Source organism: Westiellopsis prolifica IICB1, assembly GCF_004323185.1.
Classification (GTDB): Bacteria; Cyanobacteriota; Cyanobacteriia; order Cyanobacteriales; family Nostocaceae; genus Pelatocladus; species Pelatocladus prolificus_A.
Genome location: NZ_NAPS01000002.1, coordinates 1773892 through 1831562 on the forward strand (window position 1 = coordinate 1773892; position 57671 = coordinate 1831562).

55 protein-coding genes (1 of these 55 running past the window's edge) are annotated in these 57671 nt (G+C 38.0%); 31 read left to right on the forward strand and 24 right to left on the reverse strand.

Annotated features, from left to right (window positions below):
- Positions 1-407: 407 nt before the first annotated feature.
- The 4 genes from B4U84_RS21995 to petP all read right to left on the reverse strand — a co-directional run bounded on the left by B4U84_RS21995 (position 408) and on the right by petP (position 3425).
- On the reverse strand, positions 408-695 hold the full coding sequence (locus B4U84_RS21995) for a hypothetical protein (RefSeq protein ID WP_017311298.1): 288 nt from the start codon (positions 693-695) through the stop codon (positions 408-410).
- A 154-nt stretch (positions 696-849) separates the two neighbouring features.
- Entirely contained in the window at positions 850-1866 is a 1017-nt protein-coding gene (gene chlG / locus B4U84_RS22000) for a chlorophyll synthase ChlG (protein ID WP_131120562.1), read from the reverse strand.
- A gap of 152 nt (positions 1867-2018) precedes the next feature.
- Positions 2019-3119, reverse strand: coding sequence for a Get3/ArsA fold putative tail anchor-mediating ATPase NosAFP (locus B4U84_RS22005; RefSeq protein WP_131120563.1), 1101 nt, complete (start codon positions 3117-3119; stop codon positions 2019-2021).
- A 114-nt stretch (positions 3120-3233) separates the two neighbouring features.
- Entirely contained in the window at positions 3234-3425 is a 192-nt protein-coding gene (petP, locus tag B4U84_RS22010) for a cytochrome b6f subunit PetP (protein ID WP_017311301.1), read from the reverse strand.
- A 206-nt stretch (positions 3426-3631) separates the two neighbouring features.
- Here petP and B4U84_RS22015 point away from each other — a divergent pair, with 206 nt between their 5' ends.
- The 14 genes from B4U84_RS22015 (at position 3632) to B4U84_RS22080 (ending at position 20813) form a co-directional block, all read left to right on the forward strand.
- Positions 3632-3964, forward strand: a complete 333-nt coding sequence (locus B4U84_RS22015; RefSeq protein ID WP_242677680.1) for a hypothetical protein — start codon at positions 3632-3634, stop codon at positions 3962-3964.
- A 200-nt stretch (positions 3965-4164) separates the two neighbouring features.
- The gene (locus B4U84_RS22020) at positions 4165-5010 is read left to right on the forward strand and encodes an ABC transporter permease (RefSeq protein WP_044451588.1); all 846 of its coding nucleotides are present in this window, start codon (positions 4165-4167) and stop codon (positions 5008-5010) included.
- 237 nt (positions 5011-5247) lie between these two features.
- Positions 5248-6615 (forward strand): ABC transporter ATP-binding protein, encoded by a 1368-nt coding sequence (locus B4U84_RS22025; protein WP_044451587.1) that lies wholly within the window; start codon positions 5248-5250, stop codon positions 6613-6615.
- Positions 6603-7130: an acyltransferase gene (locus tag B4U84_RS22030; RefSeq protein WP_044451586.1), complete on the forward strand. Its 528-nt coding sequence runs from the start codon at positions 6603-6605 to the stop codon at positions 7128-7130. The genes B4U84_RS22025 and B4U84_RS22030 overlap by 13 nt, the downstream gene beginning before the upstream one ends.
- Positions 7131-7233: 103 nt before the next feature.
- A complete protein-coding gene (locus tag B4U84_RS22035; protein ID WP_131120564.1) occupies positions 7234-8760 on the forward strand; it encodes a class I SAM-dependent methyltransferase in 1527 nt (508 codons plus the stop codon).
- Positions 8750-9781, forward strand: a complete 1032-nt coding sequence (locus B4U84_RS22040) for a glycosyltransferase family 4 protein (protein ID WP_131120565.1) — start codon at positions 8750-8752, stop codon at positions 9779-9781. The genes B4U84_RS22035 and B4U84_RS22040 overlap by 11 nt, the downstream gene beginning before the upstream one ends.
- Before the next feature lies 1 nt (position 9782).
- Positions 9783-11831, forward strand: a complete 2049-nt coding sequence (locus B4U84_RS22045) for a glycosyltransferase (RefSeq protein ID WP_131120566.1) — start codon at positions 9783-9785, stop codon at positions 11829-11831.
- Between the two features lie 382 nt (positions 11832-12213).
- Positions 12214-12903 (forward strand): glycosyltransferase family 2 protein, encoded by a 690-nt coding sequence (locus B4U84_RS22050; protein WP_131120567.1) that lies wholly within the window; start codon positions 12214-12216, stop codon positions 12901-12903.
- Between the two features lie 159 nt (positions 12904-13062).
- Positions 13063-15177: a hypothetical protein gene (locus B4U84_RS22055; RefSeq protein ID WP_131120568.1), complete on the forward strand. Its 2115-nt coding sequence runs from the start codon at positions 13063-13065 to the stop codon at positions 15175-15177.
- Between the two features lie 193 nt (positions 15178-15370).
- A complete protein-coding gene (locus B4U84_RS22060) occupies positions 15371-15739 on the forward strand; it encodes an EamA family transporter (RefSeq protein WP_207390978.1) in 369 nt (122 codons plus the stop codon).
- A gap of 16 nt (positions 15740-15755) precedes the next feature.
- Positions 15756-16721, forward strand: a complete 966-nt coding sequence (locus B4U84_RS22065; protein WP_017311310.1) for a GDP-mannose 4,6-dehydratase — start codon at positions 15756-15758, stop codon at positions 16719-16721.
- Between the two features lie 62 nt (positions 16722-16783).
- Positions 16784-18085 (forward strand): glycosyltransferase, encoded by a 1302-nt coding sequence (locus B4U84_RS22070; RefSeq protein WP_131120569.1) that lies wholly within the window; start codon positions 16784-16786, stop codon positions 18083-18085.
- Positions 18086-18110: 25 nt separating this feature from the next.
- Positions 18111-19889 (forward strand): glycosyltransferase family 2 protein, encoded by a 1779-nt coding sequence (locus B4U84_RS22075; RefSeq protein WP_131120570.1) that lies wholly within the window; start codon positions 18111-18113, stop codon positions 19887-19889.
- A gap of 267 nt (positions 19890-20156) precedes the next feature.
- Complete coding sequence (locus tag B4U84_RS22080; protein WP_044451579.1) at positions 20157-20813, forward strand: Uma2 family endonuclease; 657 nt, start codon at positions 20157-20159, stop codon at positions 20811-20813.
- Positions 20814-20890: 77 nt separating this feature from the next.
- Here the strand turns inward: B4U84_RS22080 and B4U84_RS22085 are convergent, their stop codons facing one another.
- The 5 genes from B4U84_RS22085 to B4U84_RS22105 all read right to left on the reverse strand — a co-directional run bounded on the left by B4U84_RS22085 (position 20891) and on the right by B4U84_RS22105 (position 26421).
- On the reverse strand, positions 20891-21559 hold the full coding sequence (locus tag B4U84_RS22085; RefSeq protein WP_131120571.1) for an S-layer homology domain-containing protein: 669 nt from the start codon (positions 21557-21559) through the stop codon (positions 20891-20893).
- 225 nt (positions 21560-21784) lie between these two features.
- Complete coding sequence (locus B4U84_RS22090) at positions 21785-21976, reverse strand: hypothetical protein (RefSeq protein ID WP_017311315.1); 192 nt, start codon at positions 21974-21976, stop codon at positions 21785-21787.
- 230 nt (positions 21977-22206) lie between these two features.
- The gene (locus B4U84_RS22095; RefSeq protein ID WP_131120572.1) at positions 22207-23283 is read right to left on the reverse strand and encodes a PstS family phosphate ABC transporter substrate-binding protein; all 1077 of its coding nucleotides are present in this window, start codon (positions 23281-23283) and stop codon (positions 22207-22209) included.
- A 111-nt stretch (positions 23284-23394) separates the two neighbouring features.
- Positions 23395-24480: a protein kinase domain-containing protein gene (locus B4U84_RS22100; protein WP_207390979.1), complete on the reverse strand. Its 1086-nt coding sequence runs from the start codon at positions 24478-24480 to the stop codon at positions 23395-23397.
- 891 nt (positions 24481-25371) lie between these two features.
- A complete protein-coding gene (locus B4U84_RS22105) occupies positions 25372-26421 on the reverse strand; it encodes a YegS/Rv2252/BmrU family lipid kinase (protein ID WP_131120574.1) in 1050 nt (349 codons plus the stop codon).
- Between the two features lie 240 nt (positions 26422-26661).
- Here B4U84_RS22105 and hemC point away from each other — a divergent pair, with 240 nt between their 5' ends.
- Both hemC and glgA read left to right on the forward strand, forming a co-directional pair.
- Positions 26662-27633: a hydroxymethylbilane synthase gene (gene hemC / locus B4U84_RS22110; protein WP_131120575.1), complete on the forward strand. Its 972-nt coding sequence runs from the start codon at positions 26662-26664 to the stop codon at positions 27631-27633.
- Between the two features lie 191 nt (positions 27634-27824).
- A complete protein-coding gene (gene glgA / locus B4U84_RS22115) occupies positions 27825-29258 on the forward strand; it encodes a glycogen synthase GlgA (protein WP_017311320.1) in 1434 nt (477 codons plus the stop codon).
- Positions 29259-29307: 49 nt separating this feature from the next.
- On the opposite strand, the gene B4U84_RS22120 is transcribed toward glgA, so the two are convergent.
- The 5 genes from B4U84_RS22120 to topA all read right to left on the reverse strand — a co-directional run bounded on the left by B4U84_RS22120 (position 29308) and on the right by topA (position 37553).
- Positions 29308-31920 (reverse strand): HDIG domain-containing metalloprotein, encoded by a 2613-nt coding sequence (locus tag B4U84_RS22120; protein WP_165490330.1) that lies wholly within the window; start codon positions 31918-31920, stop codon positions 29308-29310.
- Between the two features lie 279 nt (positions 31921-32199).
- Entirely contained in the window at positions 32200-33129 is a 930-nt protein-coding gene (locus B4U84_RS22125) for an ADP-ribosylglycohydrolase family protein (protein WP_131120576.1), read from the reverse strand.
- Between the two features lie 214 nt (positions 33130-33343).
- Positions 33344-33808: a type II 3-dehydroquinate dehydratase gene (aroQ, locus tag B4U84_RS22130; RefSeq protein WP_017311323.1), complete on the reverse strand. Its 465-nt coding sequence runs from the start codon at positions 33806-33808 to the stop codon at positions 33344-33346.
- A 10-nt stretch (positions 33809-33818) separates the two neighbouring features.
- Positions 33819-33956 (reverse strand): hypothetical protein, encoded by a 138-nt coding sequence (locus B4U84_RS30760; RefSeq protein WP_016860421.1) that lies wholly within the window; start codon positions 33954-33956, stop codon positions 33819-33821.
- 924 nt (positions 33957-34880) lie between these two features.
- Positions 34881-37553 (reverse strand): type I DNA topoisomerase, encoded by a 2673-nt coding sequence (topA, locus tag B4U84_RS22140; protein ID WP_131120577.1) that lies wholly within the window; start codon positions 37551-37553, stop codon positions 34881-34883.
- A gap of 451 nt (positions 37554-38004) precedes the next feature.
- Here topA and B4U84_RS22145 point away from each other — a divergent pair, with 451 nt between their 5' ends.
- The gene (locus tag B4U84_RS22145; RefSeq protein WP_131120578.1) at positions 38005-38310 is read left to right on the forward strand and encodes a DUF8820 family protein; all 306 of its coding nucleotides are present in this window, start codon (positions 38005-38007) and stop codon (positions 38308-38310) included.
- 87 nt (positions 38311-38397) lie between these two features.
- Here the strand turns inward: B4U84_RS22145 and B4U84_RS22150 are convergent, their stop codons facing one another.
- The gene (locus B4U84_RS22150) at positions 38398-38943 is read right to left on the reverse strand and encodes a DUF1349 domain-containing protein (RefSeq protein WP_131120579.1); all 546 of its coding nucleotides are present in this window, start codon (positions 38941-38943) and stop codon (positions 38398-38400) included.
- Between the two features lie 501 nt (positions 38944-39444).
- Between B4U84_RS22150 and rbp the strand changes: the two genes are divergently transcribed.
- Both rbp and B4U84_RS22160 read left to right on the forward strand, forming a co-directional pair.
- A complete protein-coding gene (rbp, locus tag B4U84_RS22155) occupies positions 39445-39759 on the forward strand; it encodes an RNA-binding regulator (RefSeq protein WP_044450830.1) in 315 nt (104 codons plus the stop codon).
- Between the two features lie 325 nt (positions 39760-40084).
- Positions 40085-41647 carry an NAD(P)H-quinone oxidoreductase subunit N gene (locus B4U84_RS22160; protein WP_131120580.1) on the forward strand — a complete coding sequence of 521 codons (1563 nt, stop codon included), beginning with the start codon at positions 40085-40087 and terminating at the stop codon, positions 41645-41647.
- Positions 41648-41857: 210 nt separating this feature from the next.
- Here the strand turns inward: B4U84_RS22160 and B4U84_RS22165 are convergent, their stop codons facing one another.
- Positions 41858-42100, reverse strand: a complete 243-nt coding sequence (locus B4U84_RS22165; protein WP_017311331.1) for a hypothetical protein — start codon at positions 42098-42100, stop codon at positions 41858-41860.
- 311 nt (positions 42101-42411) lie between these two features.
- Here B4U84_RS22165 and B4U84_RS30765 point away from each other — a divergent pair, with 311 nt between their 5' ends.
- Positions 42412-42600: a hypothetical protein gene (locus B4U84_RS30765; RefSeq protein ID WP_165490331.1), complete on the forward strand. Its 189-nt coding sequence runs from the start codon at positions 42412-42414 to the stop codon at positions 42598-42600.
- Positions 42601-42768: 168 nt separating this feature from the next.
- Here B4U84_RS30765 and B4U84_RS22175 read toward each other — a convergent pair whose 3' ends face one another.
- A complete protein-coding gene (locus B4U84_RS22175) occupies positions 42769-43308 on the reverse strand; it encodes a phosphate-starvation-inducible PsiE family protein (protein WP_017311333.1) in 540 nt (179 codons plus the stop codon).
- A gap of 223 nt (positions 43309-43531) precedes the next feature.
- Here B4U84_RS22175 and B4U84_RS22180 point away from each other — a divergent pair, with 223 nt between their 5' ends.
- Positions 43532-44158, forward strand: coding sequence for a Uma2 family endonuclease (locus B4U84_RS22180; protein WP_131120582.1), 627 nt, complete (start codon positions 43532-43534; stop codon positions 44156-44158).
- Here the strand turns inward: B4U84_RS22180 and B4U84_RS22185 are convergent.
- From B4U84_RS22185 to B4U84_RS22195, 3 genes are all read right to left on the reverse strand, one after another.
- Positions 44155-44619: a GNAT family N-acetyltransferase gene (locus B4U84_RS22185; RefSeq protein WP_131120583.1), complete on the reverse strand. Its 465-nt coding sequence runs from the start codon at positions 44617-44619 to the stop codon at positions 44155-44157. The genes B4U84_RS22180 and B4U84_RS22185 overlap by 4 nt on opposite strands.
- 126 nt (positions 44620-44745) lie before the next feature.
- Positions 44746-47301: a protein kinase domain-containing protein gene (locus tag B4U84_RS22190; RefSeq protein ID WP_207390980.1), complete on the reverse strand. Its 2556-nt coding sequence runs from the start codon at positions 47299-47301 to the stop codon at positions 44746-44748.
- Between the two features lie 228 nt (positions 47302-47529).
- Complete coding sequence (locus tag B4U84_RS22195) at positions 47530-48810, reverse strand: NB-ARC domain-containing protein (protein WP_131120585.1); 1281 nt, start codon at positions 48808-48810, stop codon at positions 47530-47532.
- A 194-nt stretch (positions 48811-49004) separates the two neighbouring features.
- Here B4U84_RS22195 and B4U84_RS22200 point away from each other — a divergent pair, with 194 nt between their 5' ends.
- The gene (locus tag B4U84_RS22200; RefSeq protein WP_131120586.1) at positions 49005-49367 is read left to right on the forward strand and encodes a DUF732 domain-containing protein; all 363 of its coding nucleotides are present in this window, start codon (positions 49005-49007) and stop codon (positions 49365-49367) included.
- 271 nt (positions 49368-49638) lie between these two features.
- Here B4U84_RS22200 and B4U84_RS22205 read toward each other — a convergent pair whose 3' ends face one another.
- Positions 49639-49947, reverse strand: coding sequence for a DUF3067 family protein (locus B4U84_RS22205; RefSeq protein WP_131120587.1), 309 nt, complete (start codon positions 49945-49947; stop codon positions 49639-49641).
- 226 nt (positions 49948-50173) lie between these two features.
- Here B4U84_RS22205 and petC point away from each other — a divergent pair, with 226 nt between their 5' ends.
- The 7 genes from petC (at position 50174) to B4U84_RS22240 (ending at position 54989) form a co-directional block, all read left to right on the forward strand.
- Positions 50174-50713 (forward strand): cytochrome b6-f complex iron-sulfur subunit, encoded by a 540-nt coding sequence (petC, locus tag B4U84_RS22210; protein WP_131120588.1) that lies wholly within the window; start codon positions 50174-50176, stop codon positions 50711-50713.
- Positions 50714-50889: 176 nt separating this feature from the next.
- Entirely contained in the window at positions 50890-51891 is a 1002-nt protein-coding gene (petA, locus tag B4U84_RS22215) for a cytochrome f (protein WP_017311338.1), read from the forward strand.
- A 103-nt stretch (positions 51892-51994) separates the two neighbouring features.
- A complete protein-coding gene (locus B4U84_RS22220; RefSeq protein ID WP_131120589.1) occupies positions 51995-52318 on the forward strand; it encodes an AbrB/MazE/SpoVT family DNA-binding domain-containing protein in 324 nt (107 codons plus the stop codon).
- Positions 52315-52794, forward strand: a complete 480-nt coding sequence (locus tag B4U84_RS22225) for a type II toxin-antitoxin system YhaV family toxin (protein WP_131120590.1) — start codon at positions 52315-52317, stop codon at positions 52792-52794. The genes B4U84_RS22220 and B4U84_RS22225 overlap by 4 nt, the downstream gene beginning before the upstream one ends.
- 80 nt (positions 52795-52874) lie before the next feature.
- Positions 52875-53015, forward strand: a complete 141-nt coding sequence (locus tag B4U84_RS22230) for a hypothetical protein (RefSeq protein WP_242677681.1) — start codon at positions 52875-52877, stop codon at positions 53013-53015.
- Between the two features lie 289 nt (positions 53016-53304).
- Complete coding sequence (locus B4U84_RS22235) at positions 53305-53883, forward strand: hypothetical protein (protein ID WP_131120591.1); 579 nt, start codon at positions 53305-53307, stop codon at positions 53881-53883.
- A 242-nt stretch (positions 53884-54125) separates the two neighbouring features.
- Positions 54126-54989: an Rpn family recombination-promoting nuclease/putative transposase gene (locus tag B4U84_RS22240; protein WP_131120592.1), complete on the forward strand. Its 864-nt coding sequence runs from the start codon at positions 54126-54128 to the stop codon at positions 54987-54989.
- A gap of 56 nt (positions 54990-55045) precedes the next feature.
- Here B4U84_RS22240 and B4U84_RS30770 read toward each other — a convergent pair whose 3' ends face one another.
- Positions 55046-55186, reverse strand: coding sequence for a hypothetical protein (locus tag B4U84_RS30770; RefSeq protein ID WP_165490302.1), 141 nt, complete (start codon positions 55184-55186; stop codon positions 55046-55048).
- Positions 55187-55262: 76 nt separating this feature from the next.
- On the opposite strand from B4U84_RS30770, the gene B4U84_RS22245 reads away from it, so the two are divergent.
- On the forward strand, positions 55263-55493 hold the full coding sequence (locus tag B4U84_RS22245; RefSeq protein WP_017311339.1) for a photosystem II protein, Psb35-related: 231 nt from the start codon (positions 55263-55265) through the stop codon (positions 55491-55493).
- A gap of 162 nt (positions 55494-55655) precedes the next feature.
- On the opposite strand, the gene B4U84_RS22250 is transcribed toward B4U84_RS22245, so the two are convergent.
- Positions 55656-57026 (reverse strand): DUF3370 domain-containing protein, encoded by a 1371-nt coding sequence (locus tag B4U84_RS22250; protein ID WP_131120593.1) that lies wholly within the window; start codon positions 57024-57026, stop codon positions 55656-55658.
- 271 nt (positions 57027-57297) lie between these two features.
- Positions 57298-57459: a hypothetical protein gene (locus B4U84_RS30775; RefSeq protein WP_165490332.1), complete on the reverse strand. Its 162-nt coding sequence runs from the start codon at positions 57457-57459 to the stop codon at positions 57298-57300.
- Positions 57460-57637: 178 nt separating this feature from the next.
- Here B4U84_RS30775 and hisH point away from each other — a divergent pair, with 178 nt between their 5' ends.
- Positions 57638-57671: the 5' portion of an imidazole glycerol phosphate synthase subunit HisH gene (gene hisH / locus B4U84_RS22255; RefSeq protein ID WP_017311343.1), read on the forward strand. Its footprint extends 608 nt past the window's final position; only the first 34 of its 642 coding nucleotides appear in the window; its start codon is at positions 57638-57640; its stop codon lies off the right edge, out of view.

Genomic DNA, 57671 nt, shown 5'->3' on the forward strand with positions numbered 1-57671 from the left:
GTCGATGCATTAACAATGTAAGTCGATGCATTAACAATGTAAGTCGATACATTAACAATGTAGGTCGATACATTAATAATGTGAAAGCGCTAGTAGTGGTTTGTCAATTTTATTTTGACGGGTATGTGTACGTACATGCAAAACCCTGTAGAGACGTAGCATTGCTACGTCTCTACAACCCGTCATTTTTATCTTGACCGAAAATAATGGGATACAAGCCCCGTCCTAGAAGGAGGGCTTTTCGACTATTGTGGTAGAATTTGAATAGTCGCCATAGGGCATTGGGAGACTTTAAACGAACGTCGAGGGATGATAAGACTATTTCGGTAGCACAACCCAATGAAGCGTTAAGGAATCCTTGGACTTTAGGACAAGGAGGTATGTCAAAGACTACTAATCTCCAATTCCTAATAAAGCATTGAATTAGTCTGTGGCTGGTAATCCATACAATTGATTGCTTCTTCCGTGTTAGCAATGGAAGGATGAACTGTGCATTTGAGGCGATGATCGTCGGTAAAATATTGACAGCCAGCGCAGGGAATTTGATGCATTTTTTGGGCTGTTTTAACACCGTCACGGGTTGCAGTCCACAGACTCCAAACAACCATAGTAATTAATACCCAAGAGCTGACGAAACAAATCGGTACTAGAAGTTTTGAAATCGCCAGAAAAAGAAAGTTTATTATTTGCAACACAGCAATTATTGCGAAAACCTACAAAAAAAACTGATGAGCCGGACTTAATATTATCAATGATCTTAACTTCTCATTCCCCACTTGTGACTTCTTGCTAAAGAGATATCAGTTATCAAAAATGGATAATTGATAACTGATAACTATTCACTGTTCACTAAATTCCTGCATGACCAATTGCTAAACCAGCCACAAGCATTCCCAGGACGAGGAAAGGTTGAGCGCTGGCTTGATATTTGACATCGTTAGTTAGGGGATCACGTAGGAAATACATGTCTTGGAAAGTAATTTGCGGGATGATTAACAATGACAGAATTGCTGCATACAAATTTTCGTGGATGTAGACTAAATAGCCCGCGATCGCAATCTGGAAGACATCAATCATCGCGACACAAATCCAAGCTGCGTTTGTGATACCAAACATGACAGGGAGTGATTTTAATCCAAGTTTGCGATCGCCTTCTACACTTTTGAAGTCATTAACAATGGCAATACCCAAGCCAGCTAGACTGTAGAACATGGTAAGAACAACTATTTTCCAGTTGAGTTCGCCAAATAAAGCATGACCAGTACACCAAGGGAAGGTTATATAACTTGCACCCAAGGCGTAGCTACCCAACCAGCCATTTTGTTTTAGCTTTAAGGGTGGGGCAGAATAAATGTAGCCGATAAAAGAACCGATGATGGCGATCGTTGTAATTGTAGGGAATTCATTTCCACCCCATTTATCGAGGGCAAAAGCTAAAGCAACACCAGCAATAAGTAATACCCATATCTGCGTAATTACCTGGGGTATGGAAATCGCACCAGAGGGGATAGGGCGGTAAGGTTCGTTAATGGCATCAATTTCGCGATCGTAGTAATCGTTCATGATTTGTACGTAACCTGCCATCAATGGCCCTGATAGCAACATACAAACAACTGCTTTTAAGACATTTTCGAGTGTCCAGGTATATTCGCCAGAAGAAGCTGCGCCACAGATTACGCCCCAAATCAGAGGAATCCAAGTAATTGGTTTCATCAATTGCAGGCGGATTTTCCAAATCGAACTTTCTCCAGGCGCTGCACCTTTCATACCCAACAGTTGCCTAGTTTTAGCACTGCGGTCAACAGTAGTATTTGCTTCTTCTGTGGGTGTAGTGGAATCAGGAGCAATGGGACTTGATTCAGACATAAGGTATATAGGGGATAGGGGATAGGGGATCGGGGACAAGGAGATAAGGAGACAAGGAAGACAGGGGAAGGGGGACAAGGAAGAATTTTTCACTTATTTTTACCTGATCCCCGATCCCTGATCCCCGATCCCTGATCCCCGATCCCCGATCCCTAAAACGAGATTATCAAATAATTATTTTGGAATTTGGCGCCAGTAACAGATCTGCCATTTAAGGCAGGAGGTAGAAAAATATTCCGCCTTTGATCTCCGGCTTCAATTGTCACCTCTGGCCCGTATTGGGTAAGTTTGACCTGTTTTTTATCAAATCCCGGCAAATATAAGCTTACTTTGTGTTCTTGGATGTTAATTTCAATAGGTTTGGGAGCCTGTACTGCTTGGTCTACAAAGTTGGGTAAGGTATCTACTAATGCTTGCCAGTCTTCTGTTTTGATATCTGGAACTAAGCTCACATTTAGGGGGCTAAATTGCTCAGAAATTTGCTGGTTTGTGTCATTAGAAACAAGGATAATGCCACCCACGGTTAAACCAACTTGTTGAGCGCTACCCCAAAGATAGCGGACGGAAGCAACCTCAACAGGGTCATCGGTTGTCACCAAAAAAGCAGCAACTTGTTTGGGGTCAGCGAGGGCGGCCCTACCCTTGTCTAAAAAATTGTTAACTTGGTTAGTAGGTTGGGCGAAGTTATCCGAAGTCCAGTTGATATTGAAAAAAGAACTAATTAGCGGTTGAATCAAGGGTGATTCGGAAATTGCTTTACCGAGGTCGGAACTGACGAACAATTTCTGGAATCGCCGTACGTACCAACTGAGAAATTCTGGCATTCCGAACATTCGCAAAGTCGAGGTATCGCCATTGCCATCGTAAACGATCGCGTCATATTTGCCGCTTTCGTAGTACTCGCGAATAGCATTGAGGACAAGGGCGCTATCCATCCCTGGTAAGACGGGTAGTTCTTGACCATAAACCTCTTTGAGGATAGGCGTTTTGAGATATTGCGCTTCTAGTTTTTTCACATCTTCCCAACTACGTTCTAGTAGTACAGAAGTTTGAAACTGAACGACGTGCAAATTCGCAGCAATTTCTTGAGGGTGAGAACCAATAGGAACACCCAACAAAATCTGCAATGCTGGTTCTGCACTCCCAGCTAAGAGTACGCGTTTTCCTTGGCTTGCTAATTGTTTGGCAGCTGCGATCGCTACTTTTGTCCTAGCGCTACCGCTTTTGCCCAAAAATGTCAATATCAGGGCCATTACTTGATTCCTAATTTTTACCGCCGATTTTTTCAACTCCAACTTAGCATTCGGCTGATTTAAGTAGCTTCCTTCTGAAGTTCAGCAATCAGAGGACACTTCGCCGCCCGCTTACTATACTATTTTGAGTTCATCTTCAAAAAACCAAGTGGCAAAATTATCATCAAATTTGACTACAATGCCAACACCACTACCATCGGTCATTTTGTAACCTTCAATGATACCGACTTGTCCTAATCTTTTAACAATAGAAGCAGGTACGCGATCGCGCAAACGAAAAACCTTTACTTTTTGTCCGATTTCCATGCCAACTCACAATGCAATAAACCAAGACTCAGTGTACCGGAATCCGGTGCTGAGTGGGGAGTGGGGAGTGGGGAGACATATCAATTAAAAATTCAAAATTCAAAATTCAAAATTGGGAAGGGGGACAAGGGAGACAAGGGAGAAATTTTTCCCAATGACCAATGACTATTGAGAAATGACTAAAATTTTGGTTTTCACCAGAAAGTTTGGAATTTGTTGGTTTTGAATTAGTGGGAAATCAGTATCAAGAAATTGTCCATAATTCACAAGGATGGCGTTGGAGTCAAGTACTAAATTTGTATTTAGGTATATATGAAGACAATTTACGCTATTTTACTACGGTTGGTGATTTAGTTCCGACACCGGAGGAAGCTGCTTTTGCAGCACAACAACAAGCACAGCAAGCACAGCAACAAGCACAACAAGCACAAGCTAGGGCAAATGATACAGAATTACTTTTAGAACAGGAAAGACTGCGATCGCAACGTTTAGCTGAACAATTGCGTTCTTTGGGAATTGAACCGGATAATTTAACTTAGGCTCACACAACCAAAACTGAGAAACAACAGAGTAGATTTAATAACTATTTGTGGTAAAATCTCCTAAACATTTTGGCTGCCATTTTGGAGTAGCGACTATTTTCAACAAAATAACAAAGGAACTTTCATAAAAAATTGGCTTCAAAACAAGCAATTGGGTGTGTAGGTAGTGAGTGAGGAAGCAAAAATTGCTGCAAACAATGCGAGGAGTTGTCCGAAAAGCAGGTAAGCTGAAAAAATTGCTACCAATCAGCGAATTGTGGTGGGCAAAATTTGATTTATTAAGAGCGTTGGTAAGACGCGATTTAGAAGCCCGCTACAAAGGTTCAATCCTGGGTAATTTGTGGCCTTTATTAAATCAACTATCACAGTTATTAATTTATACCTACGTATTCTCGATAGTTTTAAAGGTCAAACTTAGTCTTAAAGGCGTTCCAGAAAACAATTTTACTTTTGGTTTGTGGTTATTTGCTGGTTTACTACCTTGGATTGCTTTTAGCAGTGGATTAATTCAGGCTGCAAATTCAGTAGTAGCACAACCTAATTTAGTTAAAAAAGTAGTATTCCCTCTGGCTTTATTACCATTAGTACCAACTTTATCAACGTTTATTGAGAGTTCTTTTGGACTCATGGCGTTGATATTTTTTGTGGCTTTATCTACTCACACTTTACACTCAACCTTAGCGCTTTTACCCCTAATCTGGTTAACACAATTATTATTGACGGCGGGATTAGGTTATCTCATGGCGGGACTAACCGTGTTTTTGCGAGATATTCCCCAAACTTTGGGAGTTGTTTTAAATTTGTGGTTATATTTGACGCCAATTCTTTATCCTGCCAAAGCAATACCAGAAGAATGGCAAAATTTAGTATTTTGGGTAAATCCCATGACAGCTATTAGTGAAGTTTACCGCGATTTGATTTTAGTAGGAGAAGTCAAGCACTGGGGTGAATGGGGGGTTGCAAGTGTAATATCTGCAATTGTATTTTGTATAGGTTTTTTAGTTTATAAACGATTGCGTCCAGCTTTTGCAGATGTTTTGTAAATAGCTGTATGTAATTAAGTAAGTCGGCAGGAATAAACCTAACTATATTACAGAAAGTAAATAACCCTAAAATCCTTACCAATAACCAATGACCAATGACAAATGACGACCCCAATGAGTTATCTTGATTTGTGCCGACTTACTTAACAGAAAACGGATAAATAGAAATTTTTTACTATTTGATGACATCAATGTGTAAAATTTAGCACAGTTAGTTTTGAGAGCGTATGTAGTGATATGGGTGAGGAGCTTGCAATTTCACTGAAGAATATCTCTAAGTGCTACAAGTGCTATGCTCGTCCAGTAGATAGGCTGAAAGAAATTTTGCTACCTGGAAATAGTCATGCACAAGAGTTTTGGGCATTACGTAATATAAACCTAGAAGTTTTTAAAGGAGAGACTTTAGGGATTATTGGTCAAAATGGCTCTGGGAAAAGTACGCTACTACAGATTATTGCTAGAACTTTGACACCTACTACAGGTGATGTGTTGGTAAATGGACGGGTCTCGGCCTTACTGGAATTAGGTAGTGGTTTTAATCCAGAGTTTACAGGACGACAAAACGTATTTTTTAATGGGCAGATTTTGGGTTTAAGTCGAGAAGAGATAGAAGCCAAGTTTGATGATATTGCTGCTTTTGCTGAAATTGGCGATTTCATGGATGAAACTGTCAAAACATATTCTAGCGGAATGTTTGTCCGTTTAGCATTTGCAGTAGCTATTAATGTTAACCCAGAAATTTTGATCGTTGATGAATCATTAGCAGTAGGAGATGGAATTTTTGTGCATCGCTGCATGGCGAAAATTAAAGATTTTCAAGATACAGGTGGCACAATTTTGTTTGTATCACATGATATTGGAGCTATTTCACGCCTTTGTTCAGAAGCTATCTGGATTAATAGTGGTGAAATTGTAGATACCGGAAAACCTGCTGAAGTTTGCAAACACTATCAAGCTTGGATTCATGAGGAAGTAAATAAGAGAACTGCAAAACAAATTTCTTCAGAACGAAATGTTTCAAAAAACTCACAAAACATAGATGAAGAAAAAATAGATATAAGCAAAATTACTACTAAAGAATTCAATCCTTTTACAAAAAAGCCATATATAGCATTTTCTGGATATGAGAGATTTGGTACAGGTCGTGCAGAAATAGAAAGTGTATCTATTGTTGATATGGATGAGCAACCAATCCAGTTAGTTTATCCTGGTGATCTAGTTAAAATCCGCGTTACCACATATAGACACGACAAAATTGTGAAGCCAAATGTTGGTATTGCTCTACTTGATAGATTACGCACTGTTTTATCAGGATGGAGTACTGAGTTGTTAGATAAGAATTTTGCAAATTACTGGTTAAGTCAATCGGATATAGGAAGGGCAACAGTTGAATTCGAGTTTATTTGGCCTCATTTAGCTGGAGGAAATTATGCCTTTGATATAGCATTTGGAGACGGACCTCATGAAAATTTAGAAATGCTGGATTGGATTCAAAATACAACTGTTATCCAAGCAGCAGTAAATGATTTATTTGATGGAATCTTTCAAGTATCTGGCAGAAAGGTCAGGTTATTTGAAGTTGAGGATACATTATGTACAAAGTAGTTAAAGATTTTTTTAAGTCCCGTTTTGAAGACAAAATAAAACTATATATCGAGACTAATATTGAAAAATATATTAAACAATATATATCCCAAGGATATTTTGATGAACGTATAAAGAATATTAGTTTAAGCCAATATTTAGTATTTGGTGATGCTCAAAGATTGAAAATTTCTCAAAATTGTGTATTGAATAATGCCTTATTCAATTTATCTTCTGGAGATATTTATATTGGTGAATATGTATTTTTTGGTCATAATGTCAGCTTAATAACTGGTACACATGATTACAATAAATTTGGTCTGGAAAGAATGTATGATTTTCCAAAAGAGGGTAATGATATTGTGATCGAGGAAGGTACGTGGATAGCAAGTAACGTCACAGTTATTGGCCCATGTAAAATTGGTAAGAATTCTGTAGTGGCCGCTGGTGCAGTTGTAAAAGGAGACGTTCCTAGCTATCATTTAGTTGCAGGTATCCCAGCTAAAATTGTAAAAGAAATTAAGCCACAAGAGTGAAGCTAAATAATGCTTTACTATTAGATTTAAACTATAGATATAAGTTTAATTTAAAACACTAAAATTCAAAATCGGAAAATAATTGAGGAAAATTAAGTTAAGTATGAATAAAATTAATATAGATGAACTGATGGAGAAAATTCGAGAAGAAGTAGCCCAACGTAAGTTTCAACAATCTCAATTGCAAGCTATTCCATCTGCTAATAGCTCTAATTCAAATAATAATAATATTGAAATTTCGGCAATAAAATGGGCAATAAATCACATTGAGGCTTTATTGAAAAATGCAGAATCTAGAGCAGTTCTCCGTACAAAATGGCCTGATAATTTAAATCGATTTCCTTACAATTTCAGTCGAGGATTGCAAAATATAGCACTCAAAATCCTCAATTTTATATTTAAAGACCAGCGGGAAGTAAATTTTAATGTTATCAATGCTTTGAAAGAATCTGTAGCACTCAATCAACAAATAATTGCACAAATATCAGTTTTGCGATCGCAACTGGATGAGCGTTTGATAGCTGTAGAAAATCGCTTACAAGAACTGGATGGACATTTGAATGTTGTAAATAGCAGTTTCCAAAAGGTAGATCACAATTTTCATAAAATTGACATTCAAACAAATAGCTGGATTAATGATATACAAAAGCACCTAGATGCCGTAAATAAACAAATGCAAGGAATAAACGAGCATTTAGTTTCTGTAGATTCCCGTGTTGGAGGGTTGGGTCAACGCTTAAGTACTGTAGATTTTCGTGTCGAAGGGTTAGATCAACGCTTAAATGCTGTAGATTCTCGCTTGAAAGAATTGAGTGAGCGCTACATGATAAATGAAAATTATATCAAAAACGATCTCTCACAGCAAAAGCGTTTAATTACTCTATTTTTAGAAGAAGCACGGCAAAGATTACCAGAACCTCTAAATCAACAGCAATTAGAGACTTTTGTCAATGAAGAAAACCACTTACTAGATGCATTTTACGTTGCATTTGAAAATCAGTTTCGCGGAACTCGCGATGATATTATCAATAGGTTAAAAATTTATTTGCCATTCATTGCAGAAGCAAAAATTGGTGAATCAGATTCTCCGATTTTAGATGTAGGCTGTGGTCGTGGAGAATGGCTAGAACTCTTACGAATTCACAATTATACAGCACGCGGTTTGGATATTAATAGAGTAATGCTAGAGCAATGTCGCTCTAGAGATCTAGAAGTGATAAAAGCAGATGTCATCTCTTATTTAAACTCCTTACCTGAGAATAGTTTGGGAGCAATTACAGGATTTCATATCATTGAGCATCTACCATTCCAGATACTGATGAAGTTGTTTACTGAAACAGTTAGAGTGCTTCGACCAGGAGGATTAGTAATTTTTGAAACTCCTAATCCAGAAAATATATTAGTTGCTAGTCATAACTTTTATACAGATCCAACTCATCGCAATCCTTTACCAAGTACTACAGTCAAATTTATAGCTGAATCAGTTGGTTTGTGCAGAGTCAATATTATGAAACTTCACCCCTATACAGAGAATTTCAAAATAGATGATTCGGAACTGGCTGAACGGTTGAATGATTTATTTTATGGCCCACAGGATTATGCAGTAATTGGGTATAAAAATGACTTATAAAATTGCAGTTGTAGCACCTCGGATGGTAAGTGGTGAAGTTGGTGGTGCAGAGCGCTTTCATTTAGGACTTACAAATTCACTCAACTCTACTGATACCAATACCGATTTGATTCAGGTGGTGATTGATGAATCTACTTTTGAAGCAATTGAAGAGTCATATTTACGCTGTTATGACTTAGATTTATCTGCATATGATGCAGTAATTTCTACAAAAGCACCTACCTATCTAGTGCGTCATCATAATCATATATGCTATTTGCAGCATACTATTAGAGTTTTCTACGACATGTTTGAGAAAGAATTTCCTTATGCAGATGCAACTCTTAACAGTCGAAGAGAACTTATACATAAATTAGATACAGGGGCTTTAAGAACTCCTAGAACTCGTAAAGTTTTTTCTCAAGGACACGAGATCAAACACAGACTTCTCCATTGGAACGGTATTGATAGTGAAGTTTTATATCCTGGAATTGTTATTAATTGCGCTTTCCCAGGAAATTATGAATATATATTTATGCCTGGAAGATTGCATCGCTGGAAGCGTGTTGATCTAGTAATTGAAGCGATGCGCTATGTCAAACATCCTGTTCATTTAAAGATTGCTGGTACAGGTGAAGATGAAAAACAATTACGCATACTGGCTGCTAATGATGAACGCATAGAATTTTTAGGTCGAGTCCCAGATGAAGAACTTGTGAATTTATACGCAAATGCTTTAGCAGTACCATTTGTGCCAATTCGAGAAGATTATGGTTATGTCACCTTAGAAGCTTTTGCTCATGCAAAACCAGTAATTACCTGTGAAGATTCTGGTGAACCATTGCAATTTGTGAAAAATGGTGACACAGGTTTTGTTGTTCCTCCTCATCCCAAAGAAATTGCTAAAGCAATTAACTATTTTGTCGAAAACCCAGAAAAGACTAAAAGTATGGGACACAAAGGTAAGGAAGATACTAGTTACATTACTTGGTCAAATGTATCTCAAACCCTTTTAAGTTGTTTACAGAGTAAAAGAGGGTAAAGTGAGTCAAAATCAAAAATTTCAAGTCACTGTTTTAGATATGCAGCCTATTGATCCTCCAGTTGGAGGAGGAAGACTGAGATTATTAGGTTTGTATCACGATATGGGTAGTAAGCTTCCTACTACTTACATAGGTACCTATGATTGGAAAGGAGAAAAGTATCGTAGACATAAATTGAGCGATACTTTAGAAGAAATTGATATACCACTGAGTGATGCACACTTTGCTGCTTGTGCTGAATGGCAGTCAAAAGTGGGTGGTAAAACAATAATAGATTCTTGTTTTAACTTGCTAGCTCATCATTCACCGGAATTTGTAGAAACAGCAAGAAAAAGAGTCGCCGCATCAGATATTGTCATTTTCTCTCATCCTTGGATTTATCCGTTGGTGAAAGATTTATTGCGATCGCGTCCTCAATTAATCGTTTATGATTCTCAGAATGTAGAAGGATTACTTAGAACAGATTTATTGGATGATGATGGTTTTGGAACTGAAATTGCTAAAAACGTAGTCAATATAGAATATCAACTCTGTCATGATTGCAATTTGATTCTTGCTTGCTCCCATGAAGATAGAGAGCTATTTCATAAATTATATAAAGTGCCATTTAGCAAAATAGCTATTGTTCCCAATGGTGTATTTACAAATAAAATTCAAAAAGTTGACGACAGCATTAGATATGCAGCTAAACAGAAACTAGGTCTAGAAAATTCTTTACTTGCTATTTTTGTTGGCAGTTCCTATACACCCAATATTGAAGCTGCCAGGTTTATTATTGAAAAGTTAGCTCCTGCACTTCCTGAAGTTCAATTTGCCATCTGTGGAGGTGTATGTACTAATTTTAATCAATTGGAATTGATTAATAAAAATATTTCTAATATAATTTTAACAGGCTTTTTAAAAGAAGAGGAAAAACTTAACTACTTAGCTGCGGCTGACCTAGCCATCAACCCCATGTTTTCTGGATCAGGCACAAATATAAAAATGTTTGATTTTATGGCTGCGGGTCTACCTATTGTGTCAACTCCTATAGGAGCAAGAGGCATTTTCCAAGGCTCAGAGCCAGCGTATCATATATCAACAGAAGCAAATTTTGTTAAAGGTATCCAGCTTCTACTTCAAGATAAAGGTTATGCGAAGGAACTTGGTAAATCAGCTAGGATATTAGCAGAAAGGAAATATTCATGGGAAAGAATCTCAAAAAAATTAGGGCTACTGTTATCCATAAATAGAGCCAATATTGATGTGAAACGTCCTGACTTTAGTGTCATTATTCCTTCCTACGAAAGACATCACAAATTAGAGGAATTACTAAACTGTTTGCAAAATCAAATTTGCCAAGATTTTGAAATAATTATAGTTGATCAAAGTCGAAAACCTTGGGAAAGAAAAAATAGTTATCCTGACTTAGATATACTTTACATTCATACTGATATCAAAGGGGCTGTCATAGCACGTAATACAGCCGCTTTCTATGCTAGGGGTGAAATACTTGCCTTTACAGATGACGATTGTCAGCCTAAACCTGATTGGTTAAAGAATAGTCTGAAATATTTTTATGAGAAAGAAGTAGTTGGTATAGAAGGACTAATTATCTCAGACAAATTAGAAGACAAAAACTACCGTCCTGTAACCAATATAGGTTTTGAAGGAATTGGTTTTATGACTGCCAATTTACTAGTTAGACGAGAAATTTTTATGGCAGTTGATGGATTTGATGAGTCTTTTGAGAATCCTCATTTTCGAGAGGATACAGATTTGGGTTGGCGAATCAGTAACTACGGCAAAATTCCTTTTGCCCATGATGTATGTGTTTTTCACCCACCTCATCTTCGTTGCGATCATCGTGAAAGTCTTGAAGAAAGATGCCGCTTTTTTGAGAAAGATGTTTTGTTGATGAAAAAGCATCCTGAACGCTATCGAGAACTATTCATCATGGAGTCTCACCACTATAAAACTCCAGGTTTTAGAGAAAATTTTTTAAGAGGAGCAATAAAATACAATATTGAAATTGATAGTTTTTATTTTAATTTTTTAGAAAAATGCTAATAATTTTAATATCAATTCAGTTTAATATCAATTCAGTATTTTATAATAAACTAAAAATATCAAATCCAAAATAATCTTTGATTTGATTATAATTTAAAATATAAGTATCGCTTAATTGAGACATATCAAAAAGAGTAACTTGAATTTTATGGAGAATCTTATAGATAATTGAATGCACATACTTCAAGTAATAATGTACAATATTAACTTTTATGACTATTTGTTTAACTTGTATATTTAGTAATAAAATACAAATCAATCATTAAACAATTAGAGAACTTGATTACATCGACATATTTAATCACTAAATATGTCGATTGTTACATTCTAAAATGATGTGTTGAAAAGGGTTGAAGTGGTGTGCAGTATAAGGAGTATAGATATGAAATTATCTGTTGTAATTCCTTGCTATAACGAACTTGGAACAATTGGTCAAGTTGTTACAGCAGTGAAAGCTTCTCCAGTGAAGGACTGTGAAATTATTATAGTTGATGATTGTTCAAAAGATGGCACACAAGAACTTCTCAAATCCAAAATAGAAGCACAGGTAGATAAAGTCATTTATCATCCACGCAACTTAGGTAAAGGAGCTGCTTTAAGAACTGGATTTGCTGCTGCTACAGGCAATATTGTAATTGTTCAAGATGCAGATTTAGAGTATGATCCGCAAGAATATTTAATAATGATTCAACCTATTTTAGATGACAAAGCTGATGTGGTCTTTGGCTCTCGTTTTCAAAGTGGTAGACCTCATAGAGTTGTGTATTATTGGCACAGGCTAGGAAATGGATTTTTAACAATGTTGTCTAATATGTTCACTAACATAAATCTTACAGACATGGAAACTTGTTATAAAGCTTTCCGACGCGAAGTAATTCAATCAATTAAAATACAAGAAAATCGATTTGGATTTGAACCTGAGATAACAGCGAAAGTGGCAAAAAAGGGATGTCGTATTTATGAAGTCGGTATATCTTATTATGGACGTACATATAAAGAAGGTAAAAAAATAGGCTGGAAAGATGGGATAAGAGCTATAATTTGCATCTTCAAATATAATCTTTTAAATTAAACAATCAATTTAATTACAATCAGTCAGAATTTTATAAATCAACTGAAGTTAGTGCTTGATTATCTGATACAAGTTTAAGACTACTAAGAAAGCATAAATTATTGCAAATTTACAATTCTACTATTCACAGTCGAATTACTTTAGTTTGAAAATCAAGATATGCATAGTTTTAAAAATCAATATTTGCTAATTAATAATAAGTTAATGAAGTTCCGAAGTCATGGATTTTTAATACATGCACTCATTTGTGCTTTAGGAATATTCATAGCTTTTTACCCAACTATTTTAAGTGGTTTTCATCGTATACAAACAGATCCAGGAGATACTGTCTTAAATAATTACTTTTTAGAACATTCTTTTCAACTTTTATCTAATAAAAACTATCAAGGTGAATTATGGTCACCTACATTTTTTTATCCTTATAAAAGGGTTTTAACTTTTTCAGATAATCTATTTGGTTCAGCACCTATTTATTGGTTATTTAGAACTTTTTTATTACCTAATTTAGCATTTCAATTATGGATGATTACTGTCTGTATTCTTTCTTTTGTTAGCTTTGCAATGTTAATGCAAAGATACAGAGTTAATCATATATTAAGTGCTTTGGGTGCTTTTCTATTTGCTTTTGGGATGCCCAGAATTTCTCAAATAGGTCATCAACAGCTACTTCCTCAGTTTTTCACTCCTCTAGCCTTTCTAATAGCTTGGGAGTGTTTCAAAAAACCAACCATAAAAAGGTTAGCTTTATTTTTGTTACTAACTTATCTACAAGTTCTGGCAGGAGTTTATCTAGGGTGGTTTTTCTTATTTAGCTTACCTATATTTTTTAGTATAGCTTACAAATTAGATAAGGAAGCCAATATTAGGCTTTTAGCTTACTGGCGCTCCAACCGTGCAGCTGTTACTTCTATTTTTTTGTGCTGGTTAGGCATTATGCTCCTAACTTTGCTTCCATATATTCAAGCTAAATCTGTTTTAGGAGCACCTCTTTATTCACAGGTTGACAAAATGCTACCAAGAATTTCCTCTTGGTTCTCTGTTCCATCAACTAGCCTTTGGTCATCTTTACTTTTTTGGGCTTCTAAAGATTTACCTATGGCTTGGGAACATCAAATGTTTGCTGGTTTTACAGTGGTGTTATTAACTGGAATTACGATATACACACTATTTTTCAGAAAAGCTATACTTTCCGTTGAAAGAGCATTATTAATTCAGACATGTTTACTAGTTTTTATTATTCTGTTTTGCTTATCATTACGTCTACCATTTGGATTAACACTTTGGAAAATAATTTATGAATTTGTGCCAGGAGCTTCTGTCATCAGAGCAGTAACTAGGATATGGACAGTTGCTTATTTTTATCTATTTATAGCTTTAACATTATGTTTTGATTCCATCATCAATGTATTTTTTGCTAAAAAGCATATCCGACTATTAGTATCCACTATAGTTTTCTTTATAGTCTTCTCAGAACAAATTGTATTTAACATACCCAGTTATGAAAAATCTTATGTCAGCAAGCAAGTTAATGAAATTCGCCATCTAATAGAAAAAAACTGTGATATGGCATATGTACAATTGGATTCTAAACAGCCTTTTTACGTCAGTCAGCTATCTGCTATGTGGGCTGGAATCGAGGCAAACAAACCGATAATTAATGGTTATTCTGGTAATGTTCCGCCTCAATATGGAGATAATGCAATATCAATGAACACAATTCAACTTATTAATTGGCTGAATATAGCTGGGAAAAATATTTCTGGTCAGTTATGCATTTTAAGTCCTAAACTAGAGAAAAATAATGATACTCTATTAAGTGATTACATAGAACAAACAAAACAAAAACCTGAGTATTCGGAAAATTTTATTTCTTATAAAATTAATTTACCCTTTTTACAGAAATTTGGTCAAGATCTTAAATACTTTGATATACCTAAAACTGCAATAACTAATTCTGAAATTAAAATACCAGTTATTATCAAAAACACTAGTAATTTTATCTGGTCAAATAAAGGTATTAAACATACTAATTTTTCTTATCGTTGGATAGATTTTAATGGCAAAATAGTTAATTTTAATGGAAATGGCAAACGTACTGGATTACCTTATGACTTATCTCCTGGAGATTCAACAGCATTAAATGTAGTTATAAAAACACCTGATATTCCAGGAAAGTATAAATTAATTTTGACAATGGTTCAAGAAAATGTCGCTTGGTTTAATGATAAAAACCCTAATTATCCGGAAGTTTTTATAGAAATTGTTTCACAATAACTGATGAAATATTTTATATCTTTTTTATACAATCTTACTGATATCTATAAAATACTTGAACATATAAAAATGTAATTTTAAAAAACATGATTGTCAATAAAAATATTAATTGTTGTCATTTCACAATACTTATTCAAACCTTATATCAACATAAATTGTCTAAAATTATCATCAATAATTAAAGGAATTTTATATGACACCGCAGGAATTTAGCTTACTACTCATGTCAGTTTTAGCTAGTGTAGCAGGTCAGTTTTTTTTAAAAACAGGTGCATTAAAGTTAGGTAAAGTTAACATAGAAAATGTTCTTAGTCATATTCTGAACATTATTACAGTACCTGAACTTCTATTAGGGCTTATCTGCTATGCTCTAGGTGCTGTAGCTTATATACTTGTTTTAACCAGAGTCAACCTTAGTGTTGCTAGCCCTTCTGTATCCTTAGTTTACGTTTTTGCAGTATTACTAGGTTATTTTATCTTTAGAGAAACAATATCATTGATACGTCTCACAGGCTTGAGCTTTATTATAATCGGGGTCATATTAGTAGTCTGGCAAAAATAAAATCTAAGTTACAGCCATGACCAAAAAAGCCCTAATCACCGGTTTAACCGGACAAGATGGTTCTTATCTCGCCGAACTCCTTTTAGAAAAAGGCTACCGAGTATTCGGTTTAGTTCGTCGTTCTAGCACCAGTAACCTAGAGCGCATTAGTCATCTGTCTAACCAAATCCAAATAGTATCTGGTGACTTGTTAGATCAATCTTCGCTGATGGATGTGGTGACTGATTGTCAACCAGATGAAATATATAACCTTGCATCTCAAAGTTATGTTCCTCTATCTTGGACACAACCAGCCCTCACTGCTGAATATACTGCTTTGGGAGTGTCACGCCTACTAGAAGCAATTCGGCGCTGTAAACCGGATGCTAAATTTTACCAAGCTTCCAGTAGTGAAGTTTTTGGGCAACCTGATGAGTCACCCCAAACCGAACGTACCGCTTTTCGTCCACGCAATCCCTATGGTGTTGCTAAAGCTTATGCTCATTGGATGACAGTTAACTATCGTCAAAAGTATGATCTTTTTGGTTGCTGTGGGATCACCTATACCCATGAATCTCCCCGTCGCGGTACAGAGTTTGTATTTCGCAAAATTACCCATACTGCGGCGATGATTAAACTCGGTTTAGCCCAAGAATTAAAACTTGGTAATTTAGATGCACGTCGTGACTGGTGCTATGCAAAAGATGCAGTCAATGGAATGTGGTTGATGTTGCAGCAAAGTAAAGCAGATGACTACATTATTGCCAGTGGTGAAACTCATTCGGTGCGGGAACTGGTAGAATGTGCATTTAACTATTTAGATTTGAACTGGGAAGATTATGTATCTGTTGATCCTGCATTCTACCGTCCAGATGAACCAGTACAATTAGTTGGTTGTATTTATAAGATTAAAGCGGAACTCGGTTGGAAACCGCAGTATTCCTTTGAACAGATGGTGCAATTAATGGTAGAAAACGATTTGAAAGAATTAAGCGATAAATAATATCAAATACCGCTCATTTAAAACATCACAGTGAAAATATAAACGACATTTGAGGAGAAAAAATGGAACAAAAACCTGAAATTAGCAACAACACCAATAACGATAATTTTGGTGTGAATATTTCAGGTTATGTTAACAGTGAATTTGGACTTGGTGAAGGAGTCAGAGGAACAATAAGAGCCGTTGAAGCGGCTAAAATTCCTTTTGTGATTAATAATTGTACTTTTAACACTATGCATAGGAAGATGGATTCTTCCTACACAGATTTTACTGATGAGAATCCTTATCCAATAAATATTATTCAGGTAAACGTAGATATGATAAACACTTTTATCAGTTCTACTAGTCCTGAATATTTCCAAAACAAGTATAATATCGGATTTTGGGCATGGGAATTACCAGAATTTCCCAAAGCATGGTTGTCAGCGTTTAACCTTTTTAATGAAATATGGACTCCCAGTGCTTATTGTGTTGAGGCGATCGCACCGATATCTTCTATCCCAGTGCTGAAGGTTATGCATAGTATCTCACTTCCCCAACCTTCAATCAGTAAACAATCACTAGGCTTACCAGACAGTAAATTTATTTTTCTATTTATATTTGATTTTTGTAGTGTATTTGAACGAAAAAACCCTCTTGCAACTATTGAAACATTTCAACAAGCTTTTGGTAAAAGTAATCAAAATGTACAATTAGTAATTAAGTTTTCTAATAGTAAATACTTTCCAGAAAAACTCAAACAACTAAAAGATTTAGTAGAGGATTTCAAAAACATTAAACTCATTGATGATTATTTACTCAAAGAAGAACTGAATGCTCTAATTTATCACTGTGATTGCTATATATCTTTACATCGCTCTGAAGGTTTTGGTTTGACTATGGCAGAGGCTATGTATTATGGAAAACCAGTGATAGCAACTGGTTATTCAGCCAATCTTGATTTCATGAATATTAATAATAGCTTTCTAGTCAAATATTCTTTAGTGGCGATCGCAGAAGATTATGGCCCTTACAAAAAAGGAAATTTATGGGCAGAACCAGATATTGATCATGCTGCATACTTAATGCAGTATGTATTTAATAATTATGAAGATGCTAAACAAATTGGCAAAAGAGCATCTGAGCATATCAAGTCTGTGTTAAGTCCAAAAGTCATTGGAGAAAAGATCAAAAATAGATTAGCTCATGTAATGCAGAGGCGTAAGCATTCCTCAAATATTGATAATATCTATACAGAACTGCAATATCAAACATTAGAAATTCAAAGATTACAAAACCTAGTTACAACTATGGAAACGAGTAAGTTTTGGCAGTTGCGAAATCAATGGTTGAAATTGAAACAAAATATCTTCTTTACTAAGTAATAATTAATCGGTAATACCAATAATCATGAATTATAAAATTCAAAAAATACAACGCATCTGGGGGAGGCGGGGAATCATAGGAGTTTTGCATTTTTTATATCAAAATACTGCCTCTCGCATCAAGAATAAAATAGCATATCAACAATGGATCGAAAAAAATACTCTGAATCAACAAGAGATTCTCGCTGCTCATCAGCAAATCGCTCAATGGCAAATCAAACCTAAATTTTCTATCATTATGCCTGTTTATAATGTAGAGGCAAAATGGTTAACACAAGCTATTGAATCAGTTCGTAATCAAATCTATCCTAATTGGGAGCTTTGTATTGCTGATGATGCTTCTCCCCAACCTCATATTCGTTCTATATTAACTCACTATAGTAAACTTGATTCACGTATTAAAGTTGTATTTCGGACAGAAAATGGACATATTTCCGCAGCGAGTAATTCTGCTTTAGAACTGGCTACAGGAGATTATATTGCACTGTTAGATCATGATGATGAGTTAGCAATTAATGCTTTATTTGAAAATGCTAAGTTAATTAACCAACATCCAGAAGCAGATTTTATTTATAGTGACGAAGACAAAATAGATATCAAAGGAAAACGTTTTTTTCCTTGTTTCAAACCTGATTGGTCGCCAGAATATTTTTATTCTTGCATGTACACCTGCCATCTGGGTGTTTATCGTACTAGGATTATTCGTGATATTGGTGGTTTTCGTAGTGAGTATGATGGCTCACAAGATTACGATTTGGTATTAAGATTCATCGAAAAAACCAAAAACATCTTTCATATTCCTAAAATTCTCTATCATTGGCGCAGTATATCTGCTTCTGCTGCTTCTGGTTCACAAGCAAAACCATGGGCTTATACTGCTGGTAGAAAAGCTTTAGAATCGATGCTAGAGCGTAGCGTATATCCAGGACGTGTTGAAGAAACACCGAATCCAGGTATTTATAGAGTGCGACGCAATATCATCGGAAATCCTTTAGTTAGTATAATTATTCCTAGTGCGGGTACAACTATTAATACTGCTTCTGGTAAATTATGTCTTTTAGAAAATTGTATTCGTAGTGTTCAGCAAGTGAGTACCTATCGCAACTTTGAAATTATTGTGGTGGACGGGTATGACATTCCAGATGCAACTTTAGAGAAAATACTTGGTTTAGATGTGAAGTTAGTTCGTTGTGCTGAACCTTTTAATTTTTCAATGCGAATTAATCGAGGTGTAGCTGAAGCAAAAGGGCAATTTCTGTTGTTATTAAATGATGATACAGAAGTAATTACTTCTGATTGGCTAGAATCAATGTTAGAACTTGCACAACAAACAGAAATTGGTGCAGTCGGAGCAAAACTTTTATTTCCAAATGGCAGATTACAGCATGTAGGGGTAATGATTATTGAGGGTAATCCCTGTCATGCTTTCTATGGTTTTGATAACGAACAATCTGGTTATTTTTGTTCAAATATTGTGAATAGAAACTATCTAGGTGTGACTGCTGCTTGTTTGATGATGCGACAAGAAGTATATCAGCAATTAGGGGGACTAGATGAAAATTTTCCCGTGAATTATAACGATGTCGATTTATGTTTAAAAGCCCATCAAGCTGGGTATCGCAATGTAGTTACACCATATGCTCAACTGATTCACTATGAATCTGCCAGTAGGCAAAAAGGTTTAAAACCAGGTGAATGGAATCAACTAAGTCATAAGTGGAAAGATTATTTTGAGCAAGTGGGTACGGATCCTTACTATAACCCAAATCTGTCTTTGAAAGCTCCTAATTTTGAATTATTTTAACAAGATATTTGGTAAGGAAAATATAACGGCTAAAATACTGATTAAGTATTTATAATTAGAATGAAAAAACAGGATTTAATAGGATAAAGATAGCACATAGATAGTATTGTATATATTGAAATATAATATATAGATAGATAGCGTTTACTTACACTGCGTGATAATTCACGATCAGAGTGTCTATATAAAACTTTTAGAGGATGACGGGACAAGTGAGAGTTTGGAAGTAAACACTTAATCAAGTTTATCTACCAACAGGATAAAACAATGGTTAGTAGTCTTAAAGAACTAATTGACGAGTCTGAACTTGCTCGTGTTGAAGACCCAGAAGAAAGATTTATTACCAGTAATGTTAGCTGGGAAGTATATGAAGCCTTGCTAGTAAAACTAGAAGACAATTCTCATTACCGTGTCACTTACTTGGATGGAATATTAGAGATTGTGTCGCCTTCAATCAGACATGAAAACATTAAAAAACGTTTGGCTATTTTGATAGAGCGATATCTCTATCAAAAGCGAATTCGATTCAGTCCTATGGGGAGTTCCACAATCAAAAAGCAATTCAAACAAGCTGGGGTAGAACCAGATGAATGCTACTCCATTGGAGAGAAGAAAAATATTCCAGACTTGGCTGTAGAGGTGATTGTCACCAGTGGTACCATTGATAAACTCAAAATTTATCAGCGCTTAGGAGTTACTGAGGTTTGGTTTTGGGAAAGCAACAGGCTCAAACTCTACCATTTAAGAGAAGAAACACCATCAGAGTTTATGGAAACCTACGGGTATGAAAAAATTAAACGTAGTGAGTTATTACCAGAACTAAATATAGACCTACTGGAGGAATGCACTCTAATTTCAGATGAAATTCAAGCAATTGACGAATTTGAGCTTGGTATACTACCTCATAGACAAAACCCACTTTAAGTGGGTTTGTTCAGTCTACTAAAAGTAGACTTAGATAATGAACCGCGCAGTTTAGCAGTTAAGCGAAAAATATTTAACTAAGGCTGAGGAGGCGCAGGGGGTGCATCTGGGATTTCTGCATCTCGTCCTTGTCTTTGCAGGTATTTACTCAGTACATAAGCCATATCACCACGAGTCATGGGTTTTAATGGGTAAAGATTTCCTTGAGTATCTGTATTAACAAATGCTTCCGCTACAACTGTGGCGATCGCTTTTCTTGCCCAAGAAGGAATAGTAGCTGCGTCAGGATGAGGAGCTAAAATTTCATTGACAGTCTCATCAGGAAACTGAAACACACCGTAGGCTTGAGCAAAAATTGCTAAAGCTTCTGCTCTTGTTACTCTTTGATTAGGAAAAAACAAATTACCCCGATAGCCTCTCATAATATCTGTTTTTAAGACAGTTTGAATATCTTTATACGCTGGATGAGAGGATGGTACATCTGAAAGCACAATATTTGCTTTGCTCGCTGCTTGTCGTTTATCTAGTCGAAATGCTTTCACCATAATAGAGGCTAAGTCTGCTCGACTGATTATCCTTTCTGGATAAAAGTTATTATCTGGATAGTTAGTCATCCAATTCGCAGCCACTACCATTTGAATTGGATCAGATGATTGTTTGTCTTGTGGTTGAACTTGGGCAGAAACGACAACTGGAAAGGATTGTATTAATGTTACTAAAGTAAGAACACTTATAAATTGACGCATAAATGTAAATTTAAAAAATAGTACACTGAAGAATAACATCAACTTTGTTATAGCCCGATCCGGAAATCAACCAAATTTTCTTTGGTATTTTATGACTGATATTCTTGGTATAAGCCAAGTCAAAAAAAAGGGTGAATATGTATTATTTAACACAATTTTTCACCCATATCGCTATAAATTTCCGTAGGTTTCTATCAACAGAAAGATTGATTTAAATTAACCTAACTAAACTTGAGTGGCATCTTCCTGATTAATTTGCTGCTCAAGATTACTGATAGCACCATTTAAACCAGCAAGCTTAGTTTCTAAGTCATCGCGCATTGCTTTGAGAAATCTCAGTTTGCGTTCTAAACGATTTTTCCGAGAAACAGGCTCCCCATCACAGCAAGAGTTATACCAGAAATTAAAAGGAAACATAGCTACCTTTCCAAATAAACCCTACTTAAATTCTGACGAAATTATTTTCAAATGAGGGGAAAGCAGATGGGAGGAAAACCGATCCAATGTTGGTTATTAGTCATTTGTCAAAAGTCATTTGTCATTTGTCATTGGTCATTCGTCATAAATCAGTTAACAGTTATCAGTTATCAAATTAATACCAATTCTTCGTGAAGCTGCTCCCGAATTTTACCGCTCCCCGATCCCTACTAGCGAACTCCTGCAAACCCGGCTCGCTCAATCGCTTTTTGTCCTTGGTCTGTGAGTAAAAGTTGGGCGTAAGCTTCACCAATTTGCTGTGCTTGTCCGTTGTTTTGCTTAATGATTACAAACAAGTTAGTTGTAATTGGATAGCTGCCATTTTTGATCGCTTCAGTGTTGATTTGATGACGCTGACGTGGGCATTGTTCAGGTGTTACTAATGATTCACGGTATGGTGAAATTAATTGTGTAGATGTCAGACCCAATGGTAAAGGCTTGACGGTGCATTGGGGAACTACTGCACGAGCCGAGGCGTAATATACACCACCAGGTATTTTACTGACTTGTCGTACTGCTTCTGTAGTTGATGAAACATATTTAACATTAGAGCCAAGTGGTTGATTCTGCAAGTTTTTGTTACCAGAGAAGATTGCTGTATCTGCTTTTTCTAAACGTTGGGACAAAGGGGTAATGGGTAAGTCTGGCCCGCCTACCTCTTTCCAATTAGTAATTTTCCCCAAATAAATCTGTTGCAACTGATCAACGGTTAAACCTGGTACTTGCAAAGATGGATTGACTACTACTGCAATACCATCAATACCAACTTGACGTTGTTCAAGGGTAAACCTTTTTTGTTTGGCTAGAGAATATTCTAAATCTGTCAGGGGACGGGAAGACTGAGCAAAATCTAATTTCCCATCTAGTAACATGCGTATACCAGAACTAGAACTAGGACTGCTATTATTTGGGTTTTGGTAGCGCAACTGTAATTCTGGGCGATCGCTTTGAATTTGTGAATCGATTAATTGACGAATTGGCGCCCAAGCTGCACTACCACCATAGTTAGCTGCTACAACTGGAACATTCGCAACATTCTGAAAATTAGATGCAACAGATGAGGTTGGATTGGAATTTTGACTAGAGGTAGCAACTGTGTTTTTGCGAACTAATGTGTAAGGTCTTAACAGCCACCAGGCTACTCCACCCAGCACCAAAATTGTCAATATTTTGCCAATTATCAACCCTCTAAGAAAAAGCCAGATTTCTCCATTAATAGGTATTCTTCTTTGGTTTGTATTATCCATGATGATTGTTTTGTTAGTTTGTTAAAATTACATTTCCGGTATCTAGCCATAAATGATGAAGCGGTAGATGCAAAAAACTTGAAAATCTTAATTATCTGATTTTGAAATTTTTCAACTCTGTAAATTTTCTGGAACTGGTTCAAAAAACTGTTTGATAAACCTGATTAAGTGTGGAGGTTGATTTAGATTGAATATACTTGTTTGTAAGAATATATAAAAAATGAAGATTATCAATAAACTTGTGCTAATACCAAACCCCATTCCCAGAAGTAAAATATTTTTTTTATAGGTAATAGAAGAATTATTATGAGTGATTTTGTCTTTAATCACACGTAAAGAAGAAAAAGATAAATCCCTAGCAGCAATAAGTGCTTCTAGAGCTTCTAATGCTGATTGATAACGCTTACTAGAGTGATCGCACACCATTTTATCTATTACATTTGCGAGACTGTTACTTACCCTGATGCGATCGCGCCAGATAATTTCTCCTGTATTGGGATCTTTTGGTATTTGGTCAGATTTTAATCCTGTCAGAGCTTGAATACCAATCATCCCAACCGCATAAATATCACTGCACAGTTGTGGTTTACCCTTGCTCTGTTCACTAGACATATAGCCAGGAGTACCCACAACAAGCGTGACACTAGTTTGTCCAAACTCATTGATTCCCAAACCACCAATTTTTTTAATACTGCCAAAATCAATCAATACAATTTTTCCGTCACTATGCCGTCGCATTAAATTTTGAGGCTTAATATCCCGATGAATAATGTTATTTTGGTGGACAAAAACCACTACTTCTAGAATTTCCCGCAATAGGTTAAAAACCACATCTTCATTTAGACATATACCAGGAGAAATTTCTTGGGTTAAGTCATGACCATCAATAAATTCCTGAACCAGATAAAAATCACCATTTTCATCAAAATGGGCAAATAAGCGAGGAATTTGGTTGTGATTGTCGCCTAGCTGATATAAAACTTCTGCTTCTTTTGCAAATAAATTTTTAGCAATTGGCACATGAGCCGGATTTAGATTCTTAGGCTTAAAATGTTTAACTACACAATAAGGTATCCCTGGCAAATCTAAATCAACAGCCAAGTAAGTATCGCCAGAACCCCCACTCCCTAAAAGTTTAATAATCTTGTAACGATTCCGAAGGGTTATCCCAATTAGAGAGAGAAGATACTGACTCATATCGTGCATTCTGAATGCTAAATTACTAACCAGCAAAAATAGTTAGTATTATTTTAAATAAGTAACTTATTTTTTACACGTACAAATTTAGTAACTAGAATAGATGTAGTAACGTTCAAAACGATACTACTTGGTATCTATCCTCTGAGCATCAATCTCATTAGAGATTATTTTGTTTATAATTTAAAAATTTCAGGACTTACGCAAAAATCATCAAAAAGCTTAATTTATTGTAGACGCACTGCGGCTTGCCGTAGGCTACCGCCAAGACGCCTTAGACGCGCAAGCGGCTACTTTCAGAAGCCACTTCGTGTCTACCGTAAGGTAGAACGCCAAGGATTTGTTGAGTGTGCGTAAGTCCTAAATTTATACAAGTAATACTTTTAGACATGCTAATTTTTTTAGATGTATTTTAGATGTATTGAATTATATTAATATAGTACGAATAAAATTTAAACGTTAAGCTTAAGTAAATGTAACATCAACCTCATAATAAAATTATAGTTCAATCTTTGCTTGATACTAAGAGGACTATTAAAAATTTGTGACCAAATATAATTGATTTGGAGGATGTGATAACCAGGGCTATTTTATTCTCATTTAGCCCGCTTCAGAATCAATTGTGAGGCTAATAGCAAAAATCGGTTAAAACTGATAACTTACGCCAATTGCGAATTGCCGTAAAACAAATTTCAAAGCTTTAAGCTTAAACCCGTTTCCAACGGGTTTAAACTCTTAAACAGTCGGTTTTTAAGCGAATGCGCGCTATCAGCGGTGAAATTTATTTTTGATCTAATTTTAGGCTTGTTGAGAATGGTACAAGTTATCAATTTCATCAATTTAAACCGACTGTTTTGTGGTGATTTAATCCTTTTGAACGGACTTAAACTATTAGCTGCTGAACTTTAGTTCAGGGTGGTTGAGGTCTAGACTGAAATAGCCCTGGTGTGATAATACTCCAAAATTAAGAGGTTTATCGGTTTGTTTGACCTCAATAGTTAAGTTAGGTAATCCCTCTAATTTTTCTAGAGGTGGTATTTCTTCTTCCAAAAGTGGTACAAAAACTTTTAAACTTGCTGGCAGACATTCAATTTCAACTGGAGTTTTTCCTAAAATTTCACCATCAACAACAACTTTTTGAGGTGGGTCAGTTGTAATTTTAAATTTTTTAGCTCGTAGGTAGCCAATATCATTTCTTTCAGCTGGATTACCCGCCGAAGCAGTCTGAAACAAATGAAACGTGGCTGCGATCGCAGCTGCTCTATTCACCGGAGCGACTATAGTTAAATCCAAAAATCCATCATCTACAATTAGTCCTGCTGGTCCCTGCGCTAAAACAGATGTCGCAGGTGCAGCATTTGCTATTGTCACTGCTGCTGCACAAGTTGAAATTACCTTATCTTCGGTTTCAATTTCGACCTCAAATGACTGTAATTCACTTAATTGTTTAAATCCAGCTATGATATAAGCCAAGAAACCAAAACGATTTTTCGATTCCCGATCTGCTTTTTCTACGGTTTCTGCTTCAAAACCAATACCTGTCAGCAGTACCATAGGATAACCGTTGCAAGTGGCAGTATCTACAATTCGTGTCCCACCCTGCAAAATTGTTTTGCAAGCACCTTCAATTGTGTCCGGTATACCTAAAGCTGTAGCAAAAGCATTCGCTGTTCCGCGAGAAATAATTCCAAACGGAATATCACTACCCACAACAGCAGCAGCCGCCGCCGAGAGAGTACCATCTCCTCCAGAAGCAATAATGGCATCTACTCCCCTTTCTACTGCTTCGTGGGCTAGTTGATCGGCACAAATTTCTTCAGTTGTAAAATGGATATCTAGGTCAATTTCTGGCTCTAACAAAGCTCGAATCTGTGCCAATTCTTGCTCTGAGTCACCCTGACCTGCAACTGGATTAAAGATGAGGCAGGCTGAACGTTTCATATATCGTGATTCATTTAAGTATTCAAAGTTATTAAATTAATTCCTAGCGCATCTGTAGAATTAAAGCTTCCACCTTACGATAGTATTTTTAATTTTGGTTACAAACAACAAAAGTTGTAAAGATAAGTAAAGCTAAAAAAAGAAACTTAATGGCAATCGCCAGAGTGCAACGCCGAACGTCACCCACTGCGGTAGTCTAGATGAAGTGAATTTATCTCTGCCCTTTGACATAATTGATTTATGACATCAGTGGTTTCCAGTCCGAGCCGTACAATCCGCATTGGTTCTCGTAAAAGCCAACTTGCTCTGATTCAGACTTATTGGGTACAAGAACAACTGCAAAAAAGCTTTCCAGATATTACTTTTGAAGTCCACACAATGGCCACTCATGGCGACAAAATCTTGGATGTCGCATTAGCCAAGATTGGTGATAAAGGACTGTTTACCAAAGAACTCGAACTGGGAATGATCAATCAGGAGATTGATTTTGCTGTTCATTCTCTCAAGGATCTACCGACTCGCTTACCAGAGGGTTTGGTTTTAGCAGCAATTACAGAACGAGAAAATCCCGCCGATGCGCTTGTGGTACATGAAAAACACAAAGACAAGCAAATTGACACCTTAAGCGAAGGGGCGGTGATTGGTACATCTTCTTTACGACGTCTAGCACAGTTACGGCATCAATTCCCCCATTTCACATTTAAAGATGTGCGTGGTAACTTGAACACGCGTATGGCCAAGCTAGATGCAGGTGAATATGATGCTTTAATTTTGGCCGTGGCTGGGTTACAACGTTTGGGAATGGGCGATCGCATTCATCAAGTTCTCCCCAAAGAAATTTCCCTGCACGCCGTTGGTCAAGGTGCATTGGGTATTGAATGTCGATCTGAAGATACAGAACTGATATCTTTACTGAAAGCCATTGAACATCCCCAAACACGCGATCGCTGTTTAGCAGAACGCGCTTTCTTACGGGAACTCGAAGGTGGTTGTCAAGTACCAATTGGTGTAAATACTGAAATCAATGGTATTAATTTAACATTAACAGGTATTGTCGCCAGTGTCGATGGCCAAAAAGTTGTCAAAGACAGCATTTCTGGCGAAACCAAAGACGCAGAACAGCTAGGTACACAACTAGCCAAACAAATGCGGGGACAAGGAGCGCAGGAAATTTTGGATCAAATCTTTGCCGAAATCCAGCGTGGTTCTTAAATTCAGTTAACAGTTATCAGTAATACAGTGAACACAAAGAGTAACTGATAACTGATAACTGGTCACTGATAACTGTTATTGTGATGTTATTAAAAAAGATTGGATTTGCTAAATATATCTATCAAAGTTAATTGGTAGTTTAGCAAAGTAAATTTTAACACGTAGGCAAGTTCGGGGAAGCAAAAATTACCATGCGGATTCTATTTGTTGCAGCAGAAGCAGCTCCCGTTGCAAAAGTCGGCGGAATGGGTGATGTCGTCGGCGCACTACCTAAAGTCCTGAGAAAAATGGGGCATGATGTGCGAATCTTCCTGCCTTACTACGGCTTCCTGCCAGACAAAATGGAGATTCCCAAAGACCCTATTTGGCATGGATATGCCATGTTCCAGGACTTTACAGTTTACGAAAGTGTTCTACCTGGTACTGATGTGCCACTATACCTGTTTGGACACCCCGCTTTTTCGCCTCGTCGCATCTACTCTGGAGAAGATGAACACTGGCGCTTTACTTTGTTTGCCAATGGTGCAGCCGAGTTTTGCTGGAATTACTGGAAGCCAGAGATTGTTCATTGTCACGATTGGCACACAGGTATGATTCCTGTTTGGATGCACCAGTCTCCCGATATCACCAGTGTGTTCACAATTCATAACCTAGCATATCAAGGGCCGTGGCGCTGGTATTTAGAGAAAATTACCTGGTGTCCTTGGTATATGCAAGGACACAACACCATGGCCGCGGCGGTGCAATATGCTGACAGGGTAACAACAGTTTCCCCAACTTATGCTGAACAAATCAAAACAGCTACCTATGGCGAAACTTTAGAAGGTTTAATGTCTTTTATCAGTGGTAAATTATCTGGGATTGTCAATGGGATTGATACAGAAGTTTACGATCCGGCAACTGACAAATATATTGCCCAAAACTTTACCACCGAAACCATCGATAAGCGCAAAGCTAACAAAGTTGCTTTACAAGAAGAAATCGGTTTAGAAGTTAACTCAAATGCTTTTTTGGTGGGGATGGTAACACGCCTAGTAGAACAAAAAGGTATTGATTTAGTGTTGAATATTCTGGATCGGTTTATGTCTTATACCGATGCCCAGTTTATCGTATTGGGTACAGGCGATCGCTACTACGAAACCCAATTATGGCAAATGGCATCCCGCTTCCCTGGACGCATGAAAACCTATTTACTTTATAATGATGCCCTAGCCCGTCGTATCTATGCAGGTTCCGATGCTTTCTTAATGCCTAGCCGTTTTGAACCCTGCGGTATTAGCCAAATGATGGCTTTGCGCTATGGTTCCATACCCATTGTCCGCCGTACTGGAGGATTAGTCGATACTGTATCCCACCATGTCCCCGCGCATCATAGTGGTACTGGTTATTGTTTTGACCGCTATGAACCATTAGATTTATTCACTTGTATGGTTCGCGCTTGGGAAGGCTTCCAATATAAAGATTACTGGCAAGATTTGCAAAAACGTGGTATGAATCAAGACTTTAGTTGGTATAGCTCCACTAAACAATACGTGAAACTGTATCGCTCAATGTTAGGCTTGCCTGAAGAAGAGGAACAGCCACAACCAGAAGCAGAACAACCTGATTTAGCTTTGCAATCTTAGTCCCAATTTTTTGGGCTTGTAGAGACGTTGCACTGCAACGTCTCTACAATTAATTCCCAGGCTTTAATTTAGGATAAGCAATACGTTTATGATGGAATTGTTGCCAAACTTCTACGAAAATTTCGGCAATTCTCTTCATTTCTCCCCGTGTTAGCCCTGAATCTACCAATTGCTTGTCTTTCCATCTAGCGCGAAGAATATTGTTAACCATCACCAAAGCTTGTTCACAACTAGCATCTTTGAGCGATCGCAATGCTGCTTCACAGGAATCTGCTAACATGACAATTCCTGTTTCCCGTGATTGAGGAATAGGCCCATCGTAGCGAAACTCTGCCTCATCTACTGTCAAGCTCGGATCTTCTTTAGCCATCTGTTGAGCTTGATGATAAAAATAAGCTATTTGCATCGTGCCTTGATGTTCTGGAATAAAAGCTTGAATCGAGGAAGGTAAACTGTGTTTTTTTGCCATTGCTAAACCTTCACTGACATGCTTTTTAATAATGTCAGCACTATGCCAAGGGTCTTTGATTTCTGTATCATGCTTGTTTGGCCCCCCCATTTGATTTTCAATAAAGGATTGGGGGTCATGCATTTTACCAATATCATGATATAGTGTCCCAGCTCTGACTAATTCAATATTGCATCCTAATTCTTTGGCAGCAGCCTCAGCTAAAGTAGCGACAAATAGCGTATGCTGAAAAGTGCCAGGAGCAACTGTTGCTAGTTTTTTTAATAAAGGACGGTTAGGACTTGCTAGTTCTGCCAAGCGAATCGGAGTCACTAAATCAAATAATTTTTCTAAATAAGGGCTTAACCCCAAGGCTACAATACTCCAAGCTAAACCAGATAAGGCAAAAAATCCTGCTTCTTTGAGTACAATATAAAAAGAAGGGCCAAAAGCTGCACCTAAGAAGATTTGAACCAATAGGTAAACACCACCTTCAGTTAAAGCGATCGCCACACTTAAGAGTGCTAATTCCTCACGCGATCGCAGCCGATGAGCCATACAACTACCTAACAATCCCCCAGCCGCACCAGCGAACAGCGATACTTTGCTGATTTCTAGGCTCATGCCTAATAATATCATCAGTAATCCGACTACTGTCACACCGACAGTTGCACCGTAAAAGCTACCTAGCAATAAACCTACACCACTCCAAGTGGTGTATGGTGTACCCATTGTGAGTACTAAAGGCGTACTTAAAGTGAGCAACAATACCAACAGGCGATCGCTTTGTCGCCATCGATATTTAATCCTGCGTTCAATTAAAGTAAAAATTCCCACACCAGTGCTGACAGTTCCCGCCAAATATAGCAATCCCCGCCAGTTAATTTCCCGACGCAGTAGGTGGTAATGTTCCAGTATATCTAAATGGCTACTTGTAATGCGATCGCCCTTGCGGATAATGACTTCACCTTGCTCTACCGCTACAATTACAGGCTTGACTTCCGCAGCAGCCATTGCTACTTGTAATTTGGTTTGTTCTTGATCTTGTTTGAGATTTGGTACCAAAACACCCACTAGTAGTTTCTGAGCAAAAGATTCTGCTTGTTTTGGTACCAAGTTATGTACATGCAGATTGACTGCATTTTGTAAAATAGCAGGAGGTAGTCCTGGGGGGATACCTTGAGCTAAAATCCGCTTTGTACTCTCTTGAATCCCCTTTTGGGTTTTTGCCCAGTCTTGATCAGATAAATTGAGGAAGAAAGTTTCTTCGTAGGCAGTATAAGAGTTTTCACTCAGCAGTTGTGACAACTTGCTCGTGGCCTGGGTATACCCTTGGCGTGCTTGAGAAATTTTATCCAACAGTGAAACCAATTTTTGTGTAGAAGTCTTCAGGCGATAAGCTTCTAATTCTGCTATTGCTTGTGTAAATTCCGTATTTTGGAACAAATCAATGGGTTTGACTTCCGGTTTTGAGGTAATAGTAACTAAGGAAGGCTTTGACTCCGAAGAGGATAGGTTGCGCTCTGGATGTGATGGTATGGAAACATTCTCAACGTCTTCAACTCTCGGTGTCTTGAGATTTTGATTTGCTTGTTTTGTTTTAATGAAAGTGTTTTTGAATTTTTGAGTTAATAATCCTGATTTTTGTTCATTGGTATGTTCTAGAGCTACTAGCAGGGTTTTCCATTCTGAGTCATCACAGGAGCGCAGATAAACTTGACTAGAAACGGACAAAACAAAAGTATCAAAAAAAGGAAAAGAACCGGCAGAAGCTCGAACTTCAGTACCCTTAGCCAGAAGTTTTTGTAATTTAAGTTTGATTTGTTGATTAATGTTTTCATCAACCATCAACACTGGCACAAATTCTTTACTAACATCTTTGCGCCGTTCTTCTGTTTTGTTTGTATCCTCAATCAGGCTACTGTAGGGCGCTCGAATGGTCTGTGGTGCAGTACTACCCATCTTTAATTGGGGTTGGTTGTATAACTTTTGCCCCATTACACCAGTAAGAGACACTACTGCAATTACGAAAACAACAGGAGCAGGTTTTCCAGATAGACAACCAGTAGTTGCCTTTGAGTGTAGCGCTCTTTGTTTGTTATGTTTGCCTTTCACAGTTGGTTTCGATAAATTTAAACGGTGTAGGGCTTTGGAAAGTCGCTTCCAGTGAATAAATCGCTGAGTCAACGATTGACAAAAAAGCTGCGTTTTCATCGTTTCTGACCGCAGTTGTGAGATTGATTACTTTGAAGAAAAACACTTGAAGCCTGCTTGCCACAATTGCTACCTACAGAACCCGAATTGCATTTTAATGTTTTCCCTGTATATAGTATATTTTTTTACTAAAAATTAATTTATTGTAATAGATAATTTTTATAGTTTATACTTCGGGTGATAAGTAAGGTAGTCACAATCAAAAAATTTCATCACCAATCATAAAAACTTCTTGCCAATCTCTGATACTTAATCCCTATTTTCAACTCAAAAGTGAGGTTAACGTAGTCGAATGACGCGGGGGGCTGCGATCGCTTCTAGGGAGGTGTGATTTAGAGTTATAGGCCATTCTGCTCTCACTTCACCTTGGTTCAAAGTAGAATGATACACTCCTGACCAAGTAGCCACAAGTATATTTGTTAATTTTACCATTTTAGATAAGTCGGTTGTTTGCCATTGTGCCGGACTGTTTTTAGCTAGTAAAAACCGCCAACTGACAGGAATACCTGTTGTAGCGTTATAGGCTCCTGATAAAGCAGCAGTAATTGTACTGTGATACACTGAACATGATTTAACTTGGCTAGCTCGTAAAACTGAGAGGCGAAAGTCTTCTAAACTACTAAGAAAGCAATAAAAAGCAATTGCTAGGTTATAACTGAGCTTTTCTTCTGTACAGAATTCAGCTTGTATTATTTCTAATCCAACTTGTTTTTCTAGCAAATTGTCTAATTTCAAAAAAATTTGTGGTACGGATGTGAGTGTTTGTCCCAAAAAGTCAATAATTTGCGCAATCAGGGTAGCAGGAGTCAGTTTTTCAGTGAAAGATTGAGCGATCGCATAGCCTACTGCGAGAGTCCAATCTTGTATAAGTGGGTTATTGTGCAAAATTTTGACTACATTTAGTAAATTTTGTCGCAGTTTGACAATATCTTCATGAAAAAACAATGTTACTGGAAGTGCAGACAAAATTACTTGTAATGAAGCGTGTATATTGTTTTCAATAATAATTCCTGATTGTTGCTGACGCCGACTCCAATCATCTAAATCAAATCTACCAAGTTCTATTAAACTTTCAGCACCCAGAATCGTCATTTTTTGCCAATAGCTAGATGCAAAATTTTGCATCTGCTCACCTTCAAAAGCTAAAATTTCCCCAATTAAGGCCCCTAGTATAGTGCCTCCAGTGCGGCTAATAAGAGAATAACGCATAAGTTAACGGGGATCGGGGATAAGGGAGTTCTTAGCAGGGAGTTCTTAGCAGGGAGTTCTTAGCAGGGAGTAGGGAGTAGGGAGCTCTTAGCAGGGAGTATGGCGAGTGTGGGAAGTGGGGGAGGAATTATTTAACAAGTCTTTTCCCAATCCCCAATGCCCAATGCCCAATCCCCAATCCCCAATGCCCAATCCCCAATCCCCAACTACTAGCCTATATATTTTGTCTTAAATAATGCACTAATGCTTGTAATCCCAGGATATAACTTTGCGCTCCAAAACCACTGATTTGACCAATGGCAATTGGGGCAATGTAGGAGTGATGACGGAACTCCTCTCGTTTATAAATGTTACTTAAATGTACTTCTACTGTAGGTAGATTTACAGCGGCGATCGCATCTCGCAATGCTACACTAGTATGGGTATAGGCTCCAGCATTAATCAAAATGCCTTGGTGTTTTCCCAAGGCATCATGAATTGCATCTACCAATACCCCTTCATGATTTGACTGCATCGTGGATACTGTCACTGCCAGTTTTTGTCCTTCTGCTTCTAACTGGCGGTTAATTTCAACCAGACTCAAGGAGCCATAAATACCAGGCTCCCGGAGTCCTAGCAGATTCAGGTTTGGACCATGCAATACTAGAACGTTTAAGGGGCTTAATTTCAATTCCTGCACTTTTGCCCTCTTAGCGACGGCGTGAGCGATCATCTACAGGAATGGGAATTAGCTCCGGTTCCGGCTCTGCTTCTGGCCCTAAAAGAGCTTCAATTAGCTTACGTGCCAATTCCTTAACCTTTTCTAGCACCTTTTCAATATAGTCCATTGGACTGACCGCTCCTGAAATACTAACTCGATTTTTCGGTTATCAGCTACGGAGAAACTTAGCTTTTTTGCACTCTGGCTTTCGATCAGACAATTTATGTTCCCGTACTCCGGGCTTGAGCCACTTCTTAAAATAATAGTCTTATTTTCTCCGTTATTTTTTAGAGTATCACATCCTTCACCTAGACGGCTCATCTGACTGAAGATAGCTTTTTTGAAAACAGGGACCAGGGAGTACATACTGGAGGTACATACTAAATGATTTTTTATATAGCAATCCTAATTGAGTTATGAGAAAATGCAAGATTCTAGATACCGGACAACTCATGAAAAGTAGGGTATCTTGCTTCTCACGAAAGAATTAGGATTGCTATAGGTGAGTATTATCAAGATAAAGCTAACAATCAACTGCTGCAAGGTTTATTTTAGTCAATTTAAGCTGTAATTATGGCTAAAAAACTGTTTTTAAATTAATTTCTACTGGATACAAAATACTAAGTTGAAAAATTTTTGCAATAAATGGATAGCTCAAAAGCTTTTCCAGTACATATTGAAAATGCAAAATCTCAAATTTATTATCCCAAATATATAAGGATTTCCAATATATTTGTTGGAACCGGAAATTATGGAAGTTATATTCATGTATTAATCCCAATAGTCAGTAGGGGCGAAGCATTTGAAAAGTAATATTTTGAGTTAGTTGATTAAAGATTACCTCACTGCTTCGCCCATAGAAAAGTCAATAGTAAAGACCGTGAACTATAGACCTACTAACAGTTACTAGTTATCAGTTATCAGTTATCAGTTTGATTAATGGGTATAAGTTCCCCAGCAATTCTATGAAAGGGTTTGGTGGCGTTTATATGACCTCCAGTATACGCTTAATAACTGCGGCTGGTACTGTTCACTGATTTAACTATTGGATTTAGCTAGTTTTTTTGGCAGTTGTCGTTGATGATTTAGCTTTTGTTGATTTGCTACGAGAACTAGTTGTGGATTTAGTTGTTGATTTAGTAGTTTTGCGAGTAGATTTGCTGCTCGATGCTTTAGTTGCTAGCAACTCTAATGCAGTATCCAGCGTGATATTTTCTGGTGATGTATCTTCTGGGAGACTGACATTAGTTTTGCCGTGCTTGATGTAAGGTCCGTATGGTCCATCATAGATGTTCACCGGTTCGCCATCTTCTGGGTGAGTTCCCAATTCTCGTAAAGCTGTCTTAGATTTACTACTTGCGCTGCGTCCTTTTTTCGGCTCAGACAATAATTCTAATGCACGATCAAAGGAAATTGTCAATACATCGTCACCTGCTTTGAGAGAACGATAGTCTTTACCCTCCTTGGCATTATGCACAACATAAGGACCAAAGCGTCCCAAATTTGTTTGAATGGTTGCGCCTGTTTCTGGATGTGTGCCTAATGTCCGTGGTAGAGATAAAAGACCAACAGCCATATCTAAGGTGACATCTTCTGGCTTCACAGCCTTGGGTAAAGAAGCTTGCTTCGGTTTAGGATTTTCATCAGACTTGTCACCCAATTGCACGTAAGGACCGTAGGGGCCTATGAGTAAATAAATGGGTTCGCCTGTTTCGGGGTGACGTCCTACCTCGTCTGGTCCAGAGGTTTTTTGTCTGAGTAATGTTTCTATCTTTTGGGGATCGAGGTCAGCAGGAGTCAAGTCTCTAGGAATTGATGCTGTAACGACATCATCACCATTTTCAACTTCGATATAGGGGCCAAATTTACCAATACGAATTTTGGCGTCTATATTTTCGAGTTCAACAGTTCTAGCCTGGTTAGCATCAATCTGGTCTTCTTTTTGCTTGACTAGTGTTTCTAGACCTTGCTCTCCGAGATAAAATTTTTGCAAGTAGGGTAGCCACTGAGCTTCACCAGTAGCGATATCGTCTAGGGTTTGCTCCATTTTGGAGGTAAAACTGGGGTCAACGACATCACAGAAGTATTTTTCTAGCAGTTCAGTCACAGCAAAAGCAGTGAAGCTGGGGATCAAGGCATTATTAGTCAGTTGGGCGTAACCTTTGTCAATGATGGTACCAATAATACTGGCATAGGTACTAGGACGTCCAATACCTTCGCTTTCTAAGGTTTTGACTAAAGTCGCTTCAGTAAATCTGGCTGGGGGTTGAGTTTCGTGTTTTATTGTTTCTAAATCTTGACAGTTGGGATGTTCTCCAACTTTGAGGTCAGGCAAAATGATTTCTTGGTCTTCGAGTGCAGCTTCGGGATCATCAGATCCTTCAACGTAGGCGCGTAGGTAGCCAGGAAAATCGATGCGTTTACCAGAAGAACGAAACCCAGCATCTTCGACTTGCAAATGCACTGTAATTTGAGTTTGGCGAGAGTCAGCCATTTGGCAGGCGACGGTGCGTTTCCAAATCAAATCGTACAGTTTGAGTTCGCGATCGCTCAACCCTGTTTCTTGGGGGGTGCGGAAGGTGCTACCCGCCGGACGAATCGCTTCGTGGGCTTCTTGTGCGCCTTTAGATTTGGTGGTGTACTGTCGCGGTTGGGGGCTAAGGTATTGCTTGCCGTATAGTTGTTCTACACAACTACGGGCAGCTGCTATAGCCTGTTCCGACAAATGCACCGAGTCTGTACGCATGTAGGTTATATACCCTTGTTCGTACAAACTTTGAGCGACCCGCATTGTATCCCTTGCTGAAAGCCGCAATTTGCGGTTTGCTTCTTGCTGCAAAGTAGAAGTCGTAAACGGTGGTGCAGGTTTGCGGCTGACTGGACGTTCTTCGATTTCTGTAACTGTCCAAGTTTGGTCACTCAGGCGTTGTTTGAGGGCTTCAGCTTCGGCTTGGTTAAGCAGCACGACTTTGCGATCGCCAACTATTTTCCCTGTGCTAGGGTCAAAATCGCTACCAGTTGCTAGTCTGGTTCCTGCTAAGGTGACAAGTACAGCAGTAAAGGACTGCTCTTTGCTCTTTGGAGTTGGCGAGGGGGTCAAAGTAGCTTTCAAATCCCAGTATGTCGCTTGTTTGAAAGCACGGCGTTCTCGTTCCCGACTCACCAGCAACCGCACTGCTACAGACTGTACACGACCCGCAGATAATCCCCAAGCAATTTTTTTCCACAGCAGAGGAGACAGGGTATAACCCACTAGTCGATCCAAAATTCGCCGTGTTTCTTGGGCGCGAACTAACTGTTCGTCTATAGTGCGGCAGTTTTGCAGAGCTTTTTTGATGGCTTCTTGAGTAATTTCATGAAAAACCATCCGCTTAGTTGGCACTTTGGGCTTGAGCAACTGGTATAAATGCCAACTTATGCTTTCACCTTCTCGGTCTTCGTCTGTTGCCAATATCAGTTCAGATGCGTCTTTGAGAGCCTCTTTGAGCTGGGTGACAACTTTCTTTTTGTCCTTAGGAACGACATACAGTGGTTCAAAGTCGGCGTCTACATTAACACCTAACTGCGCCCATTTTTCCCCTTTGATATTGGCGGGAATTTCGCTAGCTGACTGCGGTAGGTCACGCACATGACCCATAGATGCTTCTACCCGATAGCTTTTTGGCAGGTAGTTGCGAATGGTACGAGCTTTGGTCGGAGATTCGACGATGACAAGAGTTGACATGGAAATTAAAAAAAAAGAATAGCTGCGAAGCTAAACAGTCACTAAACAGTCAAATTGAAATAATTAGGAGGTTAATGTCAAGATTATCAGTCACTAGAAGTATGTGATTTCATCCTCACACAAACTACTCGCAAAGTAATCCCCTAAAATTCCAGCGTCAGGCATTTGCCATGTCCGCCAGTACTATTTCCCAGAGGGTGGGGTAAGCACAACTGCGAATTTCCAGTTATTTCAATCTTTAACTTATCTGAGGCATATTTGGCGACTATTATTTTAAAAATTGCAATTTTTGGGTCATGGTCAATGGTCAATGGTCAATGGTCAATTTTCGCTCCACCTTACCCATTTATCCATTTTTCCTACTGTTTTCTCTAGTTTGTGGCAAAATTAAACTAAATTGTCTGAGAGTCTGTAATGCGGCCTGCGTATGATTCAGTGGGGAAATAAGGACATGCAACCAGTTCGTCAAGGCGATGTGATTTTACTGCCTGTACAGCACACCATACAGCAAATCGAAGGACAAAAGCTACCACATTTAACTTTAGCGGAAGGCGAAGTCACGGGACACAAACACCGCATCATTGAGGGAGAAGCGGAATTATACGAAAAAGATGGCACTCTCTACTTGCGTGTCTTCTCAAAAGAAGCAATCCTTGCTCATGAGGAGCATAAGCCAATTTCTATCCCTCAAGGTACGTGGATGGTACGAATTCAGCGGGAATATCAGCCTCAAGGGTGGCGATATGTGGCAGATTGAAAAGCATTTTTGAAAATCATATACCTGTTAGCAAAATTTTATATTTTTTATAGCAATCCGTTTAGGAGTTGTGACTCAGTGATATTGCTATGGTTGAGTAATTTGGAAATCTTCAAAGATAACTGAGAAACCTTCTCCCTCTGGTGAGGCACACATTAGCCCCACTTGTAATGTTTCTGTATGGGTAAGATATGCCAGTCGCAGCATTTGATAATTCTCGCCATCAAGAGAATATTGCACCTCTAAAGTTTCTGAGCGACGTTGTACGCGCAGCCATAAAGCAGCTGGTGGTTGTGATAAGGGGACTACTGACCAATCTGAATAATCTCTTGTCACTACAGCGCTGACATTCTGCACCCCTTCAACATACTCAATCCCGCATTTGAGCCAGGTATTTTCGTTCTCCCGAATCATCAATCCAGCTTGGTCATATAAAGCCTGATACTTTCCTATAATTTTGACCTCAACTGTAAAATTACCCTTTACTTGCTGATAGTAAAAGTTGCCATTATCACGCATGAAATTATAGTGAGTCTTTTGCCAAAAATCTGTTTTGGGGTCTGCGTTCACAGAAATAACTTTTGCTTGATCATTCCAGATAGAAGGTTCGTTGTACCACTTCATTTGAGTCATAGATTTATCATGTCAAACTAGTTATACAATCAAGCACAAATTACTGTCTAATACCAATTATTTATGAAGATGCACAGAATATAAAAAACTAACCGCCAAGACGCCAAGACGCCAAGATTGGAGAGTTAGTCATTTAGTGCGGCTTCACATTAAATTGGTATAACTATTTAATTTAGCAATGAAAATGTTCAGAATTTCATATGCGTTTACTCTGATTTAAACTACCCCGTGGCGGGACTATACGCGGCCTTCATTTTGTGCCAGTTGTATAAGTCCTGATTAATTTATGCTTTGGAAGTTGCTCAGAAGATTAACCGTAAAAAATAATACATTTTGCCCCAAAATACGATATAAAAGGGCAAATTTCGCCTTGGTGAAATCGAGTTTATGTTAAAATAAGCTCGGAGAATAAAGTTCGGCGGTGGTGTTCTTGTTTTTGTTGAAAACTGCAAGTGGCTCTCCGGATGAACGGCTCTGCATAACCGAATTCTGGAGAGATTAATGTCAATTTACGTAGGCAACCTATCCTACAACGTTAGCCAAGAAGAATTAAGCGACGTATTTTCAGAGTATGGCACTGTGACGCGAGTTCAACTTCCCACAGATCGGGAAACAGGTCGCTCACGAGGTTTTGGTTTCGTAGAAATGGAATCAGAAGAAGCAGAAACGGCTGCTATTAATGCCTTGGATGGTGCCGAATGGAAAGGTCGCGTAATGAAAGTTAATAAAGCCAGACCACGGGAGGAAAAAGGTGGGCGTTCCAATGGCAATAGCTGGGGAAAAGCTAACGCCGGTGGATACTCTCGACGCTATTAAATTCTGAATTAACTGATAAAGCTCAATCTGAAGAGCATTAAGCATTAAATTGCCAGCAGGCATAAATTATAACTATTCGCCAAGCGCAATATAATTACGCGAGAACAGCAGATTCAATCATACACTGAATCTGCTTATTATTTTGAAATTTTTTAGTGGGTAGTGGTAAAAAACCAATAACTCACAAATAACAAACTTAAGGATAAATTAATTTGATGGTATTGATCCCGTAATACAGACATATTCGCAAAACTTTAGTTAAAAACACAATAGAATTAACACAGTTGATTCCTTAAATGTCTAATAGCCAAAACCTATACAGCTCATGGATTTTGCTAATGTTGCATCCCAGTTGAATGCTGGAACGATATTACCAGAGGGAATTGTCATCATCACCCTTTTGGGGGTTTTGATAGTGGACTTGATTTTGGGGCGCACTTCTTCACGCTGGATTGGATATCTAGCGATCGCAGGTTTGTTTGCTTCCATAGTCGCCCTCTATTTTAAATGGGATAATACCAATCCCCTATTCTTTGCTGGTGCTTTCAACGGCGATAACCTCAGTATTGTCTTTCGCGGCATTATTGCTTTGTCCGCAGCTGTGACAATTTTGATGTCAATTCGTTACGTTGAGCAAAGTGGCACTGCTTTAGCGGAATTCATAGCGATTTTGCTGACAGCTACCTTGGGAGGAATGTTTTTATCAGGGGCCAATGAACTAGTGATGATTTTCATCTCACTAGAAACCTTGAGTATTTCCTCTTATTTGCTGACTGGTTACACCAAGCGCGATCCCCGTTCTAATGAAGCAGCATTGAAATATTTGTTAATTGGTGCTGCAAGTACGGCGGTATTTTTGTATGGCGTTTCTTTGCTGTACGGTTTGTCTGGTGGACAAACAGAACTTAGTGCGATCGCTAATGGTATCGCTACAGCTAACCTGTCTCAATCATTGGGTATAGTTATTGCCCTGGTATTTACCATTGCAGGTATTGGCTTTAAAATCTCCGCCGCACCCTTCCACCAGTGGACACCAGACGTTTATGAAGGCGCACCCACCCCAGTCATTGCTTTTTTATCTGTCGGTTCCAAAGCGGCTGGTTTTGCTTTAGCTATTCGTTTGCTGACAAATGTTTTCCCTCTTGTCGCCGAAGAGTGGAAGTTTGTCTTCACCGCTTTAGCTGTGCTGAGTATGGTGTTGGGTAACGTCGTCGCCTTAGCACAAACCAGCATGAAACGGATGTTAGCTTATTCATCCATTGCCCAAGCAGGGTTTGTGATGATTGGATTGATTGCTGACACTCAAGCCGGATACGCCAGCATGATATTTTATCTGTTGGTCTATCTGTTTATGAACCTGTGCGGTTTTACTTGTGTGATTCTCTTCTCTCTGCGGACGGGAACTGACCAAATTGCCGAATATTCTGGTTTATACCAGAAAGATGCACTGTTGACTTTGGGATTAAGTCTTTCTCTGTTGTCGTTGGGTGGTATTCCGCCTTTAGCTGGATTTTTTGGAAAGATTTACTTATTCTGGGCTGGTTGGCAAGCAGGTCTTTACTGGTTAGTTTTGTTGGGGTTAATTACTAGTGTTGTCTCCATTTACTACTACATTCGTGTAGTCAAGATGATGGTGGTTAAAGAACCCCAAGAAATGTCCGACGCTGTGAAGAATTATCCCGCTATCAGTTGGAATTTGCCTGGATTTAGACCTTTGCAAGTGGGTTTGATAACTACTTTGATCGCCACTACAATTGCTGGAATTTTGTCGAATCCATTATTTACCTTGGCTAACAATTCCGTCACCGATATTCCAACTTTACAAGCTAAAACAGTTGCTAGTACACAAGTAAATGTGATTTCTACTCAACAAACCGAGGGGCTGTAGATTTTATTGCAAATACTTGCTCTGTCTAATATTTTGCAACAAGATGCCTGACAAAAATGTCAGGCATTTTTGCGTCTTTAGATCTTAAAGTTAAGGTGAGTTCGATAAATTTTATTAGTCACAAGATTTCGCTCACAAATAAATAGCTGTTGTAAATAGCGATCGCTTTTTCCTTTACAAATTAACAAGCGATCGCCTTATTTACCAAGTCTACATCTTACCTTTTTGCATTACTTCCTGAAGATGATGACGGATCTCTTGTGCTTGCTCAATGTCAGACTGACGCAATTTTTGGAACAATTCTACACAAGGCTGAGAACCAGCTTGTTGTGCATCTTGGATATAGGTATCGTAAGCTTTAATCGCTTCACCTTTATTGTGCAACACAGTTAAAAAGTCGTATTCTAGGTCGCTAATAGGATTTTGAGCTTGTCTTTCTGTAGTTTGAGTCATTGATTCACCCTCCTTTAGGCTTTCTATACTTACTTCTACTAGCCCTCAAAGAGGTGTTCATCTGTCCAGAAGGGTATAAGGGGATCGGGGAAAGGGGATCGGGGAAAGGGGATCGGGGAAAGGGGATCGGGAATTGGGCTTTAAGAGTCGTTTTTCGGAAATAAGTAGTTGTATTTCGCTGACGGGTCTTTTATACTCGGCGATGAGTGTTTGATACTCGACGATGAGTGTTTGATACTCGACAACGAGTGTTTGATACTCGACGACGAGTGTTTGATACTCGATGACGAGTGTTTGATACTCGATGACGAGTGTTTGATACTCGACGACGAGTGTTTGATACTCGACGACGAGTGTTTGATACTCAACGACGAGTGTTTGATACTCGACGACGAGTGTTTTATACTCGACGACGAGTGTTTGATACTCAACGACGAGTGTTTGATACTCAACGACGAGTGTTTTATACTCGACGACGAGTGTTTGATACTCGACGATGAGTGTTTAATACTCGACGATGAGTGTTTGATCCTCGGCGATGAGTCTTTTATCCTCGACGACGGGTGTTTGATACTCGACAACAGGGAAGAGTAAAAAACAAGGGAGAATCTATCAAAAATATTCGACCTGTCCTCCTTGTCTTCCCACACTCCCCACACTCCCTTCCCTTATCTCCTTTTTTGGATTGACGCGGTTCGCTCAAATTCTTGCTGTTTTTGTTGTTGATTACTGTCCATATATACAATTGGGCAAGATTTTGTGTTAGCACTAATGCAATCCATATGCGGTGTTTTGGCACACACTATTAGTAATGCACCAAGAATTAATAATAAGGCACAAATTGAAGCTCCCTGAATCCAAGAAATTTCCAAAGCTCCATGCACAACTACTTCTCGAAGTACTGATACAATTGTGACTTCAACTGCCACACCTACAGCAATACTGTGTTCTTGTAAGTAAATCATCAGCAATCGAAATAATTCCACCAAAATTAAGATAAATAATATTTTGGCAGTCACTAGTTTATAGTCAAGTTGTTGTGTGATGGCCATAAATATCGACCATAGTTGCATTAGCATGACGCCAAATAAGCTCAAACACAAGATAACCACAATTAAATCTTGGAAGGCTTCCATATTGCGGACTATCCAGTGTCGATCAAACCAGCGATCGCAAAACAAAAATTGGCTTTTGGGGCGCTTGTTCATGAATTTTCCATTTTCATATTGGGACAACTGTTGACACACCAGCCAGTCCACCCAATACTTTTATTTTGGCAGAATTAAAGATGAGGGGAACATGGAAGCAAAGTTTTTGGCTTTTAGAAAAAGGGCGTAGGAGTGTATGAAGATTTTGATTAGTTTTTGATACTTTCAATACTTTAAGGATACTTTTAGGCATATACTAATTTTTGCGTTGAGGAATTAAGTCATGACTCAAGCTTTACGGAAACTAGTTACATTTGATGAATTCGTTACTTGGTATCCCGAAAACTCACAACACCGATATGAATTATACGATGGAGTAATTATTGAGATGCCCCCACCTACAGGTGATCATGAAGAGGTAGTTGGATTTTTAGTTGGAGAAATAGTTACAGAATATAAACGTTTAAAACTGCCTTACTTTATCCCCAAAATAGCATTCGTCAAGCCATATGAAAGTGAATCAGCTTATTCGCCTGATGTGGTGATACTAAATCAGCCTAACCTAGTAAATGAACCACTCTGGAAAAAAGCATCTACTGTTAGCCAAGCTGAATCTATTCCTCTGGTTATTGAAGTTGTTAGTACCAATTGGCGCGATGATTATCTCAAAAAAGTGGCTGATTATGAGGCTGTAGGTATTCGAGAATACTGGATTGTAGATTATGCAGCTTTAGGAGGTAGACGGTTTATTGGCAACCCTAAGCAACCAACTATTTCTATTTATGCTTTGATTGAAGGTGAATATCAAATTAATCAGTTTCGGGGTAATGAGCGCATTGTATCACCAACATTTCCAGAATTGAATTTGACTGCTCAACATATTTTTGAAGTTGGGGGGACATATAATTAGGTATCTTGATAATGCATCAAGACTACAGGTACAATACCTAGCTTTCTTCCTAACTCAGATAATTGAAACTTGCGTTGTAGCGATCGCGGTAAATCTTCAAAAGCGATAGGTACAAAACCAAATTTATGATAAAAATTTGCTAGGCGCTGACCTAAGCATTCTAAATATAGCGGTTGAGTGGCACTGTGGATTAAATGCTGAGTCAAAATACTCCCCAAGTTGCGATCGCGCCAATTTTGTTTCACTACTAAACTACCAAGTTCTTGAGCGCCAGAAAAATTACGTAGTTGTCCACAAGCTACTATTTGTTGCTCACATTCAATTACCCAGAATTGTTGCCAAATTAATTGTGTTGGATCAAGTTTTGCTGATAGCACCAACCACCGAATTGACCAGATATCAGTTGCAGTTGCTTGGCGGAGAATACAACCAGCGGGTAAAGATAAATTCTCTTTTTCCATAATTCCATATTGGTACGCATCAAATTAAATTTGTATTATGTTTATTAGTAATTATCAATAAATTTGTAATTGTTTATTCAATTAGATATCCCTCGTATGTACAAGCTTTTCGGGCTAATTTGTCGTCTAGTCAGATTGGCGGGTACATCCTTGAAGCAATTGAAACTGTTTATTCTCAGCGTTTGTCTTTGTGTTTTTGTTTGGATCTGGTGGAGTAACTGTAACTAATAACCGCTTCTTAATTTCGTTGCGATCGCCATTATTCAAATCAAAACTAATAGTCTTGATACCATATCTAGGGTTAAACACATCACTTTCAAGAGGACTCTGTTGATTCTGTTTTTGAATTTCTTGAAAAAGAGTACCTCTTGAAAGTGGTTTTTGTGACTGTTGTGACTGTTGTGACCGAAAAATAGGAAATAATACTTGCACTGCTTCATACGATAAAGCTGTTAGTCGATTTACTGTACCTCCCCATTTTTGATTTGCATCCCTTGTAAATGTGCGATTACCGCAACCAGCAAACCAGTCTGTTGCAAGTACGAATTTTGTTGATAATTTATTATTATCGGTAATTGCTCCATACTGAAGAAGAGGATTTGAGCCTAGAATTTTTTGTACTTTGTTAAACTTATCTATCTTCTTCAGCACATGTTTAGCATTTTTATAGGCAGTCTCACTATCTGTAGCACCATCAGGAAACAAAGCAATTATATCAGAATCGCCGATCTTATTTAAAATGTCATCAACCTTGAATTTACTATCATTTAAATTAATCGGAATTTCAACTGTTAGGTTTCGTGGTAGTTTTGACTTAAATTCTTTAAATAGGTCTTCACTGTATTTGTCTTCTTTGTTGTATAAAACAGCTATTTTTGGTTGTTGTAAGTTCAGATTCTCTACATAATTAGCCAAAGATTGTGCCTCAAGTTGAACAGACGAAGCTGTTCTGAAGAATGCTTTATGACCACAACGAGTTCTGAGTTCACTCACTGAACTGCTTGGGGAAATTACAACTAGGTTTTGGTCATATTTTTTTAGTGCAGCACAAGTAACATCGCTAGCATAGTGACCAATCACAGCAAGAATGGATCGACCTTCTTCAAACGTCATTTCACTTAGTTTGTCTGCAATAGATCCGGCTTGCTCTTTCAAGTTGCGATCATTTGCAATTACTACTTCTAGATTAATTTTTTCACTTTCTATTGCTTTAGTTTGTGCTTGAGCCACACCAAATAAAATTTGTTGTCCTTGAGCAAAAAAATCGTTATCGTTTTGTGTCATATCATTCACATTAGTTATAGGAGTAACAACAGCAATGGTATAGATTGGTTTATTGTTTTTCTTTTGTCTTACTATGGCATTATTTCGGAAAATATAAACCTCTGGATCTTTACCCCCAGTATTTATAATTTCATTGAATTTCTTTTCAGCTTCTTGATAACCTTGTATAGAATCTTTTTGAAATTCTGCAATTCCTTCAGTTTTTAATTTTCTATGATTATGTGTAAGATTTAGATCATAATAAATTGATTTTTCTCCCCAACTAATTAGCTCTTCAGCAGCTTCTGTTTGAGTGGGAGGGGGTGGGGGTATGTCGGTATATGAAGTAGATCGACAACCATTATCTTGACATCCGATTAAATAACCTAAAAAAACCAATATTGCACCCAATATTGCAACTAGACCAATTACAGCCAGAGTATCACGGAGCCAAAATAAATTTAGAGGGAATATAGTTCTTTGTTGCAATTCCCTAGCACGGATTTCTTCAATTCTTTCCAGTATCACTTCTGTTGATTGAGGGCGGTCTTCAGGACGTTCTCTCATTAGGTCATTAATCAATTTGATGATACCAGAATGAGGAAATACGGTATCTTTATTCCAAACTTGTAGTTGATTTCCATACTCATGAGGGTGCTTCTTGGTGAGAAGATAAACAAAAGTTTTGCCAAGAGCATAAAAATCTGATTGAAAAACAGGTTCACCCTGCCGCACTTCTAAAGGAGTATAACCCCAAGAACCCTCTACAAGAGTTCCTTGAACACCAGGAGTAGCATTTTTAGCTATACCAAAGTCAATTAGTGCCAGTTCTTTCCTCCCTTCACCATTAGCTATCAGCATTATATTAGATGGTTTAATATCTCGATGGATAACATCTTTTTGGTGAATAGAACTCAATATATTAGTTAATTGCTCCAGTAAATCTAAAGCTAGAGTTTTAGCTTCTCTAGATGATCGAGTAGAACCAATTTTACCATTGTCTCTTATCCAGTCTTCCAGGTTTTTACCATCAATATATTCCATAATTAAACAGGGAAGTTCGCGGCGTTCTGGGTTGGAAATACTTACTGAAAAACTATCTATACCTCTGGGCAAGGTACGTTCATTCATATTTAATAGTAATCTTTTTTCTTGCTCAAATAGTCTATCGAGAATAGGGTTACGTCTTATCTGAGTTTTTAAAACTCTTCGTTTCTTATTAGTTGTATCTTTAATTTCAAATATCTGATAGTTATCATCGTGAGAAAGCTGCCTTAATGGTCTTAGCAAGTGGAAGCGCCCGTTAATTAACAAATCAGTTCCGCAATATTGGCATGAAGAAGCATCTATTAAATTTTGCCGATGCTCCTCGCCTGGACACCAAGGATTTATGCAGTAAATCATAAAATTAAATGACAAACTAAGCTTATTTCAGTTATCATTTTTTAGTTTGCCATAAGAACACAAAAAATGATAATCAAACTTAGATTTCAAACCCCACATTTTTTAATAATGTGGAGTTCTAAATCTTATTTCAGCTATTAACATTTTCTGCTATACTAACAATATATTTACTTTATAAATACTTCTAAAAAATAAAAATCCTAGTGCGAACTCCCATAACCTGCCATAATTATGCTTGGCAGATTACTGTAGTTTTCTGTTCAGTTGTCGCAGAACAAACTTTCTGACCATTGGTTGCAATGTATAAAAATATTCATTACTCTCGGAAACCTGTACTAATAGTAGTAGCGATCGCTGTTTGAGAGCTTCCAAAACTCTTGGAAGTTCTGAACTATGCATTCCATTAGGCAAATTGCTGTCTAGTTCATCGCGAGAAACTGGATCGGATGCTTTAGCTAAGTATCGCAAAATCTCTATTTGAAATTCCTTCAAGTCTCTAGTTACTGAGGTGAGAATATTTTCGATTTCCTCTGGTACTACCAGACTTTTGTAGTGTCTATCAAGAAACTTTCGTTCATCACTATAATGCTCGCGAATCAAACCAGCTACTAATTTTAGTGCTAAAGGATTTCCATGATATTTGCTTACTAGCTCTTTTCTAGCTTGCTCATCAGATGTGAGATTCTTGGGATATCCAATACCATCACTTAAAAGTTTGCAACCTGCATTTTCATCTAATCCTTTAAGTTCATGAGCTTTGACGAAACTTGTTACTGCATCAAGATTATTGGGTTTTTTACGGCTGGTCAACATAATACAACTTTGATGACGTTCCCAGCTTAACTGACCTAAAAAATTACAATAATCTTGGTAGCTGTCCCGGTTATCATGGGTCTGTTCTTCCTTTTCCGATAATTCATGTTCATTCAAAATTATTAAGATCCGTTGCCGTTTTAACTCTTGCAAAAATCTTTTTTCTACATTACTAGTTATTTGCTCGGTATTGGGCAATAGGCGATCTAGCAATTCACTCAAGAGCTGGTCTTTAGGAGTGCTATAAGATATCTGTTGCCAAATTAATTTGTCAAATTTATTTTGTTTTTCTAGCTGTTCTGCCAGTTTTACTGCTAACTGAGTTTTACCAATTCCACCTAAACCATAAAGAATAATCCAACGGTAGTCTTCATCTAGTACCCATTTTTCTAATTTTTTCAGATCCTCATCACGCCCATAAAAATAAAGTTCAGCTGACGGGGCTGAATCCGAGTCATATTTAGATGGTTGTGATGGTTGTCTGGAATCAGCAATTTCTTCCCAATTTAAACCCAAGAACTCGCAGCATTTCTTAAAGTTGTCATTACTAATCGCACGATCAGCATACACAAAACGTTTCCAAGTTTTTTCTTCTATAAAAAGTTTCGATGTTACCTCCTGGAAAGTTTTTGCACTTGTACGTTGCAACCCTTTATTTTTAATAGCTTCCCGAATTTTGCGCTTACCTTCTTCAGATGCCTTTAAGCCCATAAATCTTAAATATAAAAGTCTGCTAAAAGTCTGCGACCATTACATTACATGACCAACGTTCACTTGTAAAGTACCTGAATCACTTTCAAAATCAGACCCAAAGTGACCTGTTTTGGGAAGATATCATTTTCTCATCGGCAGAAAGCCTATTAGGTTTTATCTAAATAACTCAATCATATTTTGGAGGTATTGCAGTGAAAAAGCTTCTAGTTATTCCTTTTGTTGCACTTTTTAGTATGGTTTTATCTCTACCAGCTAATGCTCAATATCAGTCCTCATCTGATGATATTTTTATTCAAGCTGTCAACAACAAATTAATAGATGATAGCAATCCCCTGTCTATGATTCCAAACAATCAGAAAATTGAACATGGTCTATCAGTTTGTCGTGCGCTTAATAGCGGTTTAACAATCAATGAAATTGCTGAGTACATTACCCTGAATCTTACAGATAGCAATCTATCAAAACGGGATGCAAAATATTTCGTAACCTATATCGCAACTATAACTGCTGGGGGCGTGGCTTACTATTGTCCACAATATAGACAGCAGATTTGAATACCAGACTCATAAAAGCTCTAGAGCAATTTGTGGTACTGCTTAAGCATATATAGATCCCATTTAATTTGTGAGAATTGAAAGCATCAGATACCCGACTTCCTTGAGAAGTCGAGTATCTGATTGTTCACAAATAATTTAAGACTGCTATAAATGATTTATTACTTATTTTTGCTGAGGTAATCAAAGTCTACAAATGTGCCAATTGACAAAGATAAAAGTAATTATTTATTAAAAATAATTTTGTTTTTAATGAAAAAATTACCAAATATTAAACCAACCATTCCGTTGATCTTTCTCCTAAATCTAGAGGGATACTAACAGCTTTACCGAGTCGTGGACGTTCTCGTGTTTCTTGAATAAATTCTTGCACCTGTGCTGTCCCACCTAAGTAATTTAGATAGTTAGCAATACTTTCCAAATGCTCTTGGTACTCAGCCTCACTGAGGGGAAATGAAGCTTGTTCTAAATATTTCCACATTACTTGCAAAAATATTTTGCCTTGAGTGCGGCGCAGTTGAACATCATAAGAGCAGCCCCACTTTTCTAGCAGCAGTTGACGTAATTGTTGTCCTGTCATGGTGATTCTCAATTATATTTTACATTTAGTTATGATGTTAAGTTCAGTTACTCAAGTATGATAAGAATATAAAGAAATGTAATGCTACAAAACAAGATGCTAGAAATATCTTGACAAGAAAACTGGCGTCTTTGTGGGCATGGGCATCAAAAAATAGACATGAGTTTCTGGATAATTAGAACTCAAGTCAAATTTGTTTACAAAATACACCTAGAACGCGTAGATTATGGCTCAATTTTCCGAATCAATGGACGTACCCGATATGGGGCGTCGTCAGTTCATGAATCTTCTGACTTTCGGAACTGTCACAGGAGTTGCCGCAGGGGTATTGTTTCCCGTTGTCAAGTATTTCATCCCACCTGCTAGTGGTGGTGCTGGCGGTGGTACAACAGCCAAAGATGAATTGGGTAACGATGTCAGTATTAGCAAGTTTTTAGACAGCCATAATGCGGGCGATCGCGTTCTGGTTCAGGGACTAAAGGGCGACCCCACCTATATTGTGGTAGAAAACAAAGAGGCGATCGCCGATTACGGAATTAATGCTGTTTGCACCCACTTGGGTTGTGTTGTACCTTGGAACGCTGCTGAAAACAAGTTCAAGTGTCCTTGTCACGGTTCTCAATATGATGCAACCGGTAAAGTAGTTCGCGGACCTGCACCACTTTCTTTGGCTTTGTCTCATGCTTCCACACAAGAGGATAAAATCGTCCTCACCCCTTGGACAGAAACCGACTTCCGTACAGGGGAAGAACCTTGGTGGTCTTAAATTCAGTTAACAGTGAACAGTTAACAGTGAACAGTGAAAATTATCAGGTCTATGGTAGGGGAAATCTCTATCAAGCGATAAAACTGAATAATTGATAACTGATAACTGATAACTGATAACTGTTAACGATTCTCTTGTATTATTTGACGTTGCTCCCAAAAACTAGTCCTTAAGAGATGAGAAAAGCCTTGAAAAACGCGAGACTAACTCGCAGTGCTAGAGTAATTACCAAAACATTGCTCGTTGCGATCGCCTGCGTGACATTCTTCTTCAGCAGCGATCTGATCCTTCCCCAATCAGCCGCCGCCTATCCATTTTGGGCGCAGCAAACCTATCCAGAAACACCCCGCGAACCTACAGGAAGGATTGTTTGTGCTAACTGTCACCTAGCGCAAAAGCCTGCGGAAGTAGAAATTCCCCAATCAGTTCTACCTGACACAGTATTTAAAGCGGTAGTAAAAATTCCTTACGACACCAGCGTTCAGCAAGTAGGCGCAGACGGTTCCAAAGTTGGTTTGAACGTCGGCGCTGTGTTAATGCTACCAGAAGGCTTCAAGATTGCTCCTGAGGATCGCATTCCTGAAGAATTAAAAGAAGAAGTAGGCGATGTTTACTTCCAGCCTTATAAAGACGGTCAGGACAACGTGCTTCTTGTCGGCCCCATCCCTGGCGAACAGTATCAAGAAATTGTCTTCCCAGTTCTTTCCCCTGATCCAGCCAGCGACAAGAACATTCACTTCGGTAAATATGCAGTTCACTTAGGTGCTAACCGGGGACGCGGACAAGTTTACCCAACAGGCGAAAAGAGCAACAATACTGTTTACACAGCTTCTGCTGCTGGCACAATTACCAAAATTGCCAAAGAAGAAGATGAGTATGGTAGCGCTAAATATCAAGTCAGCATTCAAACTGACTCTGGCGAAACTGTTGTTGATACAATTCCTGCTGGTCCTGAGTTGATTGTCTCTGAAGGACAAACTCTCAACAGTGGAGACGCTTTGACTAATAATCCCAACGTCGGCGGCTTTGGTCAAGACGATACAGAAATCGTACTCCAAGATCCCAACAGAGTGAAATGGATGATTGCATTTGTCTGCTTGGTAATGCTTGCTCAAGTCATGTTGGTTCTGAAGAAGAAACAAGTTGAGAAAGTCCAAGCGGCTGAAATGAATTTCTAAATTTTGATTGGAATTATCAAGTAAGGACAGGCAAGACGCCTGTCTTTTTTTATATTGAAGTGCTATGTTATAATATTTATTATAATAAACAAAACTCACTTATATGGCTGATAAAATTTATCCCATAGCTCATGCCAAAATAGGTACTCAAGACGGATTTCGTCTACCCCGCGCCTTTTCCAAAGACTACCCTCATTTAGTTAATGCTTCTGGTTATATAGAAGTATTATCTGACAATACATTCTTAGTAAGATTAGATACGGAAGAGACAGAAAATACAGATGAAACAGAATCATTAATGTTGAGCTTATTTCTCGACTTTCTAATGAAAGATGCAATCAAAAATCCCTCAAAGCTTATTCCTTATACACAAGAAATGAGTGATGAAATTGATGATTTATTATCAGACGTAGAGTTAGATTCATGAATTCATTCACTTGTCATGGATGGATAATCTTTTTTTACCCATTGTTTAATGAGCAATGGGTAGAATTGTCAAATCGAGTTTGTATTTTAAAAACTAAGTTAACTAAAGAAGAATTTATTAAACATCCAGATGCCAAATTATTAAAAGCATTAAATGTTGGTATTAAAGAAAAAATACCTCAAGATCCTTTTGCTTCCTACTTTGTTTTACAAAAACCTTTACAAAAATATGGTCGTCTCAAAAAGATGGGACTACCTGAAAGATATAGATTGTTTTTTAGAGCATTTAAAGAACAAAAATTTATTATTATTCTTTGGTTAGGATTTCCACGTAAGGAAGGGGATAAGAAAGATTGTTATCAAGTTTTCTCTAAAAAAGTAACGAATGGAGAATTCCCTGAAAGTATTGATGAGTTGCTAGCTGAATTTCAAAAAGAAGATTCTCAAGAAGAAAAAGAAGATATCGCGAATGATTAATGTAGCTAGCTAGCCAATCCATTGAAGTTTCCCTACCTAGTGAAGTTTTAGGGTTAGAGTTACACCTTAAATCTTGAGAAATGCGCTTCTACGATCCAGCTACGGGTAAAACACTCCTCAGTTATGAGGAAGAAGCAGCTGCACGACAAGCCGCAGAAGAAAAAGCCCAAAAACTAGCCGCCAAACTTCGAGAGTTAAATATTGATCCAGATTCTCTGTAGAGCGGGTCATGGGCGGCGATCGCAACCCAACATAGATGGAAGAAACTTGCGCTGTGAGGAAATCAAAAAGTACGATTTTATAAGCCTTTCAGCGCAAGTTTCTTAGAAGACGCACCAGCACGGAAAGCATCGCAATTTTTGAAAAAGACTTCTGTTAAAGAATGGATTTTTTAACAAAAACATAATATTTTTATTATTTTTAGTAACTAAAGAAAATAAATTATAGTTTTATAAACTATGTTTTGTATTTATAAAACATTTCTGTATAACATTTCCATCAAACGAACCCGTGAAAAACCCAAATACAAAAGTGCAAAAAACTTGGATTCAACAACATAAAAAAACTGGTATTATTGGGGGTGTAATTTTAGTAAGCGCTACCACGCTAACTTTCTTAGGACATTTAGGTGTTATGGCCCAAATTTGTGAATTTGTTGGATTAAATTGTCCTGGCAAAGATATTTTTAATCCTCCTCTTCCCAAAACTCAATGGATTGGTGTGAGAATTGAACATGTTAGTGATAAAGAATTGCCCGGTCAAAATAGCGAAACAACGCTTGTCCAAACTGATAGGTCAGCAAATGATCTTACAGCAGTATTAAAGAATACTGATGAACGTGCATTTCATAAATATAACTCAGGAAATTACAGAGTTGCTCTTCAGCGATCATTGGAAAGAAAAGAAAAATTATGCCTTAAGATTTCTGGTGAAAGAGTCCCAAGGCAAAGCGAATTTATGAACATCATCCAAATAAATAAATTTCCTAACAAAGAAAATTATGATGGGCTTGCTCCGGAACGCCGAGACAAATTATGCGAAGAAGACGCGAAAGGAACACATCAGGTTATAGTTGCTCCTATGGAATGATTATTAAGCTCACATTGTGCCAATTTATATATTTTGATTCTCGTTTTTCATAAGAGACTAATGTAATTTCAAGTGGGGAATTTCTTGTTTTTAGTCTCGTTCTTCACGTCTATAGCATTCCTAAATCATTCGCTCCAGACAAGATCCCCTACTTCTCAGCAGAACTCTGAGATCTAAGCTCTGCAATTCTCACAAATCATATATGATCGCTATACACGAGAAACACATTAACTCAAACCCCAGTGCAAACTGACAAAATCTTCTATAGTTTATTTCAAGCTTTCCCCAGTATATTTTTTGCGATCATTGGCAATACAACAGCCAATGTCGATGCTTATGAATTTGTCTCTATCGAACTTAAGGAAACAGCTTTTCGGATTGATGGGGTGTTTGTCCCGGTAATTGAAACTGCCACACAGCCAGTTTACTTTGTCGAAGTTCAGTTTCAACTAGATGCTAGTTTTTACAGGCGCTTCTTCGCAGAAATATTTCTCTACCTCAAGCAAAATGCATCTGTGAATTTTTGGCGTGCGGTTGTGATCTATCCTAAACGGAGTGTAGAGCCTGAAGATCAACAAGCATATCGATCGCTGCTTAATAGTTTACAAGTTCAGCCTATTTATTTAGATGAGTTGGGTACAGCAGCAGAAAACTCTCTTCAAATAGCAATTGTCAAGCTAATTATAGAAAGGGAAGAGACAGCCGTTGAGCGTGGTAGAGAATTAATTTTACAAGCCAGACATGAACTAACGGATGAAGCTATCCAAAAGCAAATTGTAGAATTAATAGAGACCATCCTGTTGTACAAATTTACCCAGTTAAGTCGAGAGGAATTAGCAGCGATGTTAGGCATAGATGACGAATTTAAGAAGACAAGGATGTATCAATCAATAGCACAAGAAGCCAGACAGGAAGGTTTGGCAGAAGGTTTGGCAGAAGGTTTGGCAGAAGGTTTGGCAGAAGGCTTGGAAGAGGGTAAGCAGCAAGGTAAGCTCGAAGCTATACCCCGCTTGTTGGCTTTGGGGTTAAGTATAGAACAAATAGCCCAGGCTCTAGATTTAACTGTAGAGCAAGTCCAGCAAGCAGCAGGTAATCAAAGCAAATAGCGATCGCTCCTTTTTCCTCTATAAATATAAGAAGCGATCGCCTTGTACCACCAAGCCTACATCTTACCTTCTTGCATTACTTCCTGAAGATGGTGGCGGATCTCTTGTGCTTGCTCAATGTCAGACTGACGCAATTTTTGGAACAACTCTACACAAGGCTGAAGTGTGGAATACCCGATCTTTTTTTCGGTATTCACACCATAACCTATTTGTTGAGATTCGGTTACATTTATTTACATAAAGACATAAAAGTTAAATAAAGAACTAAAAACTATGATTAGTATCTTGATTGGATTATTCGTTGTTGGTTGGGTAGCAGCTTCCTTACTGGGTTCTATGGCTTATTTCTTGGGAGAACAAAGAAAGCCTATCCACGAACGTAACTGGCGTTCTGAATCTTTTGAAAAATTGGCTAAATCTATCACTGGTAAAGATATAGACTATAGCGATCGCACCCCTGCATATGGGATGGATGCTTACGTCAGCAATACATTACCCAACTAAAGCGCAGACATTTGGGTTTCTTTCACACAAGTTTAGTTAATTTGAGAGTATTTCAGATATCCCCAGTTGAACAACTGGGGATTTTGTTTTTCAAAAGCCCAATAAAGCCGTGAACTAAAGTTCCGGCTAATAGTTTAAACCCGTTAAAACGGGTTAACTTGACTAAGGGCTAGTTTGTGAAGTTTCAACCGTTAATACCTGGGGTGGTGTTGCGTCTGGCGGATAGAGGAAATCTACTTGTACTAATCTTTTGTCGCCCGGTTTCATATTTAATACTACTAAGGGTTCTCCAGACTGACCGCGCTTTTGTACCAAATGCACAAACTGGGTTTGCTGCTGACCTTGATCATCTTTGTAGCCTAAGCGGACTGTCCCACGGAAAAATACTTGTTGGGCTGGTGTACTCAAAAAGCGTAACCCCGGTTTGACTAATTGGTCTTCTTTTAGGGGTGTTTGCATAGATATAGTTACTTTTTGCGGTGTCTGGGTGTTGTTATGTAGTGGGAACTTCAGGTTGTATTGTATACCGTAATTTCCATGAGCTAGATAAGCTGTGTCAGGATAGCGTACTAACATGGGCGCACTTTGAATTTGATCGGTTCCTAAAGTTCCACCAGGGACAGTGCTTAATGCATAAGAATAAGCTTGACCCGGTTGAGGAATTGTTAGATATTTGGATTTAGCACCATCTGTAATAAAAGCCCGCCAAAAAGAACCGTTTGCTACACCTGCGACACGTCCATAAATTATAGGTTTGTCAGTTTTTTCTAGAGGAGTAGGAGTTTTATCTCGCGGCCCAGATAAACTACCATTATTGAGTAAATTTTCCCATTCTTCTAAATTAGGCGGGCGATCGCTACCATCAGGATTAGTTTTTGCAAACATCGCCAAACTAGCTGCGTAGACAGTTCCGCTACTATGCATACGAATCAAAGCAGATCGACCATTTAAAGGTGGGGTGAGTCCTTTAACTGGAATTGGCGCATTCAACAACATCTGACTTTCCCCTGGTGGAATCACAATTTGGGGAGGGAAAATATCTTGGCGACGTCCACGTAAGACATCATTCATCACGCGATCGCCTGGCCCAGCGAAAACATTTCCTAAAAGATTTCGAGTTAAAGATGGTAATTCCACAAAGGGTGCATCTGGTTGACTTAAATAAGTTGCGCCTTGAAACACGTTAATCTTTACTGGTTGTTTACCTGGGTTATGTAGGATGATTCCGAGATAAAGCGATCGCAAGTCATTGGGGGTAGGTGCTTCCGCAACATGATGGGCAAAAATATCAAATCTTCCCTTAAAAGGATAGTTGAGATGTGCGGTTGGCACTTTTTTCCCTTTATCAGGAAAGGTAGACAAAAGAATTCCTTCTGTCATTACTTTTTCTGGACTATTGCTATTAAAGGTTGGTATTTTATCCAGTTTTCCTGGTAAAGCACGTACTTGTTGAGTTTGTACTACTTCTTCAGGTACTGATGGTGGTAGAGGATTTGTTTGAGCGAGAGGAATAATTAGTAAGATTGGCAACATATACTTAGATAAATTTTTCTACAAACAGACGCAAAAGATTTTATCAAAGTGCCACACTGTGAATAATGAATAAAAGATCAGCAAGTATTGATGGCAAATTTTCTGTAGTCAAAATAGAAACGTGGATAAATATGCAAGGAATTTTTAATTGGGACTGTGGCAGGTGATCTAGTACTGAATAATTTAGACCTTCAACAGACAAATTTGTCGCAGTCATGACGAACTCAAAATTTCCTGTCTTGACCAGGAATTGCTTTAAATTCAATGTTGTTTACAACACAGTTTGACCAAAACCAGGATTCGATTTCACACTTAATTGCTTCTGCTTTTGAGTCATGACACAGCAGATAATCCCATCTGGCAGTAGTTTTGCGATTTTTTCCAGTACTTGAGTTTTCGCCAGTTGCACATCCACAGGCAACAATCGCACCAAAGTTAAATCATGAGATGTCGAATCAAGTTTCGCTAGTCAAATCAATAAATCATCATCACAATTTAAATGTTGATCGGGTAGGCAAGTTGCAAAATAAATTAATAGCAACCTTCTCGTAATTACGAATATTATTTAAAATAGAATTACCCTCCATAATAAATTGACAGGGAGCAAGTTAATGGCGGTTATAGCAGTTGTGGACTATGACATGG

What these genes read in the sequence shown, in the direction of transcription:
- chlG (WP_131120562.1), bottom strand. Translation starts at nt 1,866, where the DNA reads ATGTCTGAATCAAGTCCCATTGCTCCTGATTCCACTACACCCACAGAA.
- B4U84_RS22005 (WP_131120563.1), bottom strand. Translation starts at nt 3,119, where the DNA reads ATGGCCCTGATATTGACATTTTTGGGCAAAAGCGGTAGCGCTAGGACA.
- petP (WP_017311301.1), bottom strand. Translation starts at nt 3,425, where the DNA reads ATGGAAATCGGACAAAAAGTAAAGGTTTTTCGTTTGCGCGATCGCGTA.
- B4U84_RS22020 (WP_044451588.1), top strand. Translation starts at nt 4,165, where the DNA reads ATGCGAGGAGTTGTCCGAAAAGCAGGTAAGCTGAAAAAATTGCTACCA.
- B4U84_RS22025 (WP_044451587.1), top strand. Translation starts at nt 5,248, where the DNA reads ATGGGTGAGGAGCTTGCAATTTCACTGAAGAATATCTCTAAGTGCTAC.
- B4U84_RS22030 (WP_044451586.1), top strand. Translation starts at nt 6,603, where the DNA reads ATGTACAAAGTAGTTAAAGATTTTTTTAAGTCCCGTTTTGAAGACAAA.
- B4U84_RS22035 (WP_131120564.1), top strand. Translation starts at nt 7,234, where the DNA reads ATGAATAAAATTAATATAGATGAACTGATGGAGAAAATTCGAGAAGAA.
- B4U84_RS22040 (WP_131120565.1), top strand. Translation starts at nt 8,750, where the DNA reads ATGACTTATAAAATTGCAGTTGTAGCACCTCGGATGGTAAGTGGTGAA.
- B4U84_RS22050 (WP_131120567.1), top strand. Translation starts at nt 12,214, where the DNA reads ATGAAATTATCTGTTGTAATTCCTTGCTATAACGAACTTGGAACAATT.
- B4U84_RS22055 (WP_131120568.1), top strand. Translation starts at nt 13,063, where the DNA reads ATGCATAGTTTTAAAAATCAATATTTGCTAATTAATAATAAGTTAATG.
- B4U84_RS22060 (WP_207390978.1), top strand. Translation starts at nt 15,371, where the DNA reads ATGACACCGCAGGAATTTAGCTTACTACTCATGTCAGTTTTAGCTAGT.
- B4U84_RS22065 (WP_017311310.1), top strand. Translation starts at nt 15,756, where the DNA reads ATGACCAAAAAAGCCCTAATCACCGGTTTAACCGGACAAGATGGTTCT.
- B4U84_RS22070 (WP_131120569.1), top strand. Translation starts at nt 16,784, where the DNA reads ATGGAACAAAAACCTGAAATTAGCAACAACACCAATAACGATAATTTT.
- B4U84_RS22075 (WP_131120570.1), top strand. Translation starts at nt 18,111, where the DNA reads ATGAATTATAAAATTCAAAAAATACAACGCATCTGGGGGAGGCGGGGA.
- B4U84_RS22080 (WP_044451579.1), top strand. Translation starts at nt 20,157, where the DNA reads ATGGTTAGTAGTCTTAAAGAACTAATTGACGAGTCTGAACTTGCTCGT.
- B4U84_RS22085 (WP_131120571.1), bottom strand. Translation starts at nt 21,559, where the DNA reads ATGCGTCAATTTATAAGTGTTCTTACTTTAGTAACATTAATACAATCC.
- B4U84_RS22090 (WP_017311315.1), bottom strand. Translation starts at nt 21,976, where the DNA reads ATGTTTCCTTTTAATTTCTGGTATAACTCTTGCTGTGATGGGGAGCCT.
- B4U84_RS22095 (WP_131120572.1), bottom strand. Translation starts at nt 23,283, where the DNA reads ATGGATAATACAAACCAAAGAAGAATACCTATTAATGGAGAAATCTGG.
- B4U84_RS22100 (WP_207390979.1), bottom strand. Translation starts at nt 24,480, where the DNA reads ATGAGTCAGTATCTTCTCTCTCTAATTGGGATAACCCTTCGGAATCGT.
- B4U84_RS22105 (WP_131120574.1), bottom strand. Translation starts at nt 26,421, where the DNA reads ATGAAACGTTCAGCCTGCCTCATCTTTAATCCAGTTGCAGGTCAGGGT.
- hemC (WP_131120575.1), top strand. Translation starts at nt 26,662, where the DNA reads ATGACATCAGTGGTTTCCAGTCCGAGCCGTACAATCCGCATTGGTTCT.
- glgA (WP_017311320.1), top strand. Translation starts at nt 27,825, where the DNA reads ATGCGGATTCTATTTGTTGCAGCAGAAGCAGCTCCCGTTGCAAAAGTC.
- B4U84_RS22120 (WP_165490330.1), bottom strand. Translation starts at nt 31,920, where the DNA reads ATGAAAACGCAGCTTTTTTGTCAATCGTTGACTCAGCGATTTATTCAC.
- B4U84_RS22125 (WP_131120576.1), bottom strand. Translation starts at nt 33,129, where the DNA reads ATGCGTTATTCTCTTATTAGCCGCACTGGAGGCACTATACTAGGGGCC.
- B4U84_RS30760 (WP_016860421.1), bottom strand. Translation starts at nt 33,956, where the DNA reads ATGGACTATATTGAAAAGGTGCTAGAAAAGGTTAAGGAATTGGCACGT.
- topA (WP_131120577.1), bottom strand. Translation starts at nt 37,553, where the DNA reads ATGTCAACTCTTGTCATCGTCGAATCTCCGACCAAAGCTCGTACCATT.
- B4U84_RS22145 (WP_131120578.1), top strand. Translation starts at nt 38,005, where the DNA reads ATGCAACCAGTTCGTCAAGGCGATGTGATTTTACTGCCTGTACAGCAC.
- B4U84_RS22150 (WP_131120579.1), bottom strand. Translation starts at nt 38,943, where the DNA reads ATGACTCAAATGAAGTGGTACAACGAACCTTCTATCTGGAATGATCAA.
- rbp (WP_044450830.1), top strand. Translation starts at nt 39,445, where the DNA reads ATGTCAATTTACGTAGGCAACCTATCCTACAACGTTAGCCAAGAAGAA.
- B4U84_RS22160 (WP_131120580.1), top strand. Translation starts at nt 40,085, where the DNA reads ATGGATTTTGCTAATGTTGCATCCCAGTTGAATGCTGGAACGATATTA.
- B4U84_RS22165 (WP_017311331.1), bottom strand. Translation starts at nt 42,100, where the DNA reads ATGACTCAAACTACAGAAAGACAAGCTCAAAATCCTATTAGCGACCTA.
- B4U84_RS22175 (WP_017311333.1), bottom strand. Translation starts at nt 43,308, where the DNA reads ATGAACAAGCGCCCCAAAAGCCAATTTTTGTTTTGCGATCGCTGGTTT.
- B4U84_RS22180 (WP_131120582.1), top strand. Translation starts at nt 43,532, where the DNA reads ATGACTCAAGCTTTACGGAAACTAGTTACATTTGATGAATTCGTTACT.
- B4U84_RS22185 (WP_131120583.1), bottom strand. Translation starts at nt 44,619, where the DNA reads ATGGAAAAAGAGAATTTATCTTTACCCGCTGGTTGTATTCTCCGCCAA.
- B4U84_RS22195 (WP_131120585.1), bottom strand. Translation starts at nt 48,810, where the DNA reads ATGGGCTTAAAGGCATCTGAAGAAGGTAAGCGCAAAATTCGGGAAGCT.
- B4U84_RS22205 (WP_131120587.1), bottom strand. Translation starts at nt 49,947, where the DNA reads ATGACAGGACAACAATTACGTCAACTGCTGCTAGAAAAGTGGGGCTGC.
- petC (WP_131120588.1), top strand. Translation starts at nt 50,174, where the DNA reads ATGGCTCAATTTTCCGAATCAATGGACGTACCCGATATGGGGCGTCGT.
- petA (WP_017311338.1), top strand. Translation starts at nt 50,890, where the DNA reads ATGAGAAAAGCCTTGAAAAACGCGAGACTAACTCGCAGTGCTAGAGTA.
- B4U84_RS22220 (WP_131120589.1), top strand. Translation starts at nt 51,995, where the DNA reads ATGGCTGATAAAATTTATCCCATAGCTCATGCCAAAATAGGTACTCAA.
- B4U84_RS22225 (WP_131120590.1), top strand. Translation starts at nt 52,315, where the DNA reads ATGAATTCATTCACTTGTCATGGATGGATAATCTTTTTTTACCCATTG.
- B4U84_RS22230 (WP_242677681.1), top strand. Translation starts at nt 52,875, where the DNA reads ATGCGCTTCTACGATCCAGCTACGGGTAAAACACTCCTCAGTTATGAG.
- B4U84_RS22245 (WP_017311339.1), top strand. Translation starts at nt 55,263, where the DNA reads ATGATTAGTATCTTGATTGGATTATTCGTTGTTGGTTGGGTAGCAGCT.
- B4U84_RS22250 (WP_131120593.1), bottom strand. Translation starts at nt 57,026, where the DNA reads ATGTTGCCAATCTTACTAATTATTCCTCTCGCTCAAACAAATCCTCTA.